The 55,598-nt window shown below is 57.5% G+C and carries 56 protein-coding genes, 1 tRNA gene and 1 other RNA gene (1 of these 58 running past the window's edge); 34 read left to right on the forward strand and 24 right to left on the reverse strand.

Features of this window, described 5'->3' with window-relative positions:
* The first annotated feature begins 165 nt into the window (after window positions 1-165).
* A complete protein-coding gene (locus AC2FLZ_RS01185) occupies window positions 166-1,827 on the forward strand; it encodes an FAD-binding dehydrogenase (RefSeq protein ID WP_496881623.1) in 1,662 nt (553 codons plus the stop codon).
* Window positions 1,828-1,840: 13 nt separating this feature from the next.
* Here the strand turns inward: AC2FLZ_RS01185 and AC2FLZ_RS01190 are convergent, their stop codons facing one another.
* The 3 genes from AC2FLZ_RS01190 to AC2FLZ_RS01200 form a co-directional block, all read right to left on the reverse strand.
* The gene (locus AC2FLZ_RS01190) at window positions 1,841-2,578 is read right to left on the reverse strand and encodes an META domain-containing protein (RefSeq protein ID WP_480554036.1); all 738 of its coding nucleotides are present in this window, start codon (window positions 2,576-2,578) and stop codon (window positions 1,841-1,843) included.
* Window positions 2,579-2,674: 96 nt separating this feature from the next.
* Window positions 2,675-4,453, reverse strand: a complete 1,779-nt coding sequence (locus AC2FLZ_RS01195; protein ID WP_480493752.1) for an SLC13 family permease — start codon at window positions 4,451-4,453, stop codon at window positions 2,675-2,677.
* An 87-nt stretch (window positions 4,454-4,540) separates the two neighbouring features.
* Window positions 4,541-5,356, reverse strand: a complete 816-nt coding sequence (locus AC2FLZ_RS01200; protein ID WP_480554035.1) for a TIGR00282 family metallophosphoesterase — start codon at window positions 5,354-5,356, stop codon at window positions 4,541-4,543.
* Between the two features lie 129 nt (window positions 5,357-5,485).
* Between AC2FLZ_RS01200 and AC2FLZ_RS01205 the strand changes: the two genes are divergently transcribed.
* Window positions 5,486-5,713 (forward strand): putative hemolysin, encoded by a 228-nt coding sequence (locus AC2FLZ_RS01205; protein WP_480475791.1) that lies wholly within the window; start codon window positions 5,486-5,488, stop codon window positions 5,711-5,713.
* Window positions 5,714-5,716: 3 nt separating this feature from the next.
* Here AC2FLZ_RS01205 and AC2FLZ_RS01210 read toward each other — a convergent pair whose 3' ends face one another.
* The gene (locus AC2FLZ_RS01210) at window positions 5,717-6,274 is read right to left on the reverse strand and encodes a 5-formyltetrahydrofolate cyclo-ligase (protein ID WP_480475789.1); all 558 of its coding nucleotides are present in this window, start codon (window positions 6,272-6,274) and stop codon (window positions 5,717-5,719) included.
* Window positions 6,271-7,665 carry a magnesium transporter gene (gene mgtE / locus AC2FLZ_RS01215; RefSeq protein ID WP_480475787.1) on the reverse strand — a complete coding sequence of 465 codons (1,395 nt, stop codon included), beginning with the start codon at window positions 7,663-7,665 and terminating at the stop codon, window positions 6,271-6,273. The genes AC2FLZ_RS01210 and mgtE overlap by 4 nt, the downstream gene beginning before the upstream one ends.
* Window positions 7,666-7,804: 139 nt before the next feature.
* Here mgtE and guaD point away from each other — a divergent pair, with 139 nt between their 5' ends.
* Window positions 7,805-9,091 carry a guanine deaminase gene (gene guaD / locus AC2FLZ_RS01220; protein ID WP_496881624.1) on the forward strand — a complete coding sequence of 429 codons (1,287 nt, stop codon included), beginning with the start codon at window positions 7,805-7,807 and terminating at the stop codon, window positions 9,089-9,091.
* On the opposite strand, the gene AC2FLZ_RS01225 is transcribed toward guaD, so the two are convergent.
* The 3 genes from AC2FLZ_RS01225 to AC2FLZ_RS01235 all read right to left on the reverse strand — a co-directional run bounded on the left by AC2FLZ_RS01225 (window position 9,088) and on the right by AC2FLZ_RS01235 (window position 11,745).
* Window positions 9,088-10,422, reverse strand: a complete 1,335-nt coding sequence (locus AC2FLZ_RS01225; protein WP_496881625.1) for an 8-oxoguanine deaminase — start codon at window positions 10,420-10,422, stop codon at window positions 9,088-9,090. The two genes, guaD and AC2FLZ_RS01225, sit on opposite strands and share 4 nt — an antisense overlap.
* 114 nt (window positions 10,423-10,536) lie before the next feature.
* Complete coding sequence (gene hisN, locus AC2FLZ_RS01230) at window positions 10,537-11,328, reverse strand: histidinol-phosphatase (protein ID WP_480554032.1); 792 nt, start codon at window positions 11,326-11,328, stop codon at window positions 10,537-10,539.
* Window positions 11,329-11,373: 45 nt separating this feature from the next.
* The gene (locus AC2FLZ_RS01235) at window positions 11,374-11,745 is read right to left on the reverse strand and encodes a helix-turn-helix domain-containing protein (protein WP_480475779.1); all 372 of its coding nucleotides are present in this window, start codon (window positions 11,743-11,745) and stop codon (window positions 11,374-11,376) included.
* Between the two features lie 340 nt (window positions 11,746-12,085).
* Here AC2FLZ_RS01235 and AC2FLZ_RS01240 point away from each other — a divergent pair, with 340 nt between their 5' ends.
* On the forward strand, window positions 12,086-13,042 hold the full coding sequence (locus AC2FLZ_RS01240; RefSeq protein WP_496821678.1) for an NADPH:quinone oxidoreductase family protein: 957 nt from the start codon (window positions 12,086-12,088) through the stop codon (window positions 13,040-13,042).
* Between the two features lie 6 nt (window positions 13,043-13,048).
* On the opposite strand, the gene AC2FLZ_RS01245 is transcribed toward AC2FLZ_RS01240, so the two are convergent.
* A complete protein-coding gene (locus tag AC2FLZ_RS01245) occupies window positions 13,049-13,930 on the reverse strand; it encodes a LysR family transcriptional regulator (RefSeq protein ID WP_496714884.1) in 882 nt (293 codons plus the stop codon).
* A 127-nt stretch (window positions 13,931-14,057) separates the two neighbouring features.
* Between AC2FLZ_RS01245 and AC2FLZ_RS01250 the strand changes: the two genes are divergently transcribed.
* The gene (locus tag AC2FLZ_RS01250; protein ID WP_480493744.1) at window positions 14,058-14,267 is read left to right on the forward strand and encodes a YjiS-like domain-containing protein; all 210 of its coding nucleotides are present in this window, start codon (window positions 14,058-14,060) and stop codon (window positions 14,265-14,267) included.
* 183 nt (window positions 14,268-14,450) lie between these two features.
* Window positions 14,451-15,227: a Bax inhibitor-1/YccA family protein gene (locus AC2FLZ_RS01255; RefSeq protein WP_480493742.1), complete on the forward strand. Its 777-nt coding sequence runs from the start codon at window positions 14,451-14,453 to the stop codon at window positions 15,225-15,227.
* 185 nt (window positions 15,228-15,412) lie between these two features.
* Here the strand turns inward: AC2FLZ_RS01255 and AC2FLZ_RS01260 are convergent, their stop codons facing one another.
* From AC2FLZ_RS01260 to AC2FLZ_RS01270, 3 genes are all read right to left on the reverse strand, one after another.
* Window positions 15,413-15,919, reverse strand: coding sequence for a hypothetical protein (locus tag AC2FLZ_RS01260; RefSeq protein WP_480493740.1), 507 nt, complete (start codon window positions 15,917-15,919; stop codon window positions 15,413-15,415).
* A 216-nt stretch (window positions 15,920-16,135) separates the two neighbouring features.
* Window positions 16,136-16,303: a 50S ribosomal protein L33 gene (gene rpmG, locus AC2FLZ_RS01265; RefSeq protein WP_037309480.1), complete on the reverse strand. Its 168-nt coding sequence runs from the start codon at window positions 16,301-16,303 to the stop codon at window positions 16,136-16,138.
* Window positions 16,304-16,430: 127 nt separating this feature from the next.
* Entirely contained in the window at window positions 16,431-17,138 is a 708-nt protein-coding gene (locus AC2FLZ_RS01270; protein WP_496809103.1) for a DUF533 domain-containing protein, read from the reverse strand.
* Between the two features lie 278 nt (window positions 17,139-17,416).
* Here AC2FLZ_RS01270 and AC2FLZ_RS01275 point away from each other — a divergent pair, with 278 nt between their 5' ends.
* From AC2FLZ_RS01275 to AC2FLZ_RS01285, 3 genes are all read left to right on the forward strand, one after another.
* Window positions 17,417-18,052 (forward strand): DUF1326 domain-containing protein, encoded by a 636-nt coding sequence (locus AC2FLZ_RS01275; RefSeq protein WP_209504621.1) that lies wholly within the window; start codon window positions 17,417-17,419, stop codon window positions 18,050-18,052.
* Between the two features lie 14 nt (window positions 18,053-18,066).
* On the forward strand, window positions 18,067-18,909 hold the full coding sequence (locus AC2FLZ_RS01280; RefSeq protein ID WP_496881626.1) for a DUF2182 domain-containing protein: 843 nt from the start codon (window positions 18,067-18,069) through the stop codon (window positions 18,907-18,909).
* Window positions 18,910-18,975: 66 nt separating this feature from the next.
* The gene (locus tag AC2FLZ_RS01285) at window positions 18,976-19,308 is read left to right on the forward strand and encodes a GYD domain-containing protein (RefSeq protein WP_480475761.1); all 333 of its coding nucleotides are present in this window, start codon (window positions 18,976-18,978) and stop codon (window positions 19,306-19,308) included.
* A 6-nt stretch (window positions 19,309-19,314) separates the two neighbouring features.
* Here AC2FLZ_RS01285 and rnpB read toward each other — a convergent pair.
* From rnpB to gatC, 5 genes are all read right to left on the reverse strand, one after another.
* An RNA gene (rnpB, locus tag AC2FLZ_RS01290) (RNase P RNA component class A) lies at window positions 19,315-19,712 on the reverse strand.
* Between the two features lie 124 nt (window positions 19,713-19,836).
* Window positions 19,837-20,556 carry an N-acetylmuramoyl-L-alanine amidase gene (locus AC2FLZ_RS01295; protein ID WP_496881627.1) on the reverse strand — a complete coding sequence of 240 codons (720 nt, stop codon included), beginning with the start codon at window positions 20,554-20,556 and terminating at the stop codon, window positions 19,837-19,839.
* Window positions 20,507-21,211: a hypothetical protein gene (locus AC2FLZ_RS01300; RefSeq protein WP_480554027.1), complete on the reverse strand. Its 705-nt coding sequence runs from the start codon at window positions 21,209-21,211 to the stop codon at window positions 20,507-20,509. The genes AC2FLZ_RS01295 and AC2FLZ_RS01300 overlap by 50 nt, the downstream gene beginning before the upstream one ends.
* A 39-nt stretch (window positions 21,212-21,250) precedes the next feature.
* Window positions 21,251-22,738 (reverse strand): Asp-tRNA(Asn)/Glu-tRNA(Gln) amidotransferase subunit GatA, encoded by a 1,488-nt coding sequence (gatA, locus tag AC2FLZ_RS01305; protein WP_480475755.1) that lies wholly within the window; start codon window positions 22,736-22,738, stop codon window positions 21,251-21,253.
* Window positions 22,739-22,741: 3 nt separating this feature from the next.
* Entirely contained in the window at window positions 22,742-23,029 is a 288-nt protein-coding gene (gatC, locus tag AC2FLZ_RS01310; RefSeq protein WP_480475753.1) for an Asp-tRNA(Asn)/Glu-tRNA(Gln) amidotransferase subunit GatC, read from the reverse strand.
* 228 nt (window positions 23,030-23,257) lie between these two features.
* Between gatC and AC2FLZ_RS01315 the strand changes: the two genes are divergently transcribed.
* The gene (locus AC2FLZ_RS01315; RefSeq protein ID WP_480554025.1) at window positions 23,258-23,416 is read left to right on the forward strand and encodes a hypothetical protein; all 159 of its coding nucleotides are present in this window, start codon (window positions 23,258-23,260) and stop codon (window positions 23,414-23,416) included.
* Window positions 23,417-23,573: 157 nt separating this feature from the next.
* The gene (locus AC2FLZ_RS01320) at window positions 23,574-24,137 is read left to right on the forward strand and encodes a DUF4202 domain-containing protein (protein ID WP_480493731.1); all 564 of its coding nucleotides are present in this window, start codon (window positions 23,574-23,576) and stop codon (window positions 24,135-24,137) included.
* A gap of 75 nt (window positions 24,138-24,212) precedes the next feature.
* On the opposite strand, the gene AC2FLZ_RS01325 is transcribed toward AC2FLZ_RS01320, so the two are convergent.
* The gene (locus tag AC2FLZ_RS01325) at window positions 24,213-24,884 is read right to left on the reverse strand and encodes a ceramidase domain-containing protein (protein WP_496821685.1); all 672 of its coding nucleotides are present in this window, start codon (window positions 24,882-24,884) and stop codon (window positions 24,213-24,215) included.
* 59 nt (window positions 24,885-24,943) lie between these two features.
* Here AC2FLZ_RS01325 and AC2FLZ_RS01330 point away from each other — a divergent pair, with 59 nt between their 5' ends.
* Window positions 24,944-25,636 (forward strand): metal-dependent hydrolase, encoded by a 693-nt coding sequence (locus AC2FLZ_RS01330; protein WP_496881628.1) that lies wholly within the window; start codon window positions 24,944-24,946, stop codon window positions 25,634-25,636.
* 7 nt (window positions 25,637-25,643) lie between these two features.
* Window positions 25,644-26,615 carry an adenylate/guanylate cyclase domain-containing protein gene (locus AC2FLZ_RS01335; protein ID WP_496881629.1) on the forward strand — a complete coding sequence of 324 codons (972 nt, stop codon included), beginning with the start codon at window positions 25,644-25,646 and terminating at the stop codon, window positions 26,613-26,615.
* Between the two features lie 25 nt (window positions 26,616-26,640).
* On the opposite strand, the gene AC2FLZ_RS01340 is transcribed toward AC2FLZ_RS01335, so the two are convergent.
* Window positions 26,641-27,099, reverse strand: a complete 459-nt coding sequence (locus AC2FLZ_RS01340) for a nucleoside deaminase (RefSeq protein ID WP_480493855.1) — start codon at window positions 27,097-27,099, stop codon at window positions 26,641-26,643.
* Window positions 27,100-27,160: 61 nt separating this feature from the next.
* On the opposite strand from AC2FLZ_RS01340, the gene AC2FLZ_RS01345 reads away from it, so the two are divergent.
* The 14 genes from AC2FLZ_RS01345 (at window position 27,161) to AC2FLZ_RS01410 (ending at window position 42,127) form a co-directional block, all read left to right on the forward strand.
* Window positions 27,161-27,976, forward strand: a complete 816-nt coding sequence (locus tag AC2FLZ_RS01345; protein WP_480475739.1) for a pseudouridine synthase — start codon at window positions 27,161-27,163, stop codon at window positions 27,974-27,976.
* A gap of 175 nt (window positions 27,977-28,151) precedes the next feature.
* Window positions 28,152-29,066, forward strand: a complete 915-nt coding sequence (locus AC2FLZ_RS01350) for a 5-bromo-4-chloroindolyl phosphate hydrolysis family protein (RefSeq protein ID WP_496881630.1) — start codon at window positions 28,152-28,154, stop codon at window positions 29,064-29,066.
* Between the two features lie 30 nt (window positions 29,067-29,096).
* Window positions 29,097-30,287, forward strand: a complete 1,191-nt coding sequence (locus tag AC2FLZ_RS01355) for a toxic anion resistance protein (protein WP_496714880.1) — start codon at window positions 29,097-29,099, stop codon at window positions 30,285-30,287.
* 49 nt (window positions 30,288-30,336) lie between these two features.
* Window positions 30,337-31,257 (forward strand): DUF2927 domain-containing protein, encoded by a 921-nt coding sequence (locus AC2FLZ_RS01360; RefSeq protein WP_480476918.1) that lies wholly within the window; start codon window positions 30,337-30,339, stop codon window positions 31,255-31,257.
* 21 nt (window positions 31,258-31,278) lie between these two features.
* Complete coding sequence (locus AC2FLZ_RS01365) at window positions 31,279-32,424, forward strand: SPFH domain-containing protein (protein WP_480516152.1); 1,146 nt, start codon at window positions 31,279-31,281, stop codon at window positions 32,422-32,424.
* 47 nt (window positions 32,425-32,471) lie between these two features.
* A complete protein-coding gene (locus AC2FLZ_RS01370; protein WP_496881631.1) occupies window positions 32,472-33,575 on the forward strand; it encodes a TFIIB-type zinc finger domain-containing protein in 1,104 nt (367 codons plus the stop codon).
* A 65-nt stretch (window positions 33,576-33,640) separates the two neighbouring features.
* Complete coding sequence (locus tag AC2FLZ_RS01375; protein WP_496881632.1) at window positions 33,641-34,309, forward strand: nitroreductase; 669 nt, start codon at window positions 33,641-33,643, stop codon at window positions 34,307-34,309.
* 42 nt (window positions 34,310-34,351) lie between these two features.
* On the forward strand, window positions 34,352-34,789 hold the full coding sequence (dtd, locus tag AC2FLZ_RS01380) for a D-aminoacyl-tRNA deacylase (RefSeq protein ID WP_496809095.1): 438 nt from the start codon (window positions 34,352-34,354) through the stop codon (window positions 34,787-34,789).
* The gene (locus AC2FLZ_RS01385; RefSeq protein WP_496881633.1) at window positions 34,789-35,892 is read left to right on the forward strand and encodes a glycerate kinase type-2 family protein; all 1,104 of its coding nucleotides are present in this window, start codon (window positions 34,789-34,791) and stop codon (window positions 35,890-35,892) included. The genes dtd and AC2FLZ_RS01385 overlap by 1 nt, the downstream gene beginning before the upstream one ends.
* Window positions 35,893-36,126: 234 nt before the next feature.
* Complete coding sequence (locus AC2FLZ_RS01390) at window positions 36,127-37,713, forward strand: ABC transporter substrate-binding protein (protein WP_480516142.1); 1,587 nt, start codon at window positions 36,127-36,129, stop codon at window positions 37,711-37,713.
* A gap of 15 nt (window positions 37,714-37,728) precedes the next feature.
* Window positions 37,729-38,685, forward strand: a complete 957-nt coding sequence (locus AC2FLZ_RS01395) for an ABC transporter permease (protein ID WP_480516140.1) — start codon at window positions 37,729-37,731, stop codon at window positions 38,683-38,685.
* Window positions 38,685-39,500 carry an ABC transporter permease gene (locus AC2FLZ_RS01400; RefSeq protein WP_496881634.1) on the forward strand — a complete coding sequence of 272 codons (816 nt, stop codon included), beginning with the start codon at window positions 38,685-38,687 and terminating at the stop codon, window positions 39,498-39,500. Before AC2FLZ_RS01395 ends, AC2FLZ_RS01400 begins: the two co-directional genes overlap by 1 nt.
* A complete protein-coding gene (locus AC2FLZ_RS01405; protein ID WP_480554016.1) occupies window positions 39,497-41,134 on the forward strand; it encodes an ABC transporter ATP-binding protein in 1,638 nt (545 codons plus the stop codon). Before AC2FLZ_RS01400 ends, AC2FLZ_RS01405 begins: the two co-directional genes overlap by 4 nt.
* A gap of 156 nt (window positions 41,135-41,290) precedes the next feature.
* Window positions 41,291-42,127 carry an alkaline phosphatase family protein gene (locus AC2FLZ_RS01410; RefSeq protein WP_480475716.1) on the forward strand — a complete coding sequence of 279 codons (837 nt, stop codon included), beginning with the start codon at window positions 41,291-41,293 and terminating at the stop codon, window positions 42,125-42,127.
* Window positions 42,128-42,137: 10 nt separating this feature from the next.
* Here AC2FLZ_RS01410 and AC2FLZ_RS01415 read toward each other — a convergent pair whose 3' ends face one another.
* From AC2FLZ_RS01415 to AC2FLZ_RS01435, 5 genes are all read right to left on the reverse strand, one after another.
* Window positions 42,138-43,061, reverse strand: coding sequence for an alpha/beta hydrolase (locus AC2FLZ_RS01415; RefSeq protein WP_496809093.1), 924 nt, complete (start codon window positions 43,059-43,061; stop codon window positions 42,138-42,140).
* Window positions 43,062-43,073: 12 nt separating this feature from the next.
* Complete coding sequence (locus AC2FLZ_RS01420) at window positions 43,074-44,963, reverse strand: acyl-CoA synthetase (RefSeq protein WP_496714877.1); 1,890 nt, start codon at window positions 44,961-44,963, stop codon at window positions 43,074-43,076.
* Between the two features lie 159 nt (window positions 44,964-45,122).
* Window positions 45,123-46,943, reverse strand: coding sequence for an ABC transporter transmembrane domain-containing protein (locus AC2FLZ_RS01425; RefSeq protein ID WP_496881635.1), 1,821 nt, complete (start codon window positions 46,941-46,943; stop codon window positions 45,123-45,125).
* Between the two features lie 127 nt (window positions 46,944-47,070).
* Window positions 47,071-47,144, reverse strand: a tRNA-Gly gene (locus AC2FLZ_RS01430).
* A 103-nt stretch (window positions 47,145-47,247) separates the two neighbouring features.
* Entirely contained in the window at window positions 47,248-48,120 is an 873-nt protein-coding gene (locus tag AC2FLZ_RS01435) for a MurR/RpiR family transcriptional regulator (RefSeq protein WP_480482048.1), read from the reverse strand.
* Window positions 48,121-48,223: 103 nt separating this feature from the next.
* Between AC2FLZ_RS01435 and AC2FLZ_RS01440 the strand changes: the two genes are divergently transcribed.
* The 7 genes from AC2FLZ_RS01440 to AC2FLZ_RS01470 all read left to right on the forward strand — a co-directional run.
* Window positions 48,224-49,009: an N-formylglutamate amidohydrolase gene (locus tag AC2FLZ_RS01440; RefSeq protein WP_480545787.1), complete on the forward strand. Its 786-nt coding sequence runs from the start codon at window positions 48,224-48,226 to the stop codon at window positions 49,007-49,009.
* 16 nt (window positions 49,010-49,025) lie between these two features.
* A complete protein-coding gene (locus tag AC2FLZ_RS01445; RefSeq protein WP_480475706.1) occupies window positions 49,026-49,547 on the forward strand; it encodes a TRAP transporter small permease subunit in 522 nt (173 codons plus the stop codon).
* Window positions 49,547-50,872: a TRAP transporter large permease gene (locus AC2FLZ_RS01450; protein WP_480624546.1), complete on the forward strand. Its 1,326-nt coding sequence runs from the start codon at window positions 49,547-49,549 to the stop codon at window positions 50,870-50,872. Before AC2FLZ_RS01445 ends, AC2FLZ_RS01450 begins: the two co-directional genes overlap by 1 nt.
* Window positions 50,873-50,930: 58 nt before the next feature.
* Entirely contained in the window at window positions 50,931-51,968 is a 1,038-nt protein-coding gene (locus AC2FLZ_RS01455; RefSeq protein WP_480475702.1) for a TRAP transporter substrate-binding protein, read from the forward strand.
* 57 nt (window positions 51,969-52,025) lie between these two features.
* Window positions 52,026-53,387: a glutamine synthetase family protein gene (locus AC2FLZ_RS01460; protein ID WP_496881636.1), complete on the forward strand. Its 1,362-nt coding sequence runs from the start codon at window positions 52,026-52,028 to the stop codon at window positions 53,385-53,387.
* Between the two features lie 94 nt (window positions 53,388-53,481).
* On the forward strand, window positions 53,482-54,864 hold the full coding sequence (locus tag AC2FLZ_RS01465) for an aldehyde dehydrogenase family protein (protein ID WP_496881637.1): 1,383 nt from the start codon (window positions 53,482-53,484) through the stop codon (window positions 54,862-54,864).
* Window positions 54,865-54,931: 67 nt separating this feature from the next.
* Window positions 54,932-55,598 carry the 5' portion of an iron-containing alcohol dehydrogenase gene (locus AC2FLZ_RS01470; protein ID WP_480516124.1) on the forward strand. 479 nt of this gene lie beyond the right edge of the window, so the window shows 667 of its 1,146 coding nt (coding positions 1-667); it begins with the start codon at window positions 54,932-54,934; its stop codon lies beyond the right edge, outside the window.

Genomic DNA, 55,598 nt, shown 5'->3' on the forward strand with positions numbered 1-55,598 from the left:
GGCTGATCTGAAGCAACTTTGCGCGGGGTTGATTGCGGATCACCAGGTTGCCATTGCCGGCCGCCTTGTTTTGCTGGCCCTGCTTTCGGCCATCCATGGCATCATGTTGCCTGCCGTGAATCTGCCGTTCACCGCATTGTTCCGCCGCCGCTGAAAGGAGTGTTCATGACAAACAATACTGCAGATGCGATTATCGTCGGTTCCGGGTTGGCCGGGCTGGCCGCTGCGGCGGAACTGGGCGACCGGGGCAAGAAGGTGATCATTGTCGATCAGGAACCCGAAAGCTTTCTGGGTGGTCAGGCGTTCTGGAGCCTTGGCGGACTGTTCATGGTCGACACCCCCGAACAGCGCCGCATGGGTATACGCGACAGCCACGAGTTGGCGCTGCGCGACTGGATGGGCAGCGCACAGTTTGACCGTGACGAAGACGCGTGGCCCCGCAAATGGGCCGAAGCCTATATCGAGTTTGCGGCTGGCGAGATGCGTCCATGGCTGCACGAGATGGGCTTGCGCTGGTTTCCGGTCGTTGGTTGGGCCGAACGTGGCGGGTCTTATGCGACGGGGCATGGCAACTCAGTCCCGCGCTTTCATATCACATGGGGCACCGGCCCCGGCGTTCTGGAACATTTTATCCGACGCGTCCGCGATCATGTCAGCGCCGGGTTGATCCAGATGAAGTTCCGCCACCAGGTCAGCCATATCATCATGCAGAACGGAACCGCTAAAGGTGTTTCCGGAGAAATTCTGGCCGATGACACCACCCAGCGCGGCGGCAAAACCAACCGCGACGAGGTTGGCGAGTTCGAAGTTTATGCCCCGTCAATCATCGTCACGTCCGGCGGTATTGGTGGCAATTTTGATATGGTGCGTCAAAATTGGCCCCGGGACCGTTTGGGTGAGCCACCAGAAGATATGGTTGCAGGGGTGCCCTTTCACGTCGATGGCCGCATGATCGCAATCAGCGAAAAAGCGGGCGGCCATGTCATCAATGGTGATCGGATGTGGCATTACACCGAAGGCGTGCGCAACTGGGACCCGATCTGGCCCGCCCACGGCATTCGTATCCTGCCCGGACCAAGCTCAATGTGGTTTGACGCCAGGGGCAACCGCTTGGCACCGCCCTGTCTGCCGGGGTTCGACACTCTGGGAACTCTGCGTGAGATTCTGAAAACCGGGTATGAATACAGCTGGTTTGTTCTGACCCAGAAGGTGATCAAAAAGGAATTTGCGCTGTCCGGGTCGGAACAAAACCCCGACTTCACTTCGGGCAGCTGGAAAGAGGTTATCCGTCAACGCATTCTGTCAGGTTCCAGCGCAACTGCGCCGGTTGAGGCGTTCAAGGAAAAGGGTGAGGACTTTGTTGTCGCCAACACGCTGACCGAACTGGTCAATGGCATGAACCATCTGGGCGACACTCCGATAGACGAGGCTCAACTGCGTGCCCAGATCGAAGCCCGGGATTCGCAGGTCGACAACCCCTTTTCGAAAGATGCGCAGATGATGGCGATCCTTGCTGCGCGCAATTACCGCGGAGATAAACTGATCCGCACAGCCAAACCGCACAAGTTTCTGGATCCGGCCAACGGCCCGCTGATTGCCGTCAAGCTGCATATTCTGACACGCAAATCTCTGGGTGGGTTGCAGACCAATCTGGACAGTCAGATGATTGGATCAGACGACAATGTCGTACCGGGCCTGTTCGCTGCTGGCGAAGTCGCCGGATTCGGCGGCGGCGGTTATCACGGCTACAACGCGCTGGAGGGTACATTCCTGGGCGGCTGCATCTTTTCCGGTCGCAATGCCGGGCGTTCAAGGGCTGTCGCCTGACGCACTTTCCCGGTTACTTGCGCATCAGTTTGATCACCGGCTGGCCCTGCGCATCCAGCAGAGCCAGAGCGTTGCCCTGCATCGCGAAGGTCGTGACGTTTTGCAAGGCTTGCAGGAATTGCCGCTCGACCGCGTCCAACGGAGGTGGGCAAGCCATGAGTGTTGCCGCCATGTTGTCAGGAAACGCAATACGATTACCGGAGATCTCGGCCCGACCACTGAACCGGTTGCAGCCGCTGCTGCCTGAAAAGACGCCATCCTGATCAAAGACAAGCTCAGGGCGTTTTTCGGTCTCGATAGGCGCACCATTCAGGCCCGAGGCGGTCCATTGGGTGTTATCCAGCGTTGCCGCCCCCTGCCCCTGGACCTGAACCAACAGCAGATCGGCGGCATTCTCTGCCCCATTCGTCAGAACCGGGTACACAGTATCTGTGGTGAACAGCAAGTTTTGCCCCTGCATCACTGAAGCCCGCACGCCATAGCGATGAGCATCGATGATCAGCGCGTCGTCATAGGTCAATTTGAACTGCGCGGGCACCCCGCTCAGCGCATACCGTTGCGCGGCAAGAGTGACAGCGGGGGCATCGGCCAGCGAGATATCCTGAAGCTCAACATAAAGGGTTGCGTCCGGTGGCAGTGCAATGCGCTCTCGGTACGTTGCGGTCCCTTCAACAATACCGGCAATAGCGACACTGCTTAAAGCTGCCCAAGTTGCTGCACCCGCCCATATTGCGCGACCCAAATGCTGCATCGGTCAAATCCTTTTGCAAACCCTCTTCGCAAAAGATCGTGTGCCCTTGGGTCTTTGCAAGATGTGCTTCGCCAAAGTGGCGATTCTGCGCCGAAATCACAAAGGCCAGATCAATGGAATAAGAAGGGATGCCAACAATCCGACCGTCAGGTTAAGCGGAACACCCACCTTCATGAAATCGGTGAACCTGTAGCCGCCAGGGCCGTAGACCATCATGTTGGTTTGGTACCCGATCGGTGTTGCAAAGGATGCCGAAGCCGCCACCATAACCGCAACTACCAACGGGCGCGGGTCCATTCCGACGGCCTGGGCCAGCCCGATGGCTATAGGCGTGACCACAACTGCGACCGCATTGTTGGAAACCAGTTCGGTCAGCACCGAAGTCAGCAGATAGATCGCCCAGATGATCAGGAAGGGCGGCAAAGCGCTTAGTCCCGGTGCCACGGCCTCGACAATCAGTGAAACCGCGCCAGAGCTGTCCAGTGACGCACCGATGGCGAGCATCGCGAAGATCAGCGCCAACAGGCGACCTTCGACAAACGAAAACGCCTCGTCCGCATCGATGCAACGGGTCAGAAGAACCACGGCTACGGCCACAATCGACAACAGCAGGATCGGCGCGACACCCAATGCCGCCAAGACGACGATCCCGACCAGCGCGCCAATTGCAATCGGTGCATGACTGCGACGGAAGGCGCGTGCAGAGGGCTGGCTGACATCCACCATGTCCATGTCCGCGGCAAGGCGCTGGATATCTGCCGGGGCGCCCTCCAGCAGTAATGTATCCCCTACCCGAACCACCAGATCATCCAACTGGCGACCGATATTCTGATTGCGTCGGTGAACGGCCAGCACATAGACACCATACCGGCGCCGAAGTCGCATCATTCCAAGGGTCCGACCCACCAAACGGCATCCGGGTGTGATCAGCACCTCGACGGTCTTGGTCTCGACAGCGGAAACCTGATCCACACGCTTCAGCTCTTTGTTGCTCTGTAGGCTCAGAAGTTCGGTCATCTCGGTGCGCAGAACCACGCGGTCACCGACCTGCAATTCAACGCCCTTCAGATTGCGCCGCAGCGATTCATCGCCCCGGACCACGTCGATCAGACGCACGCCGGGGCGTTTGAACAACTGAACGCCGGTCACTTCACGCCCGATCAGGTTGCTGTCGGGCGGAATGACCGCTTCGGTGAAAAACTTCATTCTGGACCGATCGCTGAGCAGCGAGGCCATGCTATCCCGCTCGGGCAACAATCTGGGGGCGATGAAACGCAGATAGATCATGCCGTAGATCACCAGTGCAATCCCCAGCGGCGTGACCTCGAATATCGAAAAAGCTTTCATCCCCTGCGCGCGGGCCACACCATCCACAAGCAGGTTGGTGGACGTTCCGATCAGTGTCAGTGTCCCGCCAAGAATGGCGGCATAACTGAGTGGAATTAGCAGCTTTGACGCGGGTACGTTCAGCGTGCGGGCGATTTGAACAAAAACCGGGATCATGACCACAACAACGGGCGTGTTCGACACAAAAGCCGAGGCCAGCACGACAAATCCCATCAGCAATCCGATGGCAATACGCGGGTTGACCTGCGCCTGCCTTTGCGCGGTCGACGTAAAGGCGTCCAAGGCCCCGGTCCGCACCAAGGCCCCCATGATGATGAACATTGCCCCAATCGTCCAGGGCGCGGGATTGGACAGGACCGCCAGCGCGCTTTGATAGGGCAGGATCCCTGTGACCAGCATCAGTGAAACACCACCGATGGCCACGACCTCGGCCGGATAAACCTCGCGCAGGAACATGACGAACATGCTCGCAACAATCAGCAGCGCCAGAATTGCGCTGCCCGTCTCTGTCAGTGAAAGGAAATTCATTCGTGGTATTCTGTCCGAACCCTGGCCCAAGCGCCTGATGACATGCAGTTTCACGCATTGCGCGTGGCAGGGCAAGCCTGACGTTCGTCAATCGGGCCCGGCTTGTTCCAAACGTCCACCAACGCGCACCATGCGAACAGATTTGGCCTGGCCGTCGCGATCATCCGTTTCGACGAAAACTCCGCTCAGCGTGGCCTCGCCAATGGCAGGGGTAAACCGGGTCTTGGGCATCCCGGTTATGAACCGGCGCATCGGTTCCTGCTTGTCCATACCAATGACCGAGTCATAGTCGCCGCACATGCCCGCATCCGTCAGATAGGCTGTGCCACCTGGCAGAATCTGCGAATCCGCTGTCGGTACATGGGTATGTGTTCCCACCACAAGGCTGGCGCGCTTGTCGCAATAATGACCCATGGCCATCTTCTCAGACGTCGCCTCGCAATGCATATCGACGATGATGGCCTGTGCCTGTCCACCCCGTGGGTGCGACTTCAGGATAGGTTCAATGGCCGAGAACGGGTCGTCGAATGGCCGTTTCATAAAGACCTGCCCCAACACCTGCACCACCAGAACTTTGCGCCCGCCGGGTGCGTTAAACAGCCGGTGCCCCCGCCCCGGCGCACCCTTTGCATAGTTCACCGGGCGCACGATGCGCTGTTCTTTCTCGATATATTGCAGCATGTCTTTCTGGTCGAACGCATGGTCGCCCAATGTCAGGCAATCTGCCCCGGCATCCAGCAGCAGCTTGGCGTGATCGCCGCTCAACCCCATGCCGTTCGACGCGTTTTCGCCATTGACCACAACGAAATCCAGCCGCCATTCGTCGCGCAGGCGCGGCAAATGTTGCTGAACGGCCGCGCGCCCCGCGCGCCCCATCACATCACCAAGAAACAAAATCCTCATGATCCGGGTCGTAGGTGCTGTGCTGGGCAATAACAAGGCGGAACCGTGAAATTTAAGTTGAGCCGAACTTGAAATTGCATGCAGGCGTGGCAAAGTCTTAGCCATGCGCTTAAATCAAAAGGACATGTTGTGAAGCTATTGGCAATACTGACATTCGGCCTTGTGGTCGCTTCGGGTGTTATGGCGCAAGGCACAAAGACATCCATGCCCAATCCCGCAGCAACCTTTTGCGTCGAGAATGATGGGGTTTACCAACTTCGGAAGAACGAAGATGGAAGCGTCTTTGGTATCTGCATCCTGAAAGACGGTACCGAGGTGGATGCCTGGGACTATTTACGCAGCCACTTTCAGCAATGAGGCTTAGAACGTCAGCACCCGGCTTTCGGTGATAACCATGTTCAGCGGCTGATCGGTCGGCTCCAGCGGCAGTTTCTGCGCCTCTTGCGCGTCAAAAGCGAAACCGATTGCCAGTGTCGCGCGCTTGCCTCGCAGTCCTTCCAGCGTGCGGTCATAAAATCCACCGCCATATCCCAAACGCCCGCCGTTGGCATCAAAAGCCACCAGCGGCACAATCAGGATTTCGGGGTCGAAATAATCATCAACCTCGGGCACTCTGGCACCGAATGGGCCGTCTTTCAGCGGTCCTTCTGGCGTCCAGCGCGAAAATTTCAGAGGTTTTCCAGCGGCTTGTATCACGGGAACACCGACAGGTCCATAAGCCGCAGCTTCAGCCATGGCAGACACCGGGTCGATCTCGGTTCGGATTGGCATGTAGCCTGACAAGGGCACGCCGCGATAACCCGCCAGAACCTCGGACAAACGTCCGGCCGCACCGGGAACACGCGTGTCGAACGCGACCTTGCGGCGCGCAAATGCCGCTTTGCGTGCAGCTGCTTTGATTTCAGTCAGATCGGTCACAATAGCACCACACTGGCAAGCCCAAGAAAGATGAAGAACCCCATGACATCGGTTGTGGTTGTCACAAAGGTTCCTGACGCCAGCGCCGGGTCAATTCCCAGACGATCCAGCACTACCGGTACTACCGTACCTGCAAAGCCCGCGATGATCATGTTCACGACCAAGGCTGACCCAATCACGACACCCAGCCAAGGTGAACCGAACCACAGCATTCCCACGGTCCCCAGTACAATGGCAAAACAGAGCCCGTTCAACATGCCCACCAGCAGTTCCCGCCTGATAACGCGCATCACGTTTGAGTTGGTCAGGTCGCGCGTCGCCAGTGCGCGCACTGCAACGGTCAGCGACTGCGTTCCCGCATTGCCCCCCATGGATGCAACAATCGGCATCAGGATGGCCAGCGCGACAAGCTGGTCAATTGCCGCCGCAAATTGTGAGATCACCAACGAAGCACAGATTGCCGTGCACAGGTTTACCGCCAGCCAGGGCAACCGTCGCCGACTGGTGGCCGCCACACTGTCGGACAGCGAGCTTTCGTCGCTCACACCGGCAAGGCGCAGGATGTCTTCTTCGTGCTCTTCATCCAGAACAACCATCGCGTCGTCGATGGTGATCACACCAACCAGACGCCCGTCGGCATCGACCACGGGGGCCGAGATCAGGTGATACTGGTTGAAGGCATAAGCCACATCCTCCTCGTCCTGATCAACGGGGATGATGTGAAACTCCTCTTCCGCCAGATCGCGCAAAGGCACTTCACGACGGGACGCCATCAGCTTGCCCAATGTCACCTGCGCTGTTGGTTTCAGGCGCGGGTCGACCAGAACAACATGATAGAACTGCTCGGGCAGATCGTCATTGGCACGCATGAAGTCGATGGCCTGACCGACGGTCCAATGCTCGGGGGCCATGACGACCTCACGCTGCATCAAACGACCAGCAGAACTCTCGGGGTAAGCAAGCGCCTGTTGCGCTGCTAGCCGCTCGGAATCTTCGAGCGCACCCAGAATGGCTTCCTGCTGCGGTTCCTCAAGATCTTCCAGAAGGTCAACGACGTCGTCGCTTTCCATCTCGCGCACGGCTTCCGCCAGAACCTCGGGGGTCAGAACGGCGATGATTTCCTCGCGAACCGATTCATCCAGTTCAGACAGGATGTCGCCGTCAAATTCCTTATCATAGAGCCGGATCAGCCGGGCCCGGTCATAAGGATTGATCTGCTCCAAAAGGTCAGCGATATCGGCCGCGTGCAGCGGCTCCATCAGCTCAATCAGCTTGTCACGATCATCCACATCAACCGCATAAAGGATCGCCGCCACGGTACGGCGATCCAGCGCATACGCGTCTTCGTCCTGGGGCAGATCGTGTTCGGCTTGGTTATTGCCTGTCGTCATGCGCTGCCCCCTTCTTTCGGCGATTGGCCCCTAAATAGAAGAAGCAGCTACCAGAAAACAATGACAATGCGCCGATTTACCCACTTCTTTCGTCTGCCTATGCTACAGCGCGGTCCCAAACAGGTGGAGAACAGGGCAAATGGCGCAAAAGACGCTTTTGAAAGGGCGCGTTCTGAGTTTCACAGGCTCACCCTTTGACGGAGAGCCAACAGAAGCGACCCAGCTGGACGAAGCCGTCGTGATTGACAAAGGACGCGTTGCCGATGTCGGCGCGTATGATGCGCTGATGCGGCGTCACCCTGATGCCGTCATCAAGGACTATGGCAATCACCTGATCATTGCGGGTTTCGTTGACCCGCATGTGCACTACCCGCAGACCGCCATGATCGCCAGTTGGGGGAAGCGGTTGATCGACTGGCTGAACACCTACACCTTCCCCGAAGAGATGAAGTTTGGTGATCCTGAATACGCCTCTGAAATCGCCAACCGTTATCTGGATCTGACTGCCGCCCATGGCACCACGACGATGTGCAGTTTTTGCACCATCCACCCCGAAAGCGTGGATGCCTTTTTCACTGCCGCGCAGCAACGGGGACAGCGCGTGGTCGCGGGCAAGACCTGTATGGACCGCAATGCGCCTGAAGGCCTTCGGGACACGGCCCAGACAGCCTATGACCAATCTGCCGCGCTGCTGGAGAAATGGCACCGTGTCGACCGCCTGTCCTATGCCATCACGCCCCGGTTTTCGCCCACGTCCACCCCAGAACAGCTTGAGGCCATGGGCGCGCTTTGGGCGGAACATCCCCATTGCCTGATGCAAACACACCTGAGCGAGCAGACAGACGAAATCGAGTGGGTCCGCTCCCTGTTCCCCGATGCCCGGGACTATCTGGACACTTACGAAAAGTTCGGGCTGCTGGGGCAGAACGGACTTTATGGGCATGTCATCCATCTGGAAGACCGGGAATGCGATCGTCTGCGCGAGGTTGATGCGTCACTGATCCACTGCCCCACCTCGAACACCTTCATAGGGTCGGGTCTGTTCGACATGAACGGCTTGATCCACGATGGCCACCGGATCGGTCTGGCCACCGACACCGGTGGCGGATCAAGTTTTTCAATGCTGCGCACCATGGCTGCCGCTTATGAAATCGGTCAGTTGCGCGGGCGCCCCCTGCATCCGGCGCAATTGCTGTGGCTGGGTACAGTCGGGTCGGCGCGCAGCCTGCGGATGGATGATTGCATCGGCAACATTGCTCCGGGAATGGAGGCGGATCTGGTCGTGATTGATCTCGCCTCGACCCCGGCTATCGCCCAGCGCGAGGCTTGTGCAAACGATGTTTGGGAGGCAATCTTCCCGACCATCATGATGGGTGATGATCGGGCTGTGGCCGAGGTCTGGATCGGTGGGCGGAAGGCCGCTTAGGCCTGCAACGCCTTGGCAAGACTGTTTTGACGCTCAATCACGCGGGGCAGGTCAATCGTCGTGATATGCCTATCCCGCACGATCTGGCGGCCTTCTACAAACAGGTGCTTTACCTGCATCGGACCGGCCAGAAGCAGTGCTGCCGGGTCCCAACTGCCTGCGCATTCGATACTGCGCATATCCCAGACAGCGACATCCGCGCGTTTTCCCGGCATAAGCCGCCCGCAATCAGGACGCCCCAGCACATCGGCCCCGCCACGTGTTGCAATCTCAAATGCTTCGCGGGCCGACATCGCATCTGCCCCATTAACCACCCGCTGCAACAGCAGTGCCTGCCGGGCCTCAAGCATCAGATTACCGTTGTCGTTACTGGCCGAGCCATCAGCGCCGAGGCCGACCTTTACCCCCGCATCGCGCATCGCCCGCACCGGCGCGATGCCTGATCCCAGACGGCAGTTCGAACATGGGCAATGAGCGACACCGGTTTTCGTACGCGAAAACAGGTCAATCTCGGCCCCGTCCAGCTTGACGCAATGAGCGTGCCACACATCCGGGCCGATCCAACCCAGATCTTCGGCGTACTGACCGGGCCGACAGCCGAACTGAGCCTGTGAATAGGCGATATCTTCATCGTTTTCAGCCAGATGTGTATGCAACATCACGCCTTTGTCCCGTGCCAGAAGGGCGGCATCTCGCATCAGGTCCCGGCTGACCGAGAACGGTGAACACGGGGCCAGACCTACGCGGCACATCGACCCTTCGGACGGATCGTGAAAAGCATCCACGACGCGGATCATGTCGTCCAGAATAGCAGTTTCTTCTTCCACCAGGCTGTCCGGAGGCAGGCCGCCATCGCTTTCACCGATGCTCATCGCGCCACGTGTCGGGTGAAATCGCATCCCCAACTCGGATGCGGCAGCAGTCGTGTCCTCCAGCCGCGATCCATTGGGGTAGAGGTACAGGTGATCGGAACTGAGCGTACAGCCTGACAGCGCCAGCTCTGCCAAACCGATCTGGGCCGAGGTGAACATCTCGTCTGGTCCGAACTTCGCCCAAATCGGATAAAGTGTTTGAAGCCACCCAAACAGCAATGCGTCCTGCCCGCCCGGCACCGCGCGGGTCAACGTTTGGTAAAGATGGTGATGAGTGTTCACCAGTCCGGGTGTCACCAGACAGCCCGAAACATCGTGAACCTCGCCTTGTGTCTGCAATCCGTACCCGATCCCCGCGATCTGGCCGTCGCGGATCAGAATGTCAGCCCCGGGGAGTTCCTGCCGGGACTCGTCCATCGTCAGGATCAGGTCAGCGTTTTTGAGTAGGATTTCTGTCATGTCGCGCTCCTGCATCTGCCCGTCTCTTGCAAGGAGTGCGAAGGTCGGCGGAAAACGGGCTTAAGAACCGACCGTGTATTATGTACCCGCCATCGGGATCTGCGACAACAAATTTCAGAACCGACGCAGGATCTGAAGGGCCTCTGCATGAATCTCTGCGTTGGCTGCGGCCAATGCCCTACCGCCCTCATGCGCTGGGCCACCTTGCCAATCGGTCACAATTCCGCCTGCCGCCTGAATAACCGCGATAGGCGCCTGAATGTCATACGAGTTCAGCCCTGCTTCGATCACCAGATCTGCCTGCCCAGCGGCCAACAAGGCATAAGCGTAGCAGTCCATTCCATATCGGGTCAGTTGCACCTGTTCCGATACGGCCTGAAACCCGGCCCGGTCATCCGGGGTGCCGACTTCAGGAAAAGTGGTGAACAGCGTCGCCTGCGCCAGAGATTTCGTCCCCCGGGTTTGCAGCTTACTGGTCCCCAGTGGCCCTGTAAGGTGCGCACCAGCTGTCGATCCGACAAAGCGTTCGCCAATATAGGGCTGATCAATCACTCCCATGATCGGCCCGTCTGCTGTGCTGAGCGCGATCAGAACGCCCCAAGTTGGTGTGCCACTGATAAACCCGCGCGTGCCGTCGATGGGGTCCAAAACCCAGGTTCGGCCACTGCTGCCCTTGTGCGCACCGTATTCTTCGCCCAACACGCCATCTTCGGGGCGCAACCGGGACAGCACCTCTCGCATGGCTTTTTCGGCGGCCCGATCCGCCGCGGTGACGGGGTCAAACCCTTCGGTCAGCTTGTTCGCTGTTTCCAAATTGGTCTGACGAAAAAAAGGAAGAATGGCCGCGCGTGCCGCTTCGGCCATTTCTTCTGCAATTTCAATGTCGCTTAAACTCGCCGGATGCATGGCACTCTGGTGCGGGCATTACCTGACAAAGTCAAGCCGGTCTGATCAGGCGACGTCGCTGAGGACACGTGCAAGTTCAAACAGGCGGCGGCGCTGGTTTTCCGGAATTGCGTAGTAAGAGCGTACAAGATCCAGGGCTTCTTTATCGCCCATCAGATCAGCTGGAACAGATTTCTTGTCCGAGCTGCTTTTCTCGGCTTCTTCCAGACCTTCGAAGAAGAAGCTTACCGGTACGTCCAAAGCCTCGGCAATGTCCCACAGGCGGGACGCGCTGATTCGGTTGGCTCCGGTCTCATATTTCTGGATTTGCTGAAACTTGATACCAACTTGCTGCGCCAATTGTTGCTGGGTCATCCCAATCAGCCAGCGGCGATGCCGAACGCGTTTGCCCACATGGACATCGACGTGATGAGTCATTGGTATTCTCCTCTACTACACACACATTTGTACGGGATCGAGCGACGTCCGAGATCGCAATACCAACAGTGGCTTCCTTAACCGCCCCCTAATCCGGACTGTGCCGTCCCCCGTTACCAGCACTGATAGTCTATATTGCCCGTTTTGAATTTTTTTTCAAGCTGGTTGAGTCGATCCCCCCTCACAAGGGCTGTGGTTGTATGTGTCAAAAGCCCTGTGCGCTTTTCGCTTGCCCCGGTTGGACATGCGACAGATTTTCAGTCGTTTCAGGACGCAGCGCATAAGGAATTGACATCTTGTACAGCCGACGTGCCAATGCCCGAAACACGTGAGGAGCCACATGAAGGCCTTTTGTATTCAATCCGAGGGGGCAGTTGCCCAGCTGTGCGATGTACCAAAACCCGAGCCGGGTGAGGGCCAGGTGCGGGTCGCGATCAAAGCCTGCGGTTTGAATTTCGCTGATCTGTTAATGCAGAAAGGAACGTATCAGGATACACCGCCTGCGCCGTTTACTTTGGGAATGGAAATAGCCGGTGTCGTGGATGCCATCGGTCCAGGTGTGCCCACCCTGAAACCGGGTGATCGGATCGCCGTCTATTCTGGTCAGGGCGGGCTGGCAGAGTATGGCGTTTTCGATGCCTATCGCGCGATCCCGTTGCCTGACACGACCCGTTTCGAAGATGCCGCCGCGATCCAGATTGCTTATGGTACCAGTCACATGGCCCTTGACCACCGCGCCAGGCTGCAACCCGGCGAGACACTTCTGGTAACCGGCGCAGCAGGCGGCGTTGGGCTGACCGCGGTTGAGATCGGCAAGCTCATGGGCGCCACCGTCATCGCACAGGCCCGCGGCCCTGAAAAGCTGGCCGTTGCCCGTGCGGCGGGGGCCGACCACCTGATTGATACCTCAGAGGATCTAAGGGATCGGGTCAGATCGCTTGGCGGCGCGGATGTCGTCTATGATGCAATCGGCGGCGATGTGTTCAAGGCGGCCTTCCGCGCCACCAATCCCGAAGGCCGCCTGCTGCCCATCGGATTTGCCGGCGGCGATGTTCCGCAAATCCCTGCCAATCATCTGCTGGTCAAGAATCTGACTGTGATCGGTTTTTACATTGGCGGGTATCTGAAATTCCGGCCAGAAGCCGTGCGCGAAAGTTTTGACACTCTTTTCCGCTGGCACGCCGAGGGCCGTATCAATCCACACATTAGCCACGTCTTGCCTCTTGATGAGGTCGCGCAGGGCATGCGGTTGCTGAAAGAACGGAAATCGACAGGCAAAATCGTGATCACCGCCTGACCACAATCAGCCCACTACGGCACGGAGCTGCGTCCCCCCAAGAAGGCGGAAGTTCTGACGCACCAATTGTGCCAGCGCTTCGACAACCGCGTCTCGACCCGGTTCGCCACCATACAGGTTGATCATATGCGCAGGTAGGTCCGGTAACGCACCCCCGCTTTCGATCTGTTCAAGATGTGCGGCTTCGGTACCTTCCAGTGCCGCATACACTGCCAGATCAGCACTGACTGTGGCCTCGATTGTGCGGTCGTTTTCAGTTTCCACCGACAGTTCCCAGGGAATACCGGCTGCATCCAGCGCAGAGATCACCTGTGGTCGAAACAAGCAGCGACGTCCAAGTGCCAAAGGCAGCGGACGCTTGCGCCAGGCCGATCCACCCGGCGCACCTATCCAGCGCAAGGGCAGCTCTGCAATGGTTTCCGCACCGTCCACCGACGTCGGTTCCGTGGTCAGGATCACGTCACATTCGCCGCGTTTGTACATGTCTTTCAACTGCAAGGAATAAGACGAGACCAACTGAACTCGGACCCGTGGGAAATCCGCGTTGAACCGTTGCAGGACCCGTGGGATGGCCGGGTAAACTATGTCGTGAGGAACCCCCAATACCACCTCACCTTCAAAGGCCTGATCGGTCAGTTTCGAGATGACCTCATCATTCAATGCGATCATACGGCGCGCATAGGCCAGCAGTTGCTCGCCAGACGCGGTCAGGGCAATCGTTCTGCCACTGCGGTCCAACAACTGAAGGCCAAGCAACTCTTCCAGCCGTTTCAACTGCATCGAGACCGCAGATTGCGTCAGATGCAGAAATCCGGCAGCGCGAGTCACCCCACCCTGATCCGCCACCGCAACAAATGACCGAAGGGTTGTGATGTCCAGATTCCGCATCTTCACGATTCCTTATGTGTTTCATCAAAAATATTCGTTTTAAAAATATGTCATACTCCCCCATATCAATCAAGGAAATTGATGAAGACGAGATAAACCATCGAGAATGCACGAAAGGACAATAAATATGACCCAAATTGCCATTCATCACCATTGCAATCCCAAGAAGCAATCGCTCGGCACTATCATCAGGCGTGCTGTTTCCCTGAAGCGTCAACGCCGTCGGCTGGCGCGACTTGATGATCGCGCCCTTCAGGACATCGGAGTCTGTAGATCAGAGGCTGATGCCGAAGCCAGACGTTTCGTCTGGGACGCGCCGGAATTCTGGCAGAAATGATGCAAATACATATCTTTAGTTCATGAGTGGCGGTCACGTGTTGCGGATCGCCACTTTTGTTGCGTAAATTAGTAGGTTTTCCGCGGTAAATACTTGAAACACAGCCCTGAGTTGCCGATATTTGCCTAGAACGCTTCCCTCATAGCAGGGGGGCTGAATAATTATGTAAAGGGAGACCCTTTGATGGCACAATTCGACACGATCCGGACGGCGGCCGGCGCGCGCGCTGCCGAGATTGATGAGGGCCTGCGCGCCCATATGAACAAAGTCTACGGCACTATGTCCGTCGGCATGCTGATTACGTTCGCAGCAGCCTGGGCCATCGCGGGCCTGGCAACCACAAGCGATCCGTCAGCCGCGGCGGCACAGTTGAATGCCGATACCTATCTGACATCGCTGGGCTATAGCATTTACGCGTCGCCCTTGCGCTGGGTCATCATGTTTGCACCTTTGCTGTTTGTTTTCGGCTTCAGCGCCGGGATCAACCGCATGTCGGCAGCCGCCGCACAGCTGGTGTTCTACGTTTTTGCTGCGGTGATGGGTATTTCGATCAGCTGGATCTTCCTTGTTTTCACCGGTGAGTCGGTCATCCAGGTCTTCCTGATCACCGCAATCGCGTTCGCGGGCCTGTCCCTGTACGGTTACACAACCAAGAAAGACTTGTCCGCCATGGGCACTTTCCTGATGATGGGCCTGATCGGCCTGATCGTCGCGATGGTTGTGAACATCTTTCTGGCGTCTTCGGCGGTTGCCTTTGCAATCTCGGCCATCGGCGTTCTGATCTTCGCGGGCCTGACCGCCTACGATACCCAGAACATCAAGACCACATACCTGCAAATGGCCCACAGTGGCGATCAGGAATGGCTGGGCAAGGCTGCTATCATGGGTGCATTGAACCTGTACCTGGACTTCATCAACCTGTTCATGTTCCTGCTGCAATTCCTGGGCAACCGCGAGTAATTGCATACCATTGGTATGGGGAAAGGCCGGTCATCAGACCGGCCTTTTTTCGTTTTGAACCAACTGGTGATAGAGCTTGTCCGGCGCACAAGTTCTACCGGAAAAGGCAGCGATGTACGCGCGCCCGGTCAAGAAAAAGCCCCCGCTAGATCGGCGAGGGCATGATACATCAGAAGGTAAAAGACTTAGCTACAGTTCAACGGTACTGCAAAGCCCGAACTACGCTCGGACGTGCCTTTGCGGAACACATCGCCAGCAGGTATACACCCGGTGAAACGCTCGGCCTCTTGCGCAAAACCAACGCCGACCGAGTTGTCGACCTTAACGCTGTTCGTCGGCGTACGAAGGACACCATACAAGGTTCCGTTGACACTGACGGTGCTCAAGAACAGATTCGTATCGCTGCCCTGTAGCTGGACCGCATTGCCCGGCGTCTGCCCGCCATTGTCGATGGCAACGGACGCCACCTTGGATGGATCCACTTCATCAACCAAGAGAGTGACGGTCTGAAGCTCTGCCAGTTCGGCAGGGACGTTCGTTTCGGGCGGCAGAAAAGCGACGGCTCCGGGAACGTCGGAAATCGTGCGGGGTTCGCCATCGATTCCGGTAAACCCGACACCTTTGCGGTTGAACGGGTCTTCACAGGCCGCCAAAGTCAGAACGGCTATTGTGGATAACAAGATTTTTTTCATGGCGGTCAACATTTTGTGGCGGTTTGCTCAAGCGTACTTGCAGGTCGGCACAAAAAGCAAGCCACAGGCCATGCGATTGCATCGGTGGCTGATGCGCTCCTGCAACGGCCCCAGATGGGCATGTTGACGTTTCTGGCAACCATCCACCGGAATTCAGCACGAAAAAAGGCCCTGCCAAGCAGAGCCTTTTTGGAAAGTCCAAATGGAACGGAAAGATTACTTGATCTTGCCTTCCTTGTACTCGACATGCTTCCGAACCACCGGATCGTATTTACGAATGGTCATTTTCTCGGTCATGGTGCGTGCGTTCTTTTTGGTCACGTAGAAGTGGCCCGTGCCCGCGGTCGAGTTCAGACGGATCTTGATTGTCGTCGGCTTCGCCATGGTTATCTCCTGCGTCCGGAAAGGCAGGGGCCTTTCGGTTGAATTCCTATGAGCGTGCGCTTTTACGCGCTACGCCGTGCATGTCAAGGCCAATCGGACGATCCCAGCCCAGGAATCGGGCACAGGTTCAACCCGGCAACGTTGGTGCGCCCATATAGTTGTGAATCTGGTCTCTTTCACCGTCCGAAAGGCCCAGCGCAGTGGACAATTGCCGCAAATATGCGGCCTCACGATCATTGTCCAACCGTATTGCCGCCAGAGAAATCGCATAAATCTGCGTTCCGAGAGGCGCCCCAGAATCAGCTGCCAGACCCATTACGTCGACGGGTGCGTTCAGTTGTTCCTGCACAAATGCGCGTTCTTCGTCGCTGATGTCATCGCCCAGTTCACCCAGGATCGTTTCTTTCTCGTGTTCATCCAATTCGCCGTCTGCCTTGGCCGCCTGGATCATTGCCCGCAACATAAGCTTGGCCTGAGCTTCCATCGCGGCCCCGGCTGGTGTTCCGCCAAACACCGTCTCCATCATGTCGGTGGTTTGCTGGCTGCCAGTTCTGGCCGCCCCCTGCATCGCATTCAAAAGCCTGCCAAGACCGGCGGCACCGGCGGTACTGCCACCCAACCCCATCTTGCCCATCATATCCTGAAGGCCTGTCGCACCTCCGGGAAGGCCGAACTGTTCTGCCATCTTGCCGAGCTGATCCATGCCAAGGCCACCGCCTGCGCCTTGCATCATGTCCTGCAAGCCAGCCATTCCGCCCATTTTCTGGTATTTTTCCAGCCCCTTCGCGGCTGCGAAACCAACTGCAACGGACGCAAGTGTCTTCATAAAGCTCATGACAATCCTCCCGGTTTTTCAAAATATGCCCCAATTCTATCAGAGGAATGCAAAGGCGAATACCACGTTCAACCCCCACGGGATTCTGGACTGAATTTCCAAGCCGGTGAGGACCGGACGGCAGTGACTAAGTTTGTACATATCACGATATCGTGATAGGTTTACCGCGACTGATACGTCCAAGAGGCCGACTTCAGGCTCGACGGCCAAGGCAGTGTAAACAGGTAATGCCCGCGCGGAGCAGTGTTGTTTTACGCAGCTTTTCTTGGGGGGCTATCATGACAGAGTGGGTTATTCAGGGCGAAGAACTGGCCAATTGTAATTGCAATTTCGGTTGCCCCTGCCAATTCAGCGTTCTTCCATCTCATGGCAATTGCGAGGCAGTGGTCGTTTTCGACATCGAAAGCGGACATTATGGCGATACTGATCTGGCAGGTTTGCGGGCAGCAGGTGTTTATCACTGGCCGGGACCGATCCACGAAGGCAATGGTCAGATGCAACTGATCATTGACGAAAGTGCTACAGCCGAACAGCGCGCAGCATTGCAGGCCATCATGACCGGCGAAGACACCGATGAAATGGCGACCATGTGGTACGTTTACAGTGCGATGGCACCGACGAAACATGAAACGCTTTTTGTACCGATCGAATTGAACTGGAACCGCGATGATCGCAGTGGCTATGCCAGGGTTCAAGGGGTCTTCGACGTCGAGGTCAGCCCGATTCCTCATATCGTATCGGGCGCTGCGCACAGGGCATCGATCCAGTTGCCGAACGGCTTTGAGTACCGCCACGCCGAGGCTGCCTCCGGGTCGGCCAAAACAACGGGTGGTGAGATCAGTCTTACCTTTGACGCCACGCACGCTCATCTCGCACATCTGAACCTCTCGGGTCACGGTGTTCTGGGCGCGTAGCCGGAGACTTTCTCATGACCAGACAGAGTGCGGCAGCCCCTGCCGGGGCGATTGAGCGGCTGTTGAGGCAGGACAATGCAATCGTGTTGGGCAGCGTCCTTCTGATCATTCTTGCAGCCACCTGGTACACAGTTGCCGGCGTCGGGATGAGTATGTCTGCGGTCGAAATGACCCGCATGGCAGGCCCGGTTGGAGAGCCCATGCAGATGGGTTCCGCAACCGTCTGGAGCTTCGGTTACACCCTGCTCATCTTCCTGATGTGGTGGATCATGATGATTGCCATGATGACCCCAAGTGCCGCGCCAGCCGTGCTTTTGTTTGCCGCAACAAAGCGAATGGGTCCTGAGAAAGACCGTGCGGCAAAGTTCAGCCTGTGTTTCCTGTTGGGCTATCTGGTGACCTGGGGTGCGTTCAGCCTGGCTGCAACGGCAATGCAGTGGGAGTTGGAACATATCGGGCTGTCGAACGGGCCGATGATGACAATCCGCTCCGGCCTCTTCGCGGGATGTGTTCTGCTGGCTGCCGGGTTTTACCAGTTTTCGAGTTTAAAGAACGCGTGTCTTCGTTACTGCCAAAGCCCCGCAAGGTTTCTGGCCGGTCACAACCGGCCCGGCCCCTTCGGCGCGTTCAGAACCGGAGCCTTGCACGGCACACATTGCCTTGGGTGCTGCTGGGCTCTGATGTTGCTGCTATTCATCGGGGGGATAATGAACCTCTATTGGATTGTCGGTATCGCCGCTTACGTGGCACTGGAAAAGCTTCTACCCAGGACCAGGTGGTTGGTGCCAGTGTCAGGTGTGGCACTGATCGGCACAGGTCTTTGGTTTATCATGGCACCGTTGATTTTTGACATTTGACACGTGACAGCCTTCGGGGTCGGCTGACTGAAAGGCCCTGTAATTTTCGTTAATACGGAGGTTCCAATGCCCATTTTCATTACCTATGCGACTTACTCGCAGGCTGGCGTCAAAGGCATGTTGCAAAAGCCCGAGAACCGCACCGGCCCGGTGAAAGCATTACTGGAGAAAGTCGGCGGTCGACTGTTGTCCTTCTACATGACGACCGGCAGCAATGACGTGGTCGTGATCAGCGAAGCGCCAGACGGAACAGATGCTGTGGCGGTCGGCATGGCAGTCGCGGCATCGGGTGCGGTCACGAACATAGAAACGGTTCGAGCCTGGACTGCGGACGAGTTCGTTTCGGTCACTGAGAAAGCCGCAAGGTTGACGGGGACGTACACGCCGCCCGGAGGATAAAAGGATACGCGCGGAGGGCCTGTAAGCCGGATCTTGTTCCGGGGTTTCCCCCTTCAATGACCATTCCTCTAGGCCGTGCATTGCTGCACGGCTCAAGCTGCCAACCCGGTCCCTCTCGGCCAAGACGCACTTAGCGGCGGTATCGGCTTGCGCCGACCGGCCCGCGCGGGGACCCTATTTGGCATTGCTCCCGGTGGGGCTTGCCGTGCCGCCACTGTTGCCAGCGGCGCGGTGGGCTCTTACCCCACCGTTTCACCCTTACCCGGGGCCGAGGCCCTGGGCGGTCTGATTTCTGTGGCGCTTTCCGTCGGGTTGCCCCGCCCGGGCGTTACCCGGCACCGTTGTCTTGTGGAGTCCGGACTTTCCTCTCGGGCGTACGCCCCAGCGGCCATCCGGCCCTCCGCGCCTGGGCTGGGTAGGCTTTGTGGTCTGCGGCGTCAAGAGCTGACGGATCAGAGAAGGGGCCAGCCCCTTCTCGGCCTGCGGCCAATTCAACCCCGGGATATTTTTGGCCAGATGAAGAGCGGATCAGGTTGTTATGTCCGACGGGGTGAGCGCATTCATATCCGCCATGTCCAGCGGACCTTTCGCCCAGGGTCGAAATCGCAATCGGACAGCCGCCAGCAGTTTTGCATCGTCCACGGGGGCGGTGAAACCTGCCATCCGAGCAGAGGCGCGAAATGCTTCTGCATCAGGTGACATCGAATCAATTCCTGTGCCGCGCGGTTTGGCCAGCGCTTGCCTTTCGAGCCTGTTCCAGTCGAAGCGCGGCCCAGGGTCGGATTTGCGCCCGGGCGCCATGTCGGAATGTCCGATGACCCCGGACGGCGTAATGGACCAGCGGGTCATGATCAGGGGCAACAGCTGTTCCAGCACTGCCATTTGCGGCTGCGAGAACGGATGTGTTCCGGTATTGTCCAGTTCGATCCCAACCGAGCGCGAGTTGATGTCGTCCTTGCCGCCCCATTCCCCTGCCCCGGCATGCCAGGCGCGATCTTCTTCCCGCACCATTTGCCAAAGGGTGCCGTCATTGCCGATCAGGTAATGGGCCGAAACCTCGGAAGCCGGGTCGCACAGGCGATCCAGAGCCGCCAGTGCACTGTCCATGGCCGTATAGTGGATCACGATCAAGAATGGCACCAACCCGCCCCGGCGCTTGCCGAAATTCGGAGACGGATGCCAGATCGGCGTCAGGGCGTCAGTTGTTAACGGCACTGCGGAACGGGCTGGGGTCCCAGCCACAGGCATAGCCGTCGCCGTCCGGGTCCAGACCCTTGCGGTCACGTTGCGGACCGCCGTTGGACAGGAATTCGATCTGAGCCTGATCCGGTGACGGGAATTGCGCACAGTTCCGCTGTGCCTTGGCTTGCAGGTTGAAACCGGAGCGGCTGTAGAGTTGCGTGCCCACCGGATTGGAGGTGCTTAGCGCATATTGTACGATATTCGGCTGGCCGCTCGCCGTGCGCTCAGGCACGGCGGTTGGTGCGACAACTTCGTAGGTCTGGCGGTTTTGTTCAATCCGCGCGGCATCGGATTGGATGCTGCGCCTCTCGGACACGGCCGCGAAGTCCTGCTCGTCAGAGATCGCACTGCTGCTGGAGCCGGAAGCCGGCGACGCGGGGACCGAGGATTGCCCGGACGTGCTGGCCAACGCTGCGGCGGTCTGGTTGGCGATGTCCGCATTTTCACCCGTTGCAAAGGTTGATGCTCCTGACGCGCCCAGTGGTTGCTGGGAAACATCGACCGGAGCCAGCAGCGGATTGATCGCTCCACCCTGGCCGGCCAATTGAGCCTCGCGCCGCGCCTGATATTCAGGCGTGTTGAAACCCGTGCTGGTCAACGGCGCGACATTGGTGCAGGCCGCAGCCAGTGTCAGGGCCGGGACCAAAAGCAAAACACGCATTGTTTGGCTCCGTTTTTGGTAATCCACTTTCCCGAAGGCTTACCACCATTTGCCGGGCTTGGCCACAAATCCGGCTGCGTTTTCCAGCGCATAAGCGGTGTTGAGCAAGTCACCTTCTTCCCACGGGCGCCCGATCAGCTGCAACCCCAATGGAAGACCTTGTGCATCCAGGCCTGCGGGGACCGAGATACCGGGCAAGCCCGCGAGGTTCACGGTAACCGTAAAGACGTCGTTCAAATACATCTGAACAGGGTCCGCCTCGGTCATTTCCCCCAGACCGAACGCCGCCGAAGGGGTTGCCGGTGTCAGAATGGCATCGATGCCCGCGGCAAACACGTCTTCGAAGTCTTTCTTGATCAGGGTCCGGACCCGGCGCGCGCGGTTGTAATAGGCATCATAGAAACCTGCGGACAGCACATATGTGCCGACCATCACGCGGCGCTGCACCTCGGGGCCAAAGCCTTCGGCGCGAGTCTTTTCGTACATCTCAGTGATGCCATCGCCCTGCGCCAGCTGTGCGCGGCGGCCATAGCGAACACCGTCATAGCGGGCGAGGTTCGAAGATGCCTCGGCCGGGGCAATCACGTAATAGGCGGGCAGCGCGTATTTGGTATGCGGAAGCGAGATATCGACAATCTCGGCACCCGCGGCTTTCAGCATCGCTGCGCCATCGGCCCAGAGTTTTTCGATCTCGGCGGGCATGCCGTCCATACGGTACTCTTTCGGGATACCGATCTTCTTGCCCTTGATGTCACCAGTCAGCATGGCCTCGAAATTCGGGACGGCCAGTTCGGCACTGGTCGAATCCTTGGGGTCATGCCCGCACATGGTTTCCAGCATGATTGCTGCATCACGTACGTTCTTGGTCATTGGTCCTGCCTGATCCAGCGAGGACGCGAAGGCGACGATGCCCCAACGAGAGCAACGACCATAGGTGGGTTTGATGCCCGTGATGCCAACAAAGGCCGCAGGCTGGCGGATCGAGCCACCGGTGTCGGTACCTGTCGCCGCCAGGCACAAATCAGCAGCCACGGCAGACGCAGAGCCGCCAGAGGAGCCACCCGGTGTCAGATGCGCATCATCGTTGCCACGGCGCCATGGGCTGACCGCATTGCCATAGGTCGAAGTTTCGTTGGACGATCCCATGGCGAATTCGTCCATGTTCAGTTTACCCAGCATCACCGCGCCCGCGTCGGCCAGTTGCTGTGAAACCGTGGATTCGTATTCCGGCTTGAACCCTTCCAGGATTTTCGACGCCGCCTGCGACGGCACACCCTTGGTGCAAAACAGATCCTTGATACCGATCGGCAGGCCACACATCGACGGTGCATCGCCACGCTGGATCCGCTCATCCGCGGCCTTGGCGCGTTCCATCGCAATTTCCGGCGTCTTGTGGACAAAAGCGTTCAGCGCATCTGCCTCGTCAATGGCTTTCAGGCAGGCGTCAGTCAGCTCGACAGAAGTGACGTCACCGGAACGCAGGGCATCGCGTGCCTCGGCCAGACCCAGTTTGTTCAGATCGCTCATGTCTTACTCCACCACTTTAGGGACTGCGAAGAACCCTTCGCGGGCGTCAGGGGCGTTGGCCAGAACCTTGTCCTGCTGGTTGCCGTCGGTCACCTCGTCCTTACGGCGTTTCAGCCGCATCGGCGTGACCGAAACCATCGGCTCGACACCTTCGACATCCACTTCGTTCAGCTGTTCGATGAACCCTAGGATGGTGTTGAACTCGGATGCCAGCGCCGGGAGCGCGTCATCCTCGACCTTGATCCGGGCCAGTTTGGCCACTTTGGCGGCGGTGCTTTGGTCAATCGACATCGGCTTCCCTCATCTACGTTATGGGGCGTTTACCTGTCTGTCGCGGCAGTCGCAAGACCGCTGCGCCACAGGCCGTGGCGAGTTTTTGATCCCCCACATGACACCCGCCATTCAAAACTGAATGAGTGGTATGCAAAAACGTAAACTGATTAGTTCAATATTGATCTTGAAAACTGAACTATACTGTTCATTTCTAATTGTGCGACACAACGCAAACCGGAGAAAACCATGAAACCCCTGATGATTGCCGCAGTCTTGTCCGCCACCTTTTTGGCCGCACCGGCCATGGCCTTGGGTATCGACACAAACAACCTGACACGCACGTTGACCTTCCCGTCGCCTGTGACGGAGCCGGTCACACAGGACAAGGTTAAACCTGCAAAGTGACGCGCAGGTTCCGGCCGGGTCGGATATCCCCTCTCCGACCCGGCCAAAGCGCATATTCGAGGGTGCACAGCCCAAAGCGAGTCGTTAGCATTGCTGCAAATACCAAAAAGGAACTGCATAGGGCACTTGCGGTTCTGACAAGCAAGTGGAGCAGCTGATGAACACGCAAAAACAAGCGGTCCTGGATGCCATTGATGCGGCCAACGCAAATGACCCCAATCGCGATGATGGCCGCCCCGAAGCGCAGCTTTACGGCGAGCGGATGAGCGCAGAGCTTGACCGACTGTTTCCGGGCGCGTCCGACGCCTTGCAGATTGCGGCGCGTGGTCAACATGTGGAGCGGTGGAAACTTGCCCGCAATGAATTCCCTGAAGGCCGGGCGGGTTATCTGGCCTGGCGCAAGGCGCAGGGTGTGCATCACGCGGATGTGGTGATGAGTTTGATGACCCAAGAAGGCTATGACGCCGAGCAGGCCGAAGCCGCGGGTCGCATGTTGCGCAAGCAAGGCATCAAACGCGATGCAGAGGTGCAGGCGCTGGAAGATGTGATCTGCTTTGTATTTCTGAAATGGTATTTCCAGCCCTTTGCGGCGAAACACTCAGCCGAGAAAATCCAAAGCATCGTTGAGAAGACTGCCCGCAAGATGTCGCCCGAGGGCCGCGCACGGGTTTTGTGCGAATTCGACCTGCCGGATCATCTGGCCGCAGCCTTTCAAGACTGAGAAAAGGGCCGCGCCGTTTCACCGACCGAATCATAAGTCTGAAGGATGGTCACGACAGGCCTACCCGACATATGCTCATGATCCACGAGTTTGGGTGACGCGGCCCCTGATGAGGGCCGCACGATACACTTCGATCATCCAGCCCAGCATAATAGCATTCAGGATATGCCACATGAAATGTGTCCCCACCGGCCATTGAGCACAGAGACGCATATCGAGGGCACGGAAGGCAATCGACAGGATCAGGATCAACGCCCCGATTTTCAGCCCTTTGGCCAGAATCGGATCACGGTCGCGCAACGCAACAGCATAGATCAGGATCAGCAAAGCGACCGGCGCATAAACCGCCGACCCTCCAAGCCCCGGAACCTGTTGGAAAAGTGGGACAGCAGCAGCCGCATAGGGAAGAAAAAGAAGCATTCCCCCGAACGCCAGCCCCAAAGGCATCCTCCAGATGTTTTTGTTCACCGCAAAGATATAGACCAAAATGAACGACAGTATGGGCGCGACATCCGCCAAAGCCGCCCATACCTGCGCATGCGTGTGAAACAGGTAACTGCCAAACCCGATGATCGCCAGAAGCGCCACCAGAACCTTGGCCAGCGGCATGTTCTGATTGCGCACGCGCCGCCACATGACCCATGCGCAAATCAGAAAAGCAGCGTTTGTGACCGCGTTAACGGGCTCGGCCCAGTAGGCCGGAGACAACCGCTCGCAATACCCGTCTATTTCACGAAACCAATCCATGGAAATTTACTTATCCGATGTTAGGCTGCCGCCAACAGAATGATTGGGAGGAAATAATTATGAACATTATCTGGTTGGGCCATGGAAGTTTCCGTATCGAAACCCAGGGACAGGTGCTGCTAATCGACCCCTGGCTGACCGGCAACCCGGTCTTGCCCGAGGAACAGCATGACGCCGCCGTTGATGGCGCCACCCACATCCTTCTGACCCATACACATTTTGACCATGTCGTCGACGTTCTGCCTTTGGCCAAACACCTGAAGATTCCGGTTGTGGGACAATATGACCTGATGGGGTACTGGGCCGAAGCCGAAAGCATCGAGACCATTGGTTTCAACAAGGGCGGTACGGTCAACCTGAACGGGGTCAAGGTAACAATGGTCCCGGCCTCTCACAGCTCGACATTTTCGACACCGGATGGCCTGCGCACGGGCGGCAGCGAGGTCGGCTTCATGATCAGTACCGAGGGCCGCATGGTCTATGTATCAGGTGACACGGATATCATGGCGGATATGGACTGGATGGGGGATTACTACAAACCCGATATCGGCATCCTGTCCACAGGTGGGCACTTCACCATGGATATGAAAGGCGCCGCCTATGCAGCCAAACGATACTTCAACTTCAAAACTGTGATCCCCTGCCACTACAAGACCTTCCCGATTCTTGAGCAATCCGCTCAGGCGCTGGCAGGTGCTTTGCCGGGTGTAGACGTCATCGAACCGCAGGTTATGCAGGCGATAAAGCTGTAGGGATGATATGACCAGCGACATTGTCCCTTCACCTGAACTGATCGCAGTTGTACGGCGATGGAATCAAGCCGTTCATGACAAGGATCGGGCTGTGCTGGTCAATATGTTGTCATCCTCGGAACACCTGCGGTATCAGGGCTCGGCGGATGAAGAGGCATGGTCCGGGCAGGTGTTTCGCCGTGGCTTCGCGGATCACACCAAGGAAATCCCGTACTATGACTGGCAGGAACATTCGCTGGAAGCTTTTGAATGTGGGGATGTGGGCTGGGCATTTTGCGAAGCGACGCTGACCTTTCATTCGAACGGCAATTCAGCCTGGCACCGCTTTACATTTGTACTGCATCTGGAAGACGGCGTCTGGAAAATGGTGCAGCTGCATGTGTCCAACCCAACCTCGAACATGGAAAAGATCGGCATCGAACATGCGGCGTTGAATGCACTGATCGAAGCCGCAAAGCAGGAGTTCACACAGGATCAGACCGAGGGAACCGCCTCGGTCATGTTCACTGACATTGTCGGGTCGTCAGATATCACCCGGCAATTGGGCGACAAGAAATGGGCCCAGCTTATTTCCGGTCATTTTGATCTGACTGAAAACCTCATCCACGCCCATCAGGGACGGCTGGTCAAATCCCTTGGGGACGGCACGATGTCGATCTTCCCAACGGTTCAGGATGCAATCCAGGCAGCAATCGAGCTGCAAAGTAAGAACGCGTTGGAAAATGCCGAAACACCTCTGGGTCTGCGGATTGGAATTCATACCGGCGACGTCATACAGAAAGATGAGGATTTCTTCGGGTCCGTCGTCAATAAGGCCGCGCGCGTGACAGACGTAAGTGGCCCGAACGAAATTCACGTCACCGACGTAACCAGATTGCTGGTCAGCCCGGCGGGCGGTCTGAAATTCAGCACGCCAAAATCGGTCTCACTGAAAGGGTTCGGCGGGCAGCAGACAGTGTATCGCCTGGACTGGAACTGACAGTAGCCGTCCTGTCAGGCCAGCCTCATTTTTCTTTTCGTTTTTCTGCGAAAAAATCCAGCAGCAGGGTTTCACATTCTTTGGCTGCTAAGCCGTCATAGACCTCGGGCTTGTGATGCGCTTGCGGGTGGGAAAAAACCCTCGCGCCATGGGCCACGCCGCCGGATTTGGGATCGGAAGCCCCGTAATAAACGCGCCGGATACGCGCGGCCGCCAGGGCCGCTGCGCACATGGCGCAGGGTTCCAGTGTGACATAGATATCATGTCCGGGCAGTCTTTCAGATCCAGCATGGGCACAGGCCGCGCGCAAAGCCAGGATTTCTGCATGCGCCGTTGGGTCGTTCGACTCACGCGTCCGGTTTCCTGCCACCGCCACAACAGAGCCGTCCGGCCCGACAATGACCGCGCCAACGGGCACTTCGCCGCGATCCGCTGCAGCGCGCGCCTCACTCAGTGCCTGTTCCATATGCGATTTGAACATCATGCCCCTGACTGCATCAGAAACCTGCCTTTCGCAAGCGCGCGGGATAGGGTATGGCCCAGACATGAACAAGACCCCTCCTCCCGGCGACCGGATCGCCAAAGTCCTGGCCCGCGCCGGCGTCGCGTCGCGGCGCGAGGCCGAACGCATGATCGAAGCTGGCCGCGTGGCCGTAAATGGCAAGGCCATCGACAGCCCCGCCCTGAACGTAACAGAAAAAGACAAGATCGTTGTCGACGGTAAACCGGTCTCGGAACCGGAACCCTCGCGCTTGTGGCTGTATCACAAGCCTGCTGGGCTGGTCACAACAACCCGCGACGAAAAAGGGCGCGATACGATTTTCGACAAGCTGCCCGAAGACATGCCGCGGGTGATGAGCGTTGGCCGGCTTGACCTGAATTCCGAAGGTCTGCTGCTGCTGACTAATGATGGTGCTATCAAGCGCAAGCTTGAACTGCCAGCGACCGGCTGGTTGCGCAAATACCGTGTGCGGGTAAACGGCCGCCCGAAAGACGAAGATTTCGAACCGCTGCGCAAAGGGCTGGTGATTGAGGGAGAGCGGTTCCAGCCGATGACCGTCACGCTGGATCGCCAGCAAGGGGCCAATGCCTGGCTGACCATCGGTCTGCGCGAAGGAAAGAACCGTGAAATCCGCCGCGCGATGGAAGATATCGGTTTTAATGTGAACCGTTTGTTGCGGGTTTCTTACGGACCGTTCCAATTGGGCAATCTGAAGCCGGGCGAAGTCGAAGAAATCCGCCGCCGCGTTATGCGCGATCAACTTGGCCTGGATTCGGATGCCAAACCCGAAGCGGCCCCCAAACGCCCGACGCGACCACAAAGAAAACGCCCGCCCATCGGCAAGAATCCCCGCAAGTGATGCAGGTTCGGCAACCTTCCCCCTAGCGCCAAGCATGCGTATCCCCTAAATTTTCTGTGATTGCTGCTATTTGGGGAGCGTGATGTCCGGAAGCGGAGTGCAAAAATTCGCCTACGCCGTATTGCTGGTGCTTTTGTTTGGCGTGTGCACAGGCGTGCTTGGGGGCTTGTAACGCATGGCAAAGCGATTTGGCGGCAAATACAGCCCTCAGGACAATGCGTCCGGTGACACTCTTCAGCCCCGTGGACAATTCGATGGCGCGCGGGTCGAACCTGCGGGTGCACGGGCCAATGTCCTGTTCATACCGGCGATCCCATTGGTATTTCTGTCGCTGAACGACGGCGCGATTGGCATGACCATTGGTCTGATCGCAGCTGGCCTGCTGACGGCAGCTGCGTTTTTGCTGCGCGAAGGTCTGCGGGCCGAAGCCGCGTTTAACGCCCGTAAAACCGCCCGCCGACCTTCTTTTCCGCGTAAAATCTTTGCCAGCCTTCTGACAGGTCTGGGTGCCGCTCTTGCGTCGTACCGGACCGAGTTTCTGAATGCGGAAACGGCATCACAAGTCAGCCTGCTTGCCCCCGTCTTGTTCGGCGCGGCAGCAACCGTGCTGCATTCGGCCTCCTTCGGGTTTGATCCGATGAAGGACAAAGGCATGGAAGGAATTGACACCTTTCAGCAAGATCGCGTTGCCCGGGTCGTTGAGGATGCGGAAAACCGTCTTTCCGAGATGACGGACGCCATCAAACGCGCGGGTGATCGCCGGATCGAAGCCCGTTTGGAACGGTTTCAGGACACTGCACGTGACCTTTTTCGAACGGTCGAGGAAGACCCCCGCGATCTGGCGGGCGCGCGAAAATACATGACGGTTTATCTACAGGGCGCGCGTGATGCGACGGTCAAGTTCGCCGATGTCTATGCCCGGACCCGCGATGCGCAGGCGATGACGGACTACGTCGCGCTGCTGGATGACCTAGAACAGAATTTCGCCGCGCGTACGCGCAAAATGCTATTGGATGACCGCAGTGATCTGACGGTCGAAATCGACGTGCTGCGCGAAAGACTGCAGCGCGAAGGCGTCCGGTTGGACTGACCGGCCATTATTTGAGCGAGGAACATCCCCATGTCCGATGAGATCAAGAACAAGGCGGCTCAGGCCGAAACACTGGTGCAGGAAGTCACCGCAGTTGCCCTGCCCGAACCAAAGGCCGAGGTTATCTCGCTTGAAGAAGCCGACGAACCAGTGAGTGCCGAGATCCGCAAGCGCATGGACGAGATCGACATGAGCAACACCAATTCGATTGTTGCTTTCGGATCTTCCGCTCAGGCCGAATTGCAGGAAATCAGTCAGGCCATGCTGGCGGATGTGCGCAACAAGGATGTAGGCCCCGCAGGCGACAGCCTGCGCAATATCGTGACCACGATCCGCGGGTTTTCGGTCAGTGAGCTGGACGTGCGCCGCGAGCGCAGCTGGTGGGAAAGGCTGCTGGGCAGGGCCGCGCCATTTGCGAAATTCACCGCTCAGTTTGAAGAAGTTCAGGGGCAAATCGACCGCATAACCGACGATCTTCTGGGGCATGAGCATACACTGCTCAAGGACATCAAATCGCTGGACCTGCTGTACGAAAAAACACTGGGCTTCTATGATGAACTGGCGCTGTACATCGCGGCGGGTGAAGAAAAGCTGACCGAATTGGACAGCCACGACATCCCCGAAAGGGAAGCTGCCGTTCAGGCCGCGCCAGAAGAAGAACAAGTGATGAAAGCGCAGGAACTGCGTGACATGCGCGCCGCGCGTGACGATTTGGAGCGCCGCGTGCACGATCTGAAACTGACCCGTCAGGTCACGATGCAGTCGCTGCCTTCGATTCGGCTGGTGCAGGAGAACGACAAGTCTCTGGTCACAAAGATCAACTCGACGCTGGTGAACACCGTGCCGCTGTGGGAAACGCAACTGGCACAGGCCGTTACCATTCAGCGCAGCGCCGAAGCTGCCGCCGCGGTGCGCGACGCCAACGATTTGACCAACGAGCTTTTGACTTCGAATGCTGCCAATCTGCGCCAGTCGAACAAGATGATCCGCGAGGAAATGGAACGCGGCGTGTTCGATATCGAAGCTGTCAAAAAGGCCAACGCAGACCTGATCGGCACTATCAACGAAAGCCTGGCCATTGCGGATGAAGGAAAAGCCAAACGTGCCGCGGCCGAGGCCGAGCTGCAGAAGATGGAGGCGGAACTGCGCGACACTCTGGCATCCGCCAAGGCGCGACGAGACGGGACCGGCGACAACGCCGGAACCGCTCTCCCCGGCTGAGGCTGAACTGGGCGTGCGGGATATTACATATCTGAAAAAGGCGCTGGGGATGGCGGCGGTTTTGGCTTTGGCCAATTGCGATGAAACACTGACTTCCTCGATTCCACCGCAAGCGCGCCCAGCGCCTGTTTCTGTTGCGGCGAATGCCTATGTACCGCCCTCTGCCGCAAGTCAGGATTTGGCGCGGTTTTACCAGCGTGTCGAACGCGACCTTCTGGTGCGGGGGTTATTGCGGACAGACGGGGGCGGCCCTGATACACCTTATGACGCCCAGGATCTGGCGCGAAATTTCGAAACGATTGCGTTCTACAGCGAATATCCGACCCAAAACGTTTCCATCGGTTCGCGCCAGACAGACGGGCAGCTCAGCCGGTGGTCGGGGCCGGTGCGCATCCAGACTGAGTTTGGGCCTTCCGTGCTGCCCGCCGTACGGCAACAAGATGCGGAACGGGTTCAATCCTTTGCGTCGCGCCTGGCGAGGCTGACGGATCATCCGATTTCCGTGGTCTCCCGAAACGCTAACTTCCACGTCTTCTTCGCGGGCAAGGACGACAGCGCCTATGTGGTGTCCCGACTGAAACAGCTGATCCCGAATATCAGTCAGGCTTCGCTTGATCTGGTCGCAAATCCGAGATCGAATTTCGATTGTTTTGTTTTTGCCTCGGCGACAACGGCCTCTCCGTATAAATATGTGCGCGCCGTTGCGTTGATCCGGGCCGAATTGACTGATCTGGTCCGTCGCAGCTGTATCCACGAAGAAATCGCACAGGGGCTGGGATTGTCGAACGATAGCCCGGCAGCACGCCCATCGATCTTCAATGATGATGACGAGTTTGCCCTGCTGACGAGCCATGACGAAAAACTGCTGACAATGCTTTATGACAAGCGGCTTGAGCCCGGCGTGACAGTCGATCAGGCCCGCCCCATCGTGCATGTCATTGCCCGGGAATTGATGGGGCAGCCGCTCTGACCCAAGGACAGGAGAACCCAAATGGGAATATTCGATTTTCTGACCGGAGAATTCATTGACGTCATCCATTGGGTTGACGACACTCGCGACACAATGGTCTGGCGGTTCGAGCGTGAAGGCCATGAAATCAAATACGGTGCCAAGCTGACGGTGCGGGAAGGTCAGGCGGCAGTATTTGTGCACGAGGGGCAGCTGGCGGATGTGTTCACGCCAGGTCTCTATATGCTTGAGACTAACAACATGCCGATCCTGACCACGTTACAGCACTGGGATCATGGCTTTCAGTCGCCGTTCAAGTCCGAGATCTACTTTGTCAACACGACCCGGTTCAACGACCTGAAATGGGGGACCAAGAACCCGATCATGCTGCGCGACCCCGAGTTTGGGCCGACCCGCATTCGTGCCTATGGCACCTATACCGTGCGCGTAAAAGACCCGGCCAGGTTCCTTGTGGAAATCGTTGGAACCGACGGCGAGTTCACCATGAACGAGATCAGCTTTCAGGTCCGCAACATCATCGTGCAAGAATTCAGCCGCGTGATTGCGGGATCTGGCATTCCCGTGTTGGACATGGCAGCAAACACGGCTGATCTGGGCAAACTGATCGCGGCCGAAGTTTCCCCGGTGCTGGAAGGCTATGGGTTGGAAATGCCAGAATTCTACATCGAGAATATTTCGCTTCCGCCAGCGGTCGAGGCCGCATTGGACAAGCGAACCTCGATGGGGTTGGCCGGAGATCTGGGTAAATTCACACAGTATTCCGCGGCGGAGGCGATGACGGCTGCGGCCAGCAACCCCAGCCAGGGCGGTGGCATGGGCGCAGGTCTTGGCATGGGAATGGGCATGGCAATGGCACAGCAGATGTCAAACATCGCAGCAGGCCAGCCAAGCGGCCCGTGGGGAGCGCCCGCCCCCTCTGCCCCGCGACCGGCAGCCCATGTGGCCCCGCCGCCGCCACCGGTCGAGCATGTTTGGCATATCGCCGTGGATGGGCAGACCAGCGGCCCGTTTTCCAAAGCCAGGATGGGCAGAATGGCCAGCGAGGGCGATCTGACGCGCGACACCTATGTCTGGACCGCGGGCCAGGACGGCTGGAAGAAGGCCGGAGACGTGCAGGAACTGGCGCAGTTGTTCACCATTCTGCCGCCACCGCCGCCGGGGGCCTGACCAAAACGCGACACTCCTCCATCTGTCCTGACACTATTGGGTAATGTATGACACACGCCCCTGACCTTGCAGAGCACCGCTTCCCCTGCCAGCAATGCGGCGCAGATTACCGGTTCAGCCCTGGCGATGGTACGCTGACATGTGATCATTGTGGTCATTCCGAACCCATCGGATCGGGTCCCTGGCAAGGTGCCAGCCTGCGCGAACTGGATTTTGACGCGGCCATTGCGGATCGTCTGCCTGACAGCGAGCTGGAACAGACCCGCGTTCTGTCCTGTCCGAACTGCGCGGCGCAGGTTGAATTCGACCCCAATACGCACGCTGCGGAATGCCCGTTCTGTGCCACGCCGGTGGTAACCAACACTGGTGTGAACCGGCATATCAAACCGAAGGGCGTTCTGCCTTTTGCTTTCGACGAGCGCGAGGCGCATAAGGCGATGAGCGATTGGCTGGGGCGGTTATGGTTCGCGCCAAACGGGTTGAAGGATTATGCCCGCAAGGGCCGCAAGATGCAGGGCATCTATGTGCCTTACTGGACCTTTGATGCCGACACCAAGTCCACCTACCGTGGTGAGCGCGGCGTGATTTATTATGAAACCCGCACCGTGATACGGGACGGTAAACGGGTTCAGCAACAGGTGCCAAAAGTGCGCTGGTCGCCCAAATCAGGTCGTGTTGCGCGGTTTTTTGATGACGTTCTGGTGCTGGCCTCGCAGTCGCTGCCCAAGGCTTACACTGACGCGTTACAGCCTTGGGATCTGCCGGCACTTGAACCTTACCAGCCAGAATACCTCGCCGGGTTTCGCGCCGAGGCGTATACGGTTGAACTCAATGAGGGCTATACCGAGGCCCGCGCGCATATGGCGCGCGTGATCGAACGGGATGTTCGCTTCGATATTGGGGGTGACAAGCAGCGTATCCACGCGGTGGACACCGAGGTGCGCAATGTCACATTCAAACATATTCTGCTGCCGATCTGGATGGCGGCTTACAAATATCGCGGGCAGACCTATCGATTTGTGGTGAACGGTCGAACTGGGCGGGTTCAGGGGGAACGTCCGTGGTCAGCCATCAAGATCACGATTGCCGTTGTTCTGGGCCTGCTTGTTGCCGGGGTTGTCGGGTATCTGGCAGCCAACGGGCAGCAATAGCAACTGCTTGTACATCTCGCGCGGCATGATCATCCTAAGGGTCGGAACATAACAACGAGGCGCCTGTGTCATTCGCAGAACTGAATAACCTTCTGGAGAAACGCCATTCCTGCCGGGCCTTCCTGCCCGACCTTGTACCAAAAGAGCAGATCGAACAAATCGTGGCCAGCGCGGCCCGGGTCCCAAGCTGGTGTAACGCGCAGCCGTGGCAATTGGTGATCACAAGCGGCGCAGAGACCGACAGGTTCCGCGCGGCGATGCAAAACGAAGCTGAAACAGGCGCACCGGCCCCCGATCTTCCGTTTCCCGCGTCATATTCAGGCGTCTATCAAGACCGCCGCCGCGCGTGCGGTTGGGCGCTTTATGAAGCAGTCGGTGTGGAACGCGGGGACCGGGCAGGATCGGCACGACAAATGATGCGCAATTTCGCTCTGTTCGATGCACCGCATTGCGCCATCGTCTCAAGCCCGGCGGAACTTGGGCCATATGGCGCAATGGATTGCGGAGGGTTTGTTACGGCTTTTTCGTTGGCAGCGCAGGCGTTGGGAGTGGCAACCATTCCTCAGGCCGCATTAGCCGCGTATGGCCCTTTCCTGCACAGATATTTTCGGATCCCGGAAGACCGCCTGATCCTGTGCGCGATTTCCTTTGGGTATTCGGACAGAAAGCACCCCGCAAATAACTTTCGCACAGATCGTGCCGCGCTGGGTGACTTTGTCGACTGGCGCGGCTAAACCATCGCTCAGGCAAGATAATCGCCAAGAGGGGGGAACCACGTGCGCGCTTTGCTGCAAAGAGTTTCGCAAGCCAAAGTATCGGTCGATGGCAACGTCATTGGCGTATCCGGTCCGGGGCTTTTGATTCTTGTCTGCGCCATGCAGGGGGACGATGAGGCTCAGGCTGAAAAACTGGCCCGGAAAACCGCCAGACTCAGGATCTTCAAGGACGACGCGGGCAAGATGAACCGCTCGCTTCTGGATGTAAAAGGGTCAGCCTTGGTGATCAGCCAGTTTACATTGGCGGCAGATACAACAAGCGGTAACAGGCCGGGGTTTTCAACTGCAGCACCGCCCGAACTGGGCGAGCATCTGTATAACACCTTCGCAAACTACCTTGCTGCGCAAGGTGTAGCGGTGGAAACTGGACAATTCGGGGCCGACATGGCCGTTGAACTTGTCAACGACGGACCGGTCACAATCTGGGTGGAGACTTGATGGATACTGAAAAGCAAGCCGTTCAACTTTGGCGCGCCGGAGTTGAGGCCGTTGACGGATACACCGCCACCGAGGCCGCCCTGCACGACATCCCGAAACCGGATCGTATTCTGGCCGTTGGCAAGCCTGCCGCCGCCATGGCACGGGCGGCGTTGGAGCAGTTCGGCGCGGTGCCCACGCTTGTCGTGACCAAGGACGATCACGGTCGGGACTTGCCTGACACTGTCGAGGTGATCGAAGCCTCGCACCCGGTTCCGGACAACCGCAGCCTTGCAGGCGGGCGCGCTCTGCGTGCTGCGCTGGAGCAGATGGAACCCGGATCACATGTGCTGCTTCTGGTGTCGGGTGGCGCGTCTTCGTTGGCCGAGGACCTTTTGCCCGGAAAATCGCTGAGCGATCTTGAAGCGTTGAACCGCAAGTTACTGTCAGAGGGAATGGACATCGGCGCTATGAACGCTGAGCGGCGCAAACTGTCCCGCATCAAAGGCGGGGGGTTGCTGTCGCACTTTGCGGGCGCGCGCGCGACCGTTCTGGCCATCTCGGACGTACCGGGCGACGACCTCAATGTCATTGGATCGGGTGTCGGCGCTTTGCCTTCCAGCCACACATTTGAGGCCGTCACGCGGATCGTGGCCTCGAACGCCCATGCCCGCAGTGCGGTTGTACAAGCCGCCGAAGCGGCTGGGCTAAAGGTTTGGGCCGATGAAGAGGCGCTGCATGACGACTATCTGAAGGTTGCCGCACATCTCGGCCAACTGCTGCGCGGCATGGAAAAGGGCGTGATGGTCTTCGGCGGAGAGCCGACAGTGGTCTTGCCCGATCACCCTGGGCGCGGTGGGCGAAACCAGGCGCTGGCACTTGCACTGGCGCAGGAGATTGCCGGGCAGCCAAACCTGACAGTTGTTGTCGGCGGCACGGACGGCACAGACGGGCCGACCAATGCGGCAGGGGGAATCATTACCGGCGCAACATGGAGCGCAAGCGGGATAACCGCCCTTCGAAATGCTGACAGCGGATCGTTTCTGGAAAAAGCCCAAGCCTTGCTGACAACCGGGCCAACCGGCACCAATGTCATGGACCTGGTTGTCGCAATACGTGGATGAATTGACGCATATCGCACCGCGCCGTACCGCAAAGGCTCGGAAACTGGCCTGAAACAGAATTGTATCATAGTATTCTTGTGGAAAGGGCATCGCGCCAAACAAGGTTACTTGCGATTCGGCCTTCGGCATCTAGGAGAAATACCCTTGCCCGGTCCGCCGAAATAAGCCAACGTTGACTCATGCGTCAACAAAAACCCGAAAAGGGTTAAAACCACTCGATAGGGAGAATAATCGATGAACGAACAAATCACGCATATGGCCGGTCAGGTCACAGCCGGAAAAATGACCCGCCGCGAATTCATGGGGAAAGCCGCGGCTCTGGGTGTTTCGGCTGCGATGGCCAGCACAATGTTCGCGGACGCCGCTCGGGCTGCTGGGCCGAAAAAGGGCGGTGATTTGAAATTTGGTCTTCAGGGTGGTGAATCCACTAACTCTCTGGACCCAGCGACCTACGCAAGCTCGGTTCCCTTCCAGAACGGCAAACAGTTTGGTGACCAGCTTGTTGAAGTTGCACCAGACGGCTCGATCGAGCCGCGTCTGGCGGAAAGCGTTGAAGGCAGCGCCGACGCTAAGGTTTGGACTTTCAAGCTGCGTCAGGGTGTCGAATTCCACAACGGCAAGACTATGACCAGCGAAGACGTGCTGAAAACCATGCAGCGCCACTCGAACGAAGACTCCAAGTCCGGTGCCCTGGGCATCATGAAGGGCATTGAGTCAATGAAAGCTGACGGCGACAACTTCCAGGTCACCCTGACCGAGCCAAACGCCGACCTGCCCTATCTGATGGCCGATTACCACCTGATCATTCAGCCTGATGGCGGTATGGATAATCCGGGGGCAGGTATCGGGACTGGACCGTACAAATTGGAAGTTGACGAACCCGGTGTGCGTCACTTGTTTACAAAGAACGAAAACCACTGGAACAGCGATTACGGCAATTTCGACAGTGTCGAAGTCATCGTCATCAACGACGCAACTGCGCGTACCGCTGCCCTGCAATCCGGACAGGTCCACGCGGTCAACCGCGTGGAACCCAAAGTTGCCGACCTGTTGGGCCGCGCACCCAACCTGACCGTACATTCTACCGCTGGTCGCGGTCACTATGTCTTCATCATGCATTGCGACACGGCACCGTTTGATAACAATGAACTGCGCACCGCGCTGAAATACGCCATCAATCGGGCTGACCTGGTAGACAAGGTTCTGCGAGGCTACGGTTCGATCGGTAATGATATGCCGATCAACGCGGCCTACCCACTGTTTGACGAAACAATCGAGCAGCGCGAGTTCAGTGTCGAAAAGGCGGCCGAGCACTACAAAAAGTCTGGCCATGATGGCTCGCCGATTATCCTGCGTGTTGCAGATGGTGCCTTCCCAGGTGCTGTCGACGCCGCAGCTCTGTTCCAGCAGACGGCCGCTCAGGCTGGTATCCCGCTGGAAATCAAACGTGAGCCCAACGATGGCTACTGGTCCGAAGTCTGGAACGTCCAGCCCTTCTGTGCGTCGTACTGGGGTGGTCGCCCTGTACAAGACCAGATGTATACTACCGCTTACCTGTCAACTGCGGATTGGAACGACACTCGTTTCAAAGTTCAGGCCTTTGACGATCTGTTGTTTTCGGCGCGTGCAGAACTGGATGCAGAAAAGCGCAAAGGCATCTATAGCCAGATGGGCCGTTTGGTCCGCGACGAAGGCGGCTTGATCTGCCCGATGTTCAACAACTTTGTTGAAGGCGTCAGTAATCAGCTGGATGGTTGGGAATCAGATCCGAACCAAGAGATGATGAACGGCAATATGTCCCGCAAAATGTGGTTCGTCTAAAACGGGCCACGGATCATGCATCCTATCATCAAACTGGTTTCCCAGCGCCTCGCGCTGGGACTCCTATTGCTGTTTGGCGCTTCGGCCCTGATTTTTGGCCTGACCGAAGCCCTTCCCGGAGACGCAGCGCAAGCCGTCCTGGGGCAGTCCGCAACTCCAGAGGCCCTTGCAAACCTGCGCGAAGAAATGGGCCTGAACCGGCCTGCCCTGACCCGCTATTTCGAGTGGCTGGGCGGTATCGTTCAGGGTGATCTGGGTCAGTCCCTGACCAACAAGCTCGACATTGCGGAAAGCATTGGCAAACGGTTGGGCAACACATTGTTTCTGGCATGCGCCGCGGCCGTGGTTTCGGTTCCGCTTGCCATCTTCCTTGGCTTGCTGGCAGTCCGCTACCGCAACCGCTGGCCGGACAAGCTGATCTCAGCTGTCACGCTTACGACAGTGTCAATACCAGAGTTTCTGATCGGCTACGTGGTGATCTACTATGTTTCGGTAAAGCTGGGCTGGTTTTCCTCGCTTGCGATGATCAATGACTCGATGTCATTCGGGCAAAAACTCAATGCGATCGCATTGCCCGCTTTCGTGCTGACGCTGGTGGTCTTGGCGCAGATGATGCGCATGACCCGCGCGGCGATCCTCAACCTGATGCAGTCGGCCTATATCGAAACAGCGGAACTGAAGGGGTTGTCAAACTTTCAGGTCATTGCGCGACACGCCTTTCCGAACGCGATCTCACCCATTGTAAACGTGGTGATGCTGAACCTGGCCTATCTGGTCGTGGGCGTTGTCGTGGTCGAAGTGGTGTTCGTTTATCCCGGCATGGGACAATACCTGGTGGACTCGGTAACCAAGCGTGACGTGCCGGTCGTGCTGGCGTGTGGTGTGGTCTTTGCCGCCGTCTATATCGGGCTGAACATGGTGGCCGATATCGTGTCGATCCTGGCCAACCCAAGACTGAGGCATCCGAAATGATGAAGAATATTCCAATTTCGGCGATGATCGGTCTGTTTTTCACAGGTCTCTATTTCTTTGTCGCCTTAGCCGCGCCTTGGATTGCGCCCTACGGCATGGCCGAAGTGGTTGGCGATGTGTGGGAGCCATCAAGCGCCGAACACCTGTTGGGCACCGACAATATCGGTCGGGATCTGCTGACACGCATGATCTACGGCGGGCGTACGACGATCTTCATTGCGGCTGCGGCTACGATCCTCAGCTTTGCGACCGGCACGTCGCTGGGTTTGCTGGCTGCGGTTCTGGGCGGTTGGGCCGATCAGGTGCTCAGCCGGGCAGTTGATCTGGTCATGTCGATCCCGACCCTGATCCTGGCACTGGTCATTCTGGCCATTGTCCCGGTGACGGTCCCGATCCTGATCCTGGTGATGGGTCTTCTGGACGCGACACGCCCGTATCGCCTGTCGCGGTCGGTTGCCGTCGACATCAACGTGATGGATTATGTCGAGGCCGCCAAGTTGCGCGGCGAAGGCCGTGCCTGGATCATCTTCCGTGAAATCCTGCCAAACGCCCTGTCACCTCTGGTGGCCGAGTTTGGGCTGCGGTTCATCTTTATGGTCCTCTTCATCTCGACCCTTTCGTTTCTGGGGCTGGGCGTTCAGCCACCGCTGGCCGACTGGGGCGGCATCGTGAAGGAAAACAAGGACGGCATCGTTTATGGCATCGGCGCAGCTTTGTACCCAGCTGTGGCCATCGCGACGCTGGCGATCTCGGTCAACCTTGTCGCTGACTGGGTCCTGAACAGAACCACATCGCTGAAAGGAGGCCGGGGATGAGTGATACCCTTCTCAAGGTCCGTGACCTCAAGATCGGTGCAACGGTCTATCCACCGGGTGAAAAACCCCATGACATCGAAATCGTGCACGGGGTCAGTTTTGACCTCGAACGCGGCAAGGTGCTGGGCCTGATCGGAGAATCCGGTGCCGGTAAGTCCACCATCGGCCTCGCTTCTATGGCCTATGGCCGGGGCGGTGTTGAAATTACCGGCGGCGAGGTTTGGGTAAATGGGCGCGATATCCTGAAATCGTCGCATGGCGAAATCCGCAATCTGCGCGGGGGTGAGGTTGCGTATGTGTCGCAATCCGCAGCCGCGTCGTTCAACCCGGCCAAGAAGATCATGGATCAGGTTGTCGAAGCTGCGGTCGAGCACAAGAAATTTTCGCGAAAAGAGGCCGAAGGCCGCGCGCGGGAACTGTTCGCCAAACTAGGCCTACCCGACCCGGATAATATCGGTGAACGCTACCCGCACCAGGTTTCAGGCGGACAGTTGCAGAGATGCATGACGGCGCTGGCGCTGTGCCCTGAACCCGATCTGGTGGTGTTCGATGAACCCACCACGGCTCTGGATGTGACCACGCAAATCGACGTGCTGATGGCGATCAAAGAAGCCATTCGCGATACCGGTGTTGCTGCTCTCTACATCACGCACGACCTTGCGGTCGTGGCGCAAGTCAGCGACGAAATCATGGTTTTGCGGATGGGGAATACGGTCGAATATGGGTCAACCGATCAGATCATCAACAACCCGCAGGAAGAGTACACGCAGGCTCTGGTCTCGGTCCGTTCGATCGAGCACGAGGAAAAACAGCCCACAGCGGAACCGCTGCTGAGCGTTGACGGTATCACCGCGCGCTACAAGGGGTTGAATTTCGACGTGCTGCACAACGTCAATGTCGAGCTTCATCCGGGTCAGACGCTGGCGGTTGTGGGTGAATCCGGGTCGGGTAAATCGACACTTGCCCGAGTGATCACCGGCCTGCTGCCGCCGCGCGATGGCGAGATTACGTTTGCCGGACGCAAGCTTTCGCCTGACCTTGCCGGACGATCCCGCGAGGACCTGCGCGAGTTGCAGATGATCTATCAGATGGCTGACGTGGCAATGAACCCGCGCCAGACAGTGGGTACGATCATCGGACGCCCGCTGGAGTTCTACTTCAACATGCGCGGTGCCGAAAAGCGCAAACGGGTCGTCGAACTGCTGGACGAGATCGAGTTGGGCGAGAAGTTCATCGACCGTTATCCGGCCGAGTTGTCCGGTGGCCAAAAGCAACGCGTCTGCATCGCGCGGTCACTGGCAGCCAAGCCCAAGATGATCATCTGTGACGAAGTGACATCGGCGCTCGACCCGCTTGTAGCGGACGGTATCCTCAAACTGCTGCTGGATTTGCAGAAGATCGAGGATGTGGCCTATCTGTTCATCACCCACGATCTGGCGACGGTTCGGGCGATCAGCGACAGCATCGCGGTGATGTATCAGGGACGCGTGGCCCGTTATGGTCCAAAGAGTCAGGTGCTCAGCCCGCCATTCGACGACTATACAGACCTTCTGCTGAGCTCGGTGCCCGAGATGCATCTGGGCTGGCTGGAAGAGGTCGTTGCCCATCGCAAAATGGAAAGTGCGGGGAACTGATCTCTGCGCCTGTAACATCACTTTGAAGAAATGGATTCCCGGCGTTTTGCACCTTGGCTGACGTCGGGAATTTATTATTTGGGACGCGATTTGGCAGGCGCGTGGTTTCAACTCGCGTATCGTCCGCATGAAATACTCAGATCAAAGGGCCAAGCCATGGACCGTAAACTACTATTGATCATTCTGGACGGAGTACCATACCGGAATTTCCGCCGCCTGTTCGGCAACCTCGAAGGCTGGGTCGACAGCGGCGAAGCTCGGGTGTGGAAGCACCGCGCAGTGCTGCCTTCAACTTCGGCCAGTTGCTATGCATCGATCCATACGGGCGTAACGCCGCAAGAACACGGCTGCACCGGAAACGGCAACGTCTTTCGCCTGAGCCATAAGGATGTCTTTAGCCAGGTACGTGAGGCCGGCGGCGTGACTGGGGCTGTCACACACAGTTTTTGGTCGCAGTTCTTCAACCGTCACCCGTTCGACTATGTCCGCGACGTCGAATATGACGAGCCAGAGAGCCAGACCATCAATCACGGTCGCTTTCACAGCATGACCGGCTACGGCAAAGACAACCAGATGACCCCGTCCGACGTCGATCTATTTGCCACCTTGACCAATCTGTGTCTGCGCTTTGGGCTGGACTATGGCATCCTGCACACCTGTACACTGGACAGCATGGGTCACCGTTTCTATCACGACTGCGAAGAAATGGATCATGCCTGCTTTGTTGCAGACGAGATGCTGGCCCCGTTCATCCCTCGCTGGCGCCAATTGGGGTATGAGGTGATCGTCACCGCCGATCATGGCCAAGACGAGCGCGGACACCACGGAGGGCGCAGCCCCCTGCAACAGGAAACCGCGCTGTATTACTTCGGCGATGCCGACGGGCCTGACGTAGAAACCGTAATCGACCAGATCCAATTGGCCCCGACCATTCTGAGCCGATTGGGTGCGCCCCTCGCAGACACGATGAGGGCTAAGCCGTTCCTGATGTAACTGACTCACTTCAGTCGTAGGGCCAGATCTCTTGCCCCAGTGCTTCGATAGCGACCGAGATCCGTTCGAAGCTGTCTGCTGCGCGCTTTACCGAGGTTCGCGCACGTAGGTACCCATGAACAAGGCCAAGTTCGTTGATCCAATGGGCCTGACCACCAGCCGCGCTTATCCGCTCGCAATAGACCTTCCCGTCATCGCGGAGCGGGTCACAGTCAGCGGTAATCACAACAGTTGGCGGCAGTTTCGAAAAATCATTTTCCTGTAGCGGCGCATAAGTCGGATCGCCTTGCGGCTGGGCGCCTGTGTATCGGACGGTTTCATAGAATTTGATGTCGTCCAGTGTCAGTAAAGGAGCATGGGCGTGCTCAAGATATGAGCCGCGCGATTGATCTCCGCCAAGGCCGGGATAGATCAGGACTTGCCCCAGAATATTGTCCAGCCGCCCGCGCGCATGGTGGGCAATAGCTGCTGACAAATTTCCTCCCGCGCTGTCCCCGGCCAGAACCAGCGGATCGCCATACTCGACCGCCGCCCATTTCACAGCTGTCCAGCAATCCTGGAACTGCGCTGGATGCACATGTTCAGGACACAGCCTGTAGTCGACTGAAACGACGCGGTATCCCGTCTGCGCACAAAACTCGGCACAGACATCATCGTGGCTGTCCAACCCGCCAACGACAAAGCCACCACCATGAAAATACACAACCGTTCGGGTCGGATGCCCGGCGGTATAATGGCGGACCGGCACGCCATCGGCGTACAGGTCCTGGGTTTCGACACCGGCAGGGCGCGGTTGGCGAAACTGCTTGCACATCGTGTCATAGACCCGACGCTGGTCCTCGATGGACAAATCGACCGCATCATCCGGATAGCTTTCGGCCGTGCGGCGTATGAACGCCCAGGTTTCTTCGTCGATCAGGCGTTCATAGTCCATTGTTCCTCCGGCTTATTTGGACCACTCCCAGGGCCGGGTAAATGCGCCCAGCACTTTCGAGACATCGTCTTCCGAAGATCCGTTCGCGTCAAGCTGCGCGACAAGGCCACGCTTTTTATCGTCGATCACCAGAACAACCCGCGCAGCAAGACCCGCAGCGTCAAGAGCACCATTGTAGATGCGGGTGATGGCGTGTTTGCGCAGGTCCGGCTTGAACACCTTGCCGACCGCAGTTTTCGGCAACTCGTCAAGAATGGTTATATGCTTGGGTTGTGCGGCTCGCTCATGCACGTGAACTTTGCAATATTCCAGCAGCTCATTTTCAGTGACCGACGCCCCATCAACCAATTCGACAAAGGCGCAGGGCACTTCGCCCGAATGCGCGTCCGGCTGACCGATCGCTCCTGCGAAGGCAACTGCATTGTGACCCAGCAGCGCCTCTTCGATTTCGGCAGGATCGATATTGTGACCACCGCGAATGATCAGGTCCTTGGCGCGACCGGTGATCCAAAGGTAGCCGTCTTCGTCAAACCGCCCTAGGTCGCCCGTACGCAGGTATTTGTCAAAGTGATAAAGACCAATGTTCTTTTCGGCCTCTGTATACGTGTTGCCTGCATACACACCGGGATTCGAGATGCAGATCTCACCAATCTGATCAGTGCCGCACTCTGTCGGCCCATCCGGCCCGTCCAGCAGGATTTTGACATCCGTATAGGGGAACGGAATACCGATCGAACCGATCTTTTTCTCGCCATCCACAGGGTTGCACGAGACCAGACAGGTGGCCTCGGTCAGGCCGTAACCTTCGACGATGGTGACGCCCGTCGCCTCTTCAAAGCGGCGGAACAACTCCACCGGCAGTGGCGCCGAACCCGAAAAGGCGGTTTTCACGCTTGATATATCTGCATCCACCGGGCGTTGCATCTTGGCTGATATCGCGGTTGGAACAGTGATGATAAAGCTCACTTTCCAACGCTCGATCAGCTTCCAGAAATTGTCGAACACACCGTCACCGCGATAACCTGCAGGTGTCGGGAAAATCACATGTGCACCCGACGACACGGCTGCCATCACGATAACATGCACGGCAAAGACGTGGAACATCGGCAGCGGGCACATGATGACGTCATTCTCATCAAACAACAGCGTGTTGCCCAGCCAGCCATTGTAGATCAGACCCGAGTATTTATGCTGCGCCACCTTGGGCATCCCGGTGGTCCCACCGGTGTGGAAATAACAAGCAACGCGATCTTCATTGCTGTCCTCGAATGTCAGCGTCGTCGGTTGCTTGGCAAGTTCCTTGTTGAAGTTCTTGTAATCCGCGTGCGCCAGCTTTTCCTTTTCGCCCATCTTGGGGCGCAGGAAGGGAACCAGCCACGACTTGGGCGGCGTCAGGTACCGGTTCAGGTCGATTTCCAGAATGGTGTTGACCTTGGGCGCGTGGCGCACCGCCTCTTCTACCTTTTGGGCAACATCTGTTTTCGGGAAAGACTTTAGTGTAACAACCACTTTGGCGCCTGTCTCGCGCAGGATCGCCGCAATCTGCTCGGGCTCCAGCAACGGATTGATCGGGTTCACGATTCCCGCAACTGCACCGCCCATCATTGTAATCAGTGTTTCGTTACAGTTTGGCAGTACATAGGCCACCACGTCATTTTCACCGACACCCAGCGAGCGGAACAGGTTTGCCGCCTGATTGACCTTGCCCAGAAGTTCCGACCAAGTCAGGGTCTCAGCCTTGTCCGTGGGCCCGGACAGTAGCTGAAAACTGATGGCGTTGTGGTTGGGAAATCTCTCTGCCGTGCGCGACAGGAGCTGATGGAAGGTGACAGGCAAATCCCGATCCTCCCACGACATTTCCTGTTCCATGCGCGTTTTGTCTTCCAATCCCACAAAGGCCATGTGGTTCCTCCCGTTTTTCTCCCGTGTTTTTGCACGAGCTTGTTGTTCGCATCCAAGATGGAAGCAAAACAAACCTCGCGCAAGCGAGGCCTTAGCTTTGAAAGAGAGTAAACTGTAGAATGACGCTACGGCGAATTCACAAATGCCCGAGCGTCACTCCTATTCTGCTGCTACGCCATCGGTGAACTGCAACCGTGCGAGGCGCGCATATAGCCCATCCTGGGACACCAGATCATCATGGCTGCCCTGCGCCACGATACGGCCCTCTTCCAGAACGACAATGCGGTCGGCTTTCTTTACGGTGGCCAATCTGTGCGCAACAATCAGGGTCGTGCGGCCGGCACGCATCTGATCCACTGCGCCCTGCACTGCACGTTCACTTTCCGCATCAAGGGCCGAGGTCGCCTCGTCCAGCAGCAGCACAGGTGCGTCGCGCAATATTGCGCGGGCGATTGCGATACGCTGCTTTTGCCCACCCGACAGCATGACACCGCGTTCGCCGACAAAACTGTCATACCCATCGGGCAATGCGGCAATGAAATCATGTGCGATGGCGGCACGGGCTGCGGCTTCTACTTCGGCATCCGTTGCGTCCAGACGACCGAAACGAATGTTTTCGCGGGCTGAGGCGGCAAAGATCACTGGATCCTGCGGCACCAATGACATGTACTTTCGGAAATCTGTGCGATCCAGTTCCCGCAGATCATGGCAATCCAACATCACCCGGCCCGAATTTGGGTCATAGAACCGTTGAATCAATTGAATGATCGTTGTCTTACCCGCCCCTGACGGTCCGACAAAGGCAACGGTCTCGCCCGGGTTTACCTGAAGCGACAAGTGATCCAGCGCGATTGTATCGGGGCGCGCTGGATAGCGAAAACTTACATCTTCGAACCGAATCTCCCCTCGGACGTCCTTTGGCAAAGGAGCGGGTTTGGCCGGGTCCGAAACCGAATCTTCGGCATTCAGCAACTCGACAAGTCGCTCGGTGGCTCCGGCGGCGCGCTGAAGCTCGCTCCAAATCTCGGACAGGGCCGCGACTGAACCCGCCATGATGATCGAGTAGATCACGAATTGAATCAGAACGCCCTCGGTCATCACACCGTTGCGTACGTCATTTGCACCCATCCACAGAACGCCAACGATGCCTGAAAATACCAGAAATATCACAATCACCGTTAGCACCGCGCGCGTCTGAATCCGACGCAGTGAAACGGTATAGGACATCTCGGTCATCTCATCAAATTGCTGCCGGCTGGCCTGTTCGTGGGTAAATGCCTGCACGGTCTGTACCGCCCCCAATGCCTCGCCCGCGTTTCCGGATGACGCAGCGATCCAATCCTGGTTTTCACGGCTGATCACGCGCAAACGCCGACCCAGAATCAATATCGGCACCACCACCACGGGGATAAGCAGCAAGACAAGCCCGGTCAGCTTGGCCGAGGTCAACAGCATCAGAACCAGCCCGCCGATAAACATCAGCATATTGCGCAGCGCGATGGAAACGGATGAGCCAAGAACCGATTGGATGAGTGTCGTGTCGGTGGTGATCCTGCTCAACACTTCACCGGTCATGATGCGTTCGTAGAATTCGGGGCTCATGCCGATCACACGATCAAATACAGCCTTGCGGATGTCAGCAACCACACGTTCCCCCAACCGTGTGACCAACGCATATCTGATACCGGTTCCCGCAGCCAGAACAGCGGCAATGCCCAACGCTGCCAAAAAGTACCAGTCCAGCAATTCACCGTCCTGAATGCGGAAATTGTCGACGACGCGCCGCACGGCCAATGGCAGGGTCAGCGTCATGCTGGCCGTCAGGATCAGCGCCATTGTCGCCCCGATCATCAATTGCCTGTAAGGCTTCATGAAGGGCCAAAGCGACCCCAGCACCCCGATTTTCCTTGAGCGGGCCCGCTCTTCGCTAGCGCCAGGAGCCGCTGATTGTGCTGGTTTATTGGCGGTCTGTCTTGCCATGTCCGGCCCTTGTGAATTGAACGCTACAAAGTGAACGCTTTCTTGGCCCCAGCCGCCGTTCTGGTCAAGCATTCCTGCCAAAAACAGACAGCCATAAGGGCCATTTGACGCAGAAATTAGTGGGGATTGGAGCGGGTAGACGGAATCGAACCGACATAGCCTGCTTGGAAGGCAGGGGCTTTACCATTAAGCTATACCCGCAAATGGTTTGCGCTGGTTAAGTCATGCGCCGGGGCGCGTCAAGCGGGAAGTGTGAAAATTTGCACGACCAAAACCGTGATATTTCCCGGTGGAAGTACGGCCTTCAATCGTGACTGCGGAATATCCGCGTCGAGGAGAAAAACCGCTCAAGTTCCTCGATGCGCTCCTTGCTTTCTTCCCACCGTGCCTCTTGCACTTCAGCGATCAGGGTCTCCGATATCAGCTGCAATGCTATTGTTGAATCCCAGCTAGATGGCGCCTCGACCAGTGCGTGAAAGGTGTAATTGGCGGTCTTGCCTATCGGTGATCCCCATTGGTCGGTGAACAGGATAACCGTCACGCCGCGGCTTGATGCGACCTGCGCCAATTTCTCGAGATAGGCCTCGTATCGGCGGATATCAAAAATCACCAGAACCGAGGTTTCATCCATATCAAGCAGGTACTGCGGCCAAACGTTTGCCGAATTGCCCAGCATCGTCACATTGGGTCGAATAATCTGCATGTGATTGAACAGATAGTCCGCATTTGAACGCGTGATACGCCCGCCCACGACGTAAAGATGGCGATCCGTATTTGCCAGAAGCTGGGCAACGGTGTCGAACATCTCTTTGTCCAGACGTTCCAGCGTGTGGCGCATATTTGTCCAAACAGCCTGCGCAAACCGCGTTGTGGGATGCTCCGCCGCGTCATCCACAACCCAGGCATCCCGTTTCGAGATCGGCTTTTTGATCTGTGCCGCCACCTCTTCTCGCAGGGCGTCCTGCAGGGCGGGAAAACCGTCGAAACCCAGCTTGCGTGCCATACGTATGACCGTCGGGGTCGAGACCTGCGCAGCAGCTGCCAGCTTGGTGATCGATTGCAAGCCGGTCATTGGATAATCCTGCAAAAGTACCGAGGCCAGCTGCCGTTCTGACCGTGTCAGATCGTCAAGCTCTTCCTGTATCCGCTGTTTGACAAGTTTCGCAACGGTGGCCATCGGCACCTTCATTTCTCAAATTTTTTACAGGATATGATTGTTTGTAATTTTGTCTACAGTAATTTTCTTGACAGGTCTGAGGTTGCTGTAACAAATGCTTCTTATGCACCACGATTCCGAGACACCAATGCTACTTCCAACCGAAGCTCCGGCAGCCCGCGCGCAGAATGCCAACGGCCGGGCGCAGTGCGTTTTGGTATGCGAACATGCTAGCCGATTCATCCCAGCGTCATTGAACGGATTGGGCCTGACTGAGGACGCAGCATTGTCTCATGCAGCATGGGATATTGGCGCATTGGCGCTTTCGGTCGAATTGATGAAGGCTTTGGACGCGCCGCTGGTTCATTCCTGCATCAGCCGACTTGTTTACGACTGCAACCGCTCGCCTGAACGTGCAGATGCTATGCCGCAGGTAAGCGAAGTGTTTTCCATTCCCGGCAATGAGAACCTGACAGACACCCAACGCGCCCAAAGAATCCACGAGGTTTATGAGCCGTTCAAACAGCTTTTGTCGTCCACTCTGGACGCGCAGGACCGGCCGCCTGTCGTTGTCACGATGCACAGTTTCACGCCCGTCTACAACGGAAAGACACGATCAGTCGAACTGGGCATTCTTCATGACGAAGATGACAGGGCGGCCCAACTTATGCTGCGCTGTGCCAAGGGCTCGGGTCTGAATGCCGCGTTGAACGAACCTTACTCTGCCACGGATGGCGTCACGCACACGTTGCAGGAACATGCGATCAGTCGGGGGCTTCCGAATGTCATGGTCGAGGTTCGAAACGATCTTATCGACACACCAACGGGAGTAGACCGCATCGCCGGGATTCTGACGCCGATCCTGCAAACGGTAATTGATGCGTATTCGCACACAGAGGCGAAACAATGAGAGTTGAGGTATCGAGATGAAGTTCTTGCGGGGCTACGTGGCGGTCATTGATCGAACGAACCGCTGGATCGGACGCGTCGTCATGTACGGCATTTTCGTCATGATGGGTATTCTGTTCTGGTCTTCGGTCTCGAAAACCTTTTTCGTACCGTCGCTCTGGACACTCGAGATGGCTCAGTTCGCCATGGTGGCCTACTATATGCTTGGTGGCCCTTATTCGATCCAGATGGGGTCAAACGTGCGAATGGACCTGCTTTATGGCGAATGGTCTCATCGCCGCAAGGCCTGGACGGATGCCTTCACAGTCGTATTCCTGATCATTTATCTGCTCATCTTGCTGTGGGGTGGATGGGACAGCCTGATGTATTCTTTCCAATATGGCGGTGAGCGCAGCGCGACGATCTGGCGGCCCTACCTGTGGCCGGTCAAGCTGATCATGGTTATCGGTATCTTCCTGATGCTGCTGCAAGCCGTGTCCGAATTGTTCAAGGATATCTTGCGCCTGTGCGGCGACGATATCCCGCGTGAGGTAATCTGATGTCATACGAGATGATTGCCTTGCTGATGTTCGCATCAATGATGCTAATGATGCTGACCGGCCAGCGCGTCTTTGGTGCAATCGGCTGTGTCGCTGTGGTTTCAGCCTTGTTCCTTTGGGGGGATAGGGGCGGTTACGATCTGGGTTTTGCCGCTGCGATCAAGGTCATGAAGTGGTACCCGCTGCTGACACTGCCCATGTTCATTTTCATGGGGTACATCCTTTCCGAAAGCCGGATCGCAGATGATCTTTACAAGATGTTCCATGTCTGGATGGGCGGCCTGTCCGGTGGTCTGGCTGTTGGAACCATCGGGCTGATGGTTCTGATCTCGGCAATGAACGGGTTGTCCGTTGCAGGTATGGCGATTGGTGCCACGATTGCCTTGCCGGAATTGCTGCGCCGGAACTATGACAAGCGCATGGTGACCGGCGTCATTCAGGCCGGATCATCCCTTGGGATTCTGGTGCCACCATCCGTTGTTCTGGTTCTTTATGCCATGATCGCGCGGCAACCCGTTGGCCAGCTATGGCTCGCCGGAGTGATACCCGGGCTAATGATGGCTACCATGTTCATAATCTACATTGTCATCCGCTGCCGCATCAATCCGTCGCTCGGCCCGGTCCTGCCCGCGGAAGACCGCGACATTCCGTTGCGAGAAAAGCTGCTGCTGTTGCAAGCCGGGTTGTTACCCTTGGGCATATTTATGGTGATGATGGTCCCTTTTGTTAACGGTTGGACATCATTGGTGGAATCCTCTGCCATCGGAGCCACCACGGCCATGCTGGCCGCCTTTCTGAAAGGACGGCTGACACGCACGGTTTTCGAGAATTCAATTCGGCACACATTGGGCATCTCGTGCATGTTCATGTGGATCATTCTGGCGGCTCTGGCTTTTGGCGCTGTCTTCGACGGGTTGGGTGCGGTCAAGGCAATCGAAAGCCTGTTCACCGAAAAACTGGGTCTTTCCCCGTGGATGATCCTGGTTCTCATGCAGCTCAGCTTTATCCTGATGGGCACGTTTCTGGACGATACGGCCATGCTGGTTATCGTCGCGCCGCTTTACGTTCCGCTGGTGGGTGCGCTTGGCTTTGATCTTATCTGGTACGGCGTACTTTATACGATCACCACGCAGATCGCTTATATGACGCCGCCATTCGGCTATAACCTGTTCCTGATGCGCGCGATGGCCCCCCCGGAAATATCGCTGCGCGATATCTACAGTTCGATCGTTCCATTTGTTCTGGTGATGGTCTGCGCCTTGGCCATAATCATCATCTTTCCTGAAATCGCGCTTTGGCTGCCGAATTATGTCTATGGAAATTAAGTCACAAGACCCCGGCAAGGGGCGAAGTTCAGCAAGACTAAACAGAGGAGAAAAGACAATGACTACAAGACGCAGATTTCTAAGCTCCGCCGGTCTGGCGGGAGCCGCCACACTGGCCTCTCCTGCGATCGTCAAAGCGCAATCCGCCATCAAGTGGCGGTTCCAGACCTATGCCGGTGGCGCATTGGGCGAGCATGTGACCAAGCCAGCCATCGATTACATCAACGCCAATGCCAATGGCGAGCTTGAGATCGAACTGTTCTATGCGGACCAGATCGTTCCGACAGGTGAACTGTTCCAGGCCCTGCAACGCGGCACGATTGATGGTGTTCATTCGGACGACGATTCCATGGCTTCGCCTACTCCGCTGCGTCAATTCGGGGGCTATTTCCCCTTCGCTACCAAGCATATTCTGGACGTTCCGGTGCTGTTCAACCAGTACGGTTTGGCTGATATCTGGCGCTCGGAATATGAGAAGGTTGGTGTGACGTGGCTGTCGGCAGCGGGTCAGGACCCCTGCAACTTCAACACCAAAAAGGAAATCAAAAGCCTTGGCGACCTGGATGGGCTGAAGCTCTATACCTTCCCGACGGCCGGGCGTTTTCTTGCCAAGTTTGGCGTTGTACCGGTCAATATCCCCTACGAAGACGCGGAAGTGGCGGTGCAAACCGGTGAGTTGGACGGAATGGCCTGGTCGGGCATCACTGAAGACTACACCGTTGGCTGGGCCAATGTGACCGACTACTTCCTGACCAACAACATCTCGGGCGCGTGGATTGGGTCCTGGTTTGCAAACCAGGAACGCTGGGCCGAGCTGCCCGACCACCTGAAATCGGTTGTGATGGCGGGCGTCGAAGCAGGCCACACCTATCGTAACCAGTGGTACTGGGGCGGTGAAGCGGCCTTGCGCGCAAAGGGTGACAAGCTACAGCTGCGTCAGGTTCCGGCAGCGGAATGGAAAGAAGTGGAAAATGCCGCTATCGAATTCTGGGACGAGGTCGCACAGGAAGGCGAAATTCACCAGAAGATCGTTGGTATCTTCCGTGAGTATAACTCGGTCATTAACCAGGCCGGTGCCCCTTACACCTTCGATTGATATCAAAACAGGGGCGCTGTCATTCGGCGCCCCTACTCAACGCATGAGGTTTGTTTCATGACCGCAACTCTGACTTTCGAAACCCTGAAATCGCTTGTCGCAGACGGCGCGATCGACACAGTATTGGTTTGCATGGTTGACATGCAGGGTCGTTTGATGGGCAAGCGTTTTCATGCAGGTCATTTTGTGGCTGGCGCGTGGGAAGAGACACATTGCTGTAACTACTTGCTGGCCACGGACCTCGAGATGGCGACGCCGGATGGGTATGCCTCGACCAGCTGGGAGCGGGGTTATGGCGACTATGTGATGAAGCCAGACCTTAGCACATTGCGCCCGGTGCCCTGGCTGGAAGGCACCGCGATGGTCATGTGCGATATGCTGGATCACCACACCCATGAGGAAGTGGCACATGCGCCGCGTTCGATCCTGAAGAAACAGGTGAACCGCCTGAAGGCGATGGGGTATGAGGCGATGTGCGCCACCGAACTGGAATTCTTCCTGTTCGCGAAGAGTTTTGATGCAATCCGAAAGGAAGGGTTCCGCGATTTGGAGCCGATCTCGGGCTATAACGAAGATTATCACATTATGCAGACCACCAAGGAAGAGCATGTGATGCGCCCGATCCGCAACCACCTGTGGGATGCGGGCATTCCGGTCGAGAACACCAAAGGTGAGGCCGAGGCCGGGCAGGAAGAACTGAACATCAAATACGCACCTGCGATGGACACGGCAGAGTATCACTCGATCGCCAAGAACGCGGTGAAAGAAATCGCCTGGCAGCAGGGTCATGCGGCGACCTTCCTGCCGAAATGGCATCATGAAAGGGTTGGTAGCTCGTCGCATGTGCATCAGTCGCTATGGGCGGATGGCAAACCTGCCTTCTATGATGCCGGGGATGAACTGGGCATGTCGGCGCTGATGAAAAGCTATATGGCCGGCCTGCTGAAATACGCCGCTGATTACACGTATTTCATGGCACCGTACATCAACAGCTACAAGCGGTTCATGAAGGGCACCTTTGCACCGACACGGATCATTTGGTCTGTAGACAACCGTACGGCCGGGTACCGCCTGTGCGGGGATGGCACCAAGGCGATACGGGTCGAGTGCCGTATTCCCGGGTCGGACATGAACCCCTATCTGGCGATTGCAGGGATGCTGGCGGCCGGGATCGCAGGGATCGAAGAAGGGCTGGAGTTGCAGCCGCCGACCAAGGGCGATGTCTATCAGGGCGAGACGGGAAAGATCCCGGGTACATTGAAGGATGCACGCAACGCTTTGCACGGATCACAGATGCTGCGCGCGGCGATGGGCGATGAGGTTGTCGATCACTATACCCGTGCGGCTGAGGTCGAAATCGAGGAATTCGAGCGCGTGGTAACCGATTGGGAAGTGGCCCGCGGGTTTGAGCGGGCTTGAGAGGGAGGAAGCGAGGGGCCAGCCCCTCGCGCACCCCGGGATATTTATGGCCAGATGAAGCAGGGATCCTGCTCTCTTTAGAGATGGAGTAACTATGGGGCAGATGTTGCAATGTGTCTCGCCGATCGATGGATCGGTTTATGCGGAACGCGAGGTGCTGTCGCGGGAGGCTGCGTTTGAGATCGCGGCGCGGGCGCGGGCGGCGCAGGGAGCCTGGGCAGCGCGACCGTTGCAGGAGCGGATTGATCTGGTGATGGCGGGCGTCGCGGCTGTCGGCGCGATGAATGATGAGATCGTTCCGGAACTGGCGCATATGATGGGTCGCCCGGTGCGCTATGGCGGCGAGTTTGGTGGCTTCAACGAACGTGCCAGCCATATGGCAAAGATCGCCGAGACGTCACTGGCCGATATTGCCGTGGGTGAAGATGAAACCTTCAAACGCTATATCAAGCGTATTCCGCATGGGGTGGTCTTTGTGGTTGCCCCCTGGAACTATCCTTACATGACGGCGATCAACACGGTGGCGCCCGCGCTGATCGCGGGCAACACGGTTGTTCTGAAGCACGCAACCCAGACTTTGTTGGTTGGTGAGCGGATGGCGCAGGCGTTCCATTCGGCGGGGGTGCCCGAAGACGTGTTCCAGAATGTGTTCCTCAGCCACGACGTGACCAATGACCTCATCGCGGGTAACGCGTTCGACTTTGTGAACTTCACCGGTTCGGTCGGTGGCGGTCAGGCCATGGAGCGTGCGGCGGCGGGGACTTTTACGGGCGTGGGCACTGAACTGGGCGGCAAGGATCCGGGTTATGTCATGGACGACGCCGATCTGGACGCGGCGGTCGATACGTTGATCGACGGCGCGATGTTCAATTCGGGCCAGTGTTGCTGTGGGATCGAGCGGATTTACGTTCACGAAAGCCTGTATGATGACTTTGTCGCCAAGGCCGTTGAGATCGTGAAAGGCTACAAACTGGGCAATCCGCTGGACGCCGAAACAACCATTGGTCCGATGGCCAATGTGCGTTTCGCTGACGAGGTGCGCGCGCAGATTGCCGAAGCGGTTGAGGCCGGTGCGGTCGCGCATATTGAAGCCTTCCCCGAGGATGACGGCGGCGCATATCTCACGCCGCAGATTCTGACCAATGTGACCCATGATATGCGGGTGATGCGGGACGAAAGTTTTGGCCCGGTGGTGGGCATCATGAAAGTGTCCTCGGATGCTGAGGCCATCGCGCTGATGAACGACAGCGAGTTTGGTCTGACAGCCAGCCTTTGGACCCGCGATGTGGACCGCGCGGCGCGTGTGGGCGACCAGATCGAGACCGGCACCGTCTTCATGAACCGGGCCGACTATCTGGACCCTGGGCTGTGCTGGACCGGTTGCAAGAATACCGGGCGCGGCGGTGGTCTTTCGGTCATCGGCTATCACAATCTCACCCGTCCAAAATCTTACCACCTGAAGAAGGTCACGGGCTAAGGACGACGGCCTGCTCGGGTCTGACCCCCTCGCCCGAGCAGGTCTCAAATCACAAAGGAAACCTGACATGTCACTTGTTGGAAACTGGTCCTATCCGACCGCAATCAAATTTGGTGCCGGGCGCATCAAGGAACTGCCCGCAGCCTGTGCCACAGCCGGGATGAAGAAACCCCTGTTGGTCACGGACAAGGGGTTGGCCGATCTGCCAATCACTGCGGCGACGCTGGATATCATGGAGGCGGCTGGTCTGGGCCGCGGTATATTCAGTGACGTGGACCCAAACCCGAATGAGAAAAACCTCGACGCAGGCGTTGCGGCATACAAGGCCGGTGGGCACGATGGTGTGATTGCCTTTGGCGGCGGCTCGGGGCTGGATCTAGGCAAGATGGTCGCCTTCATGTGCGGCCAGACGCGGCCCGTGTGGGACTTTGAGGATATCGGCGACTGGTGGACCCGTGCCGACGCGGATGCGATCGCGCCGATCATTGCGGTTCCGACGACTGCGGGGACCGGTTCCGAGGTTGGCCGCGCCAGCGTCATCACAAATTCCGAGACCCATGCCAAGAAGATCATTTTCCACCCCAAGGTGCTGCCGACGGTGGTGATCTGCGATCCTGAACTGACGGTTGGGATGCCCAAATTTATCACCGCAGGCACCGGTCTGGACGCCTTCGCGCATTGTGTCGAAGCCTATTCGAGCCCGCATTATCACCCGATGAGCCAAGGCATCGCAC

It is taken from the genome of Ruegeria sp. YKSF131, from assembly GCF_059612645.1.

What these genes read in the sequence shown, in the direction of transcription:
- AC2FLZ_RS01315 (WP_480554025.1), top strand. Translation starts at nt 23,258, where the DNA reads ATGAAACCCCTGATGATTGCCGCAGTCTTGTCCGCCACCTTTTTGGCC.
- AC2FLZ_RS01340 (WP_480493855.1), bottom strand. Translation starts at nt 27,099, where the DNA reads ATGATGTTCAAATCGCATATGGAACAGGCACTGAGTGAGGCGCGCGCT.
- AC2FLZ_RS01405 (WP_480554016.1), top strand. Translation starts at nt 39,497, where the DNA reads ATGAGTGATACCCTTCTCAAGGTCCGTGACCTCAAGATCGGTGCAACG.
- AC2FLZ_RS01455 (WP_480475702.1), top strand. Translation starts at nt 50,931, where the DNA reads ATGACTACAAGACGCAGATTTCTAAGCTCCGCCGGTCTGGCGGGAGCC.
- gatA (WP_480475755.1), bottom strand. Translation starts at nt 22,738, where the DNA reads ATGAGCGATCTGAACAAACTGGGTCTGGCCGAGGCACGCGATGCCCTG.
- AC2FLZ_RS01390 (WP_480516142.1), top strand. Translation starts at nt 36,127, where the DNA reads ATGAACGAACAAATCACGCATATGGCCGGTCAGGTCACAGCCGGAAAA.
- AC2FLZ_RS01395 (WP_480516140.1), top strand. Translation starts at nt 37,729, where the DNA reads ATGCATCCTATCATCAAACTGGTTTCCCAGCGCCTCGCGCTGGGACTC.
- AC2FLZ_RS01240 (WP_496821678.1), top strand. Translation starts at nt 12,086, where the DNA reads ATGAAGGCCTTTTGTATTCAATCCGAGGGGGCAGTTGCCCAGCTGTGC.
- AC2FLZ_RS01370 (WP_496881631.1), top strand. Translation starts at nt 32,472, where the DNA reads ATGACACACGCCCCTGACCTTGCAGAGCACCGCTTCCCCTGCCAGCAA.
- AC2FLZ_RS01325 (WP_496821685.1), bottom strand. Translation starts at nt 24,884, where the DNA reads ATGGATTGGTTTCGTGAAATAGACGGGTATTGCGAGCGGTTGTCTCCG.
- AC2FLZ_RS01320 (WP_480493731.1), top strand. Translation starts at nt 23,574, where the DNA reads ATGAACACGCAAAAACAAGCGGTCCTGGATGCCATTGATGCGGCCAAC.
- gatC (WP_480475753.1), bottom strand. Translation starts at nt 23,029, where the DNA reads ATGTCGATTGACCAAAGCACCGCCGCCAAAGTGGCCAAACTGGCCCGG.
- AC2FLZ_RS01445 (WP_480475706.1), top strand. Translation starts at nt 49,026, where the DNA reads ATGAAGTTCTTGCGGGGCTACGTGGCGGTCATTGATCGAACGAACCGC.
- AC2FLZ_RS01250 (WP_480493744.1), top strand. Translation starts at nt 14,058, where the DNA reads ATGACCCAAATTGCCATTCATCACCATTGCAATCCCAAGAAGCAATCG.
- AC2FLZ_RS01280 (WP_496881626.1), top strand. Translation starts at nt 18,067, where the DNA reads ATGACCAGACAGAGTGCGGCAGCCCCTGCCGGGGCGATTGAGCGGCTG.
- AC2FLZ_RS01275 (WP_209504621.1), top strand. Translation starts at nt 17,417, where the DNA reads ATGACAGAGTGGGTTATTCAGGGCGAAGAACTGGCCAATTGTAATTGC.
- AC2FLZ_RS01355 (WP_496714880.1), top strand. Translation starts at nt 29,097, where the DNA reads ATGTCCGATGAGATCAAGAACAAGGCGGCTCAGGCCGAAACACTGGTG.
- AC2FLZ_RS01400 (WP_496881634.1), top strand. Translation starts at nt 38,685, where the DNA reads ATGAAGAATATTCCAATTTCGGCGATGATCGGTCTGTTTTTCACAGGT.
- guaD (WP_496881624.1), top strand. Translation starts at nt 7,805, where the DNA reads ATGGCGCAAAAGACGCTTTTGAAAGGGCGCGTTCTGAGTTTCACAGGC.
- AC2FLZ_RS01420 (WP_496714877.1), bottom strand. Translation starts at nt 44,963, where the DNA reads ATGGCCTTTGTGGGATTGGAAGACAAAACGCGCATGGAACAGGAAATG.
- AC2FLZ_RS01415 (WP_496809093.1), bottom strand. Translation starts at nt 43,061, where the DNA reads ATGGACTATGAACGCCTGATCGACGAAGAAACCTGGGCGTTCATACGC.
- AC2FLZ_RS01235 (WP_480475779.1), bottom strand. Translation starts at nt 11,745, where the DNA reads ATGACTCATCACGTCGATGTCCATGTGGGCAAACGCGTTCGGCATCGC.
- AC2FLZ_RS01440 (WP_480545787.1), top strand. Translation starts at nt 48,224, where the DNA reads ATGCACCACGATTCCGAGACACCAATGCTACTTCCAACCGAAGCTCCG.
- AC2FLZ_RS01285 (WP_480475761.1), top strand. Translation starts at nt 18,976, where the DNA reads ATGCCCATTTTCATTACCTATGCGACTTACTCGCAGGCTGGCGTCAAA.
- rpmG (WP_037309480.1), bottom strand. Translation starts at nt 16,303, where the DNA reads ATGGCGAAGCCGACGACAATCAAGATCCGTCTGAACTCGACCGCGGGC.
- hisN (WP_480554032.1), bottom strand. Translation starts at nt 11,328, where the DNA reads ATGCATCCGGCGAGTTTAAGCGACATTGAAATTGCAGAAGAAATGGCC.
- AC2FLZ_RS01385 (WP_496881633.1), top strand. Translation starts at nt 34,789, where the DNA reads ATGGATACTGAAAAGCAAGCCGTTCAACTTTGGCGCGCCGGAGTTGAG.
- AC2FLZ_RS01185 (WP_496881623.1), top strand. Translation starts at nt 166, where the DNA reads ATGACAAACAATACTGCAGATGCGATTATCGTCGGTTCCGGGTTGGCC.
- AC2FLZ_RS01435 (WP_480482048.1), bottom strand. Translation starts at nt 48,120, where the DNA reads ATGGCCACCGTTGCGAAACTTGTCAAACAGCGGATACAGGAAGAGCTT.
- AC2FLZ_RS01255 (WP_480493742.1), top strand. Translation starts at nt 14,451, where the DNA reads ATGGCACAATTCGACACGATCCGGACGGCGGCCGGCGCGCGCGCTGCC.
- AC2FLZ_RS01260 (WP_480493740.1), bottom strand. Translation starts at nt 15,919, where the DNA reads ATGAAAAAAATCTTGTTATCCACAATAGCCGTTCTGACTTTGGCGGCC.
- AC2FLZ_RS01360 (WP_480476918.1), top strand. Translation starts at nt 30,337, where the DNA reads ATGGCGGCGGTTTTGGCTTTGGCCAATTGCGATGAAACACTGACTTCC.
- AC2FLZ_RS01295 (WP_496881627.1), bottom strand. Translation starts at nt 20,556, where the DNA reads ATGCCTGTGGCTGGGACCCCAGCCCGTTCCGCAGTGCCGTTAACAACT.
- AC2FLZ_RS01425 (WP_496881635.1), bottom strand. Translation starts at nt 46,943, where the DNA reads ATGGCAAGACAGACCGCCAATAAACCAGCACAATCAGCGGCTCCTGGC.
- AC2FLZ_RS01195 (WP_480493752.1), bottom strand. Translation starts at nt 4,453, where the DNA reads ATGAATTTCCTTTCACTGACAGAGACGGGCAGCGCAATTCTGGCGCTG.
- AC2FLZ_RS01300 (WP_480554027.1), bottom strand. Translation starts at nt 21,211, where the DNA reads ATGCGTGTTTTGCTTTTGGTCCCGGCCCTGACACTGGCTGCGGCCTGC.
- AC2FLZ_RS01350 (WP_496881630.1), top strand. Translation starts at nt 28,152, where the DNA reads ATGGCAAAGCGATTTGGCGGCAAATACAGCCCTCAGGACAATGCGTCC.
- AC2FLZ_RS01465 (WP_496881637.1), top strand. Translation starts at nt 53,482, where the DNA reads ATGGGGCAGATGTTGCAATGTGTCTCGCCGATCGATGGATCGGTTTAT.
- AC2FLZ_RS01450 (WP_480624546.1), top strand. Translation starts at nt 49,547, where the DNA reads ATGTCATACGAGATGATTGCCTTGCTGATGTTCGCATCAATGATGCTA.
- AC2FLZ_RS01330 (WP_496881628.1), top strand. Translation starts at nt 24,944, where the DNA reads ATGAACATTATCTGGTTGGGCCATGGAAGTTTCCGTATCGAAACCCAG.
- AC2FLZ_RS01335 (WP_496881629.1), top strand. Translation starts at nt 25,644, where the DNA reads ATGACCAGCGACATTGTCCCTTCACCTGAACTGATCGCAGTTGTACGG.
- AC2FLZ_RS01200 (WP_480554035.1), bottom strand. Translation starts at nt 5,356, where the DNA reads ATGAGGATTTTGTTTCTTGGTGATGTGATGGGGCGCGCGGGGCGCGCG.
- AC2FLZ_RS01225 (WP_496881625.1), bottom strand. Translation starts at nt 10,422, where the DNA reads ATGACAGAAATCCTACTCAAAAACGCTGACCTGATCCTGACGATGGAC.
- AC2FLZ_RS01270 (WP_496809103.1), bottom strand. Translation starts at nt 17,138, where the DNA reads ATGAGCTTTATGAAGACACTTGCGTCCGTTGCAGTTGGTTTCGCAGCC.
- mgtE (WP_480475787.1), bottom strand. Translation starts at nt 7,665, where the DNA reads ATGACGACAGGCAATAACCAAGCCGAACACGATCTGCCCCAGGACGAA.
- AC2FLZ_RS01345 (WP_480475739.1), top strand. Translation starts at nt 27,161, where the DNA reads ATGAACAAGACCCCTCCTCCCGGCGACCGGATCGCCAAAGTCCTGGCC.
- AC2FLZ_RS01365 (WP_480516152.1), top strand. Translation starts at nt 31,279, where the DNA reads ATGGGAATATTCGATTTTCTGACCGGAGAATTCATTGACGTCATCCAT.
- AC2FLZ_RS01190 (WP_480554036.1), bottom strand. Translation starts at nt 2,578, where the DNA reads ATGCAGCATTTGGGTCGCGCAATATGGGCGGGTGCAGCAACTTGGGCA.
- AC2FLZ_RS01460 (WP_496881636.1), top strand. Translation starts at nt 52,026, where the DNA reads ATGACCGCAACTCTGACTTTCGAAACCCTGAAATCGCTTGTCGCAGAC.
- AC2FLZ_RS01245 (WP_496714884.1), bottom strand. Translation starts at nt 13,930, where the DNA reads ATGCGGAATCTGGACATCACAACCCTTCGGTCATTTGTTGCGGTGGCG.
- AC2FLZ_RS01410 (WP_480475716.1), top strand. Translation starts at nt 41,291, where the DNA reads ATGGACCGTAAACTACTATTGATCATTCTGGACGGAGTACCATACCGG.